General features: G+C 42.4%; 32 protein-coding genes (2 of these 32 cut by a window edge). 30 read left to right on the top strand and 2 right to left on the bottom strand.

Annotated features, from left to right (window positions below; all coding sequences use genetic code 11):
* The 17 genes from IRB79_RS27930 to IRB79_RS27850 all read left to right on the top strand — a co-directional run.
* Window positions 1–5,146, top strand: the 3' portion of a protein-coding gene (locus IRB79_RS27930; protein ID WP_243509948.1) for a hypothetical protein. 2,105 nt of this gene lie to the left of the window's left edge; 5,146 of the gene's 7,251 nt are visible here — the last part of the coding sequence; the start codon falls outside the window, past its left edge; its stop codon occupies window positions 5,144–5,146.
* A gap of 64 nt (window positions 5,147–5,210) precedes the next feature.
* The gene (locus IRB79_RS27925) at window positions 5,211–12,467 is read left to right on the top strand and encodes a nuclease (RefSeq protein WP_243509945.1); all 7,257 of its coding nucleotides are present in this window, start codon (window positions 5,211–5,213) and stop codon (window positions 12,465–12,467) included.
* Window positions 12,468–12,758: 291 nt separating this feature from the next.
* The gene (locus IRB79_RS27920) at window positions 12,759–13,454 is read left to right on the top strand and encodes a hypothetical protein (protein WP_243509943.1); all 696 of its coding nucleotides are present in this window, start codon (window positions 12,759–12,761) and stop codon (window positions 13,452–13,454) included.
* A gap of 87 nt (window positions 13,455–13,541) precedes the next feature.
* Window positions 13,542–14,993, top strand: coding sequence for a transglycosylase SLT domain-containing protein (locus IRB79_RS27915; RefSeq protein WP_243509941.1), 1,452 nt, complete (start codon window positions 13,542–13,544; stop codon window positions 14,991–14,993).
* Window positions 14,980–16,314, top strand: a complete 1,335-nt coding sequence (locus IRB79_RS27910) for a M23 family metallopeptidase (protein WP_243509937.1) — start codon at window positions 14,980–14,982, stop codon at window positions 16,312–16,314. The genes IRB79_RS27915 and IRB79_RS27910 overlap by 14 nt, the downstream gene beginning before the upstream one ends.
* A complete protein-coding gene (locus IRB79_RS27905) occupies window positions 16,311–16,565 on the top strand; it encodes a hypothetical protein (protein ID WP_243509935.1) in 255 nt (84 codons plus the stop codon). The genes IRB79_RS27910 and IRB79_RS27905 overlap by 4 nt, the downstream gene beginning before the upstream one ends.
* Window positions 16,562–16,927 (top strand): hypothetical protein, encoded by a 366-nt coding sequence (locus IRB79_RS27900; RefSeq protein ID WP_243509933.1) that lies wholly within the window; start codon window positions 16,562–16,564, stop codon window positions 16,925–16,927. The genes IRB79_RS27905 and IRB79_RS27900 overlap by 4 nt, the downstream gene beginning before the upstream one ends.
* A gap of 12 nt (window positions 16,928–16,939) precedes the next feature.
* A complete protein-coding gene (locus IRB79_RS27895; RefSeq protein WP_243509930.1) occupies window positions 16,940–17,497 on the top strand; it encodes a hypothetical protein in 558 nt (185 codons plus the stop codon).
* A complete protein-coding gene (locus IRB79_RS27890; RefSeq protein WP_243509928.1) occupies window positions 17,451–17,987 on the top strand; it encodes a hypothetical protein in 537 nt (178 codons plus the stop codon). Before IRB79_RS27895 ends, IRB79_RS27890 begins: the two co-directional genes overlap by 47 nt.
* On the top strand, window positions 17,987–18,787 hold the full coding sequence (locus tag IRB79_RS27885) for a baseplate J/gp47 family protein (RefSeq protein ID WP_243509925.1): 801 nt from the start codon (window positions 17,987–17,989) through the stop codon (window positions 18,785–18,787). The genes IRB79_RS27890 and IRB79_RS27885 overlap by 1 nt, the downstream gene beginning before the upstream one ends.
* Window positions 18,788–18,804: 17 nt before the next feature.
* A complete protein-coding gene (locus IRB79_RS27880; protein ID WP_243509922.1) occupies window positions 18,805–20,385 on the top strand; it encodes a hypothetical protein in 1,581 nt (526 codons plus the stop codon).
* A 15-nt stretch (window positions 20,386–20,400) separates the two neighbouring features.
* Complete coding sequence (locus IRB79_RS27875; protein WP_243509919.1) at window positions 20,401–21,486, top strand: hypothetical protein; 1,086 nt, start codon at window positions 20,401–20,403, stop codon at window positions 21,484–21,486.
* A 16-nt stretch (window positions 21,487–21,502) separates the two neighbouring features.
* Window positions 21,503–23,680: a fibronectin type III domain-containing protein gene (locus IRB79_RS27870; protein ID WP_243509917.1), complete on the top strand. Its 2,178-nt coding sequence runs from the start codon at window positions 21,503–21,505 to the stop codon at window positions 23,678–23,680.
* Window positions 23,681–23,725: 45 nt separating this feature from the next.
* Complete coding sequence (locus tag IRB79_RS27865; RefSeq protein WP_243509914.1) at window positions 23,726–27,013, top strand: LysM peptidoglycan-binding domain-containing protein; 3,288 nt, start codon at window positions 23,726–23,728, stop codon at window positions 27,011–27,013.
* Window positions 27,014–27,219: 206 nt separating this feature from the next.
* Window positions 27,220–28,557, top strand: a complete 1,338-nt coding sequence (locus IRB79_RS27860) for a hypothetical protein (RefSeq protein WP_243509912.1) — start codon at window positions 27,220–27,222, stop codon at window positions 28,555–28,557.
* 170 nt (window positions 28,558–28,727) lie between these two features.
* Entirely contained in the window at window positions 28,728–31,208 is a 2,481-nt protein-coding gene (locus IRB79_RS27855; RefSeq protein ID WP_243509910.1) for a hypothetical protein, read from the top strand.
* Window positions 31,189–35,700: a zinc metalloprotease gene (locus IRB79_RS27850; protein ID WP_243509908.1), complete on the top strand. Its 4,512-nt coding sequence runs from the start codon at window positions 31,189–31,191 to the stop codon at window positions 35,698–35,700. The genes IRB79_RS27855 and IRB79_RS27850 overlap by 20 nt, the downstream gene beginning before the upstream one ends.
* Window positions 35,701–35,729: 29 nt before the next feature.
* Here IRB79_RS27850 and IRB79_RS27845 read toward each other — a convergent pair whose 3' ends face one another.
* Together IRB79_RS27845 and IRB79_RS27840 are read right to left on the bottom strand one after the other, a co-directional pair.
* The gene (locus tag IRB79_RS27845; protein ID WP_243509906.1) at window positions 35,730–35,969 is read right to left on the bottom strand and encodes a hypothetical protein; all 240 of its coding nucleotides are present in this window, start codon (window positions 35,967–35,969) and stop codon (window positions 35,730–35,732) included.
* A gap of 21 nt (window positions 35,970–35,990) precedes the next feature.
* Window positions 35,991–36,467 carry a hypothetical protein gene (locus IRB79_RS27840; RefSeq protein ID WP_243509904.1) on the bottom strand — a complete coding sequence of 159 codons (477 nt, stop codon included), beginning with the start codon at window positions 36,465–36,467 and terminating at the stop codon, window positions 35,991–35,993.
* Window positions 36,468–36,528: 61 nt separating this feature from the next.
* On the opposite strand from IRB79_RS27840, the gene IRB79_RS27835 reads away from it, so the two are divergent.
* The 13 genes from IRB79_RS27835 to IRB79_RS27775 all read left to right on the top strand — a co-directional run.
* Complete coding sequence (locus IRB79_RS27835; protein ID WP_243509902.1) at window positions 36,529–36,726, top strand: hypothetical protein; 198 nt, start codon at window positions 36,529–36,531, stop codon at window positions 36,724–36,726.
* A gap of 90 nt (window positions 36,727–36,816) precedes the next feature.
* Window positions 36,817–39,501 (top strand): hypothetical protein, encoded by a 2,685-nt coding sequence (locus IRB79_RS27830; protein ID WP_243509900.1) that lies wholly within the window; start codon window positions 36,817–36,819, stop codon window positions 39,499–39,501.
* A 74-nt stretch (window positions 39,502–39,575) separates the two neighbouring features.
* The gene (locus tag IRB79_RS27825; protein WP_243509898.1) at window positions 39,576–41,327 is read left to right on the top strand and encodes an autotransporter outer membrane beta-barrel domain-containing protein; all 1,752 of its coding nucleotides are present in this window, start codon (window positions 39,576–39,578) and stop codon (window positions 41,325–41,327) included.
* Between the two features lie 82 nt (window positions 41,328–41,409).
* The gene (locus IRB79_RS27820; RefSeq protein WP_243509895.1) at window positions 41,410–50,514 is read left to right on the top strand and encodes a discoidin domain-containing protein; all 9,105 of its coding nucleotides are present in this window, start codon (window positions 41,410–41,412) and stop codon (window positions 50,512–50,514) included.
* 13 nt (window positions 50,515–50,527) lie between these two features.
* Window positions 50,528–51,076, top strand: a complete 549-nt coding sequence (locus tag IRB79_RS27815) for a DUF4376 domain-containing protein (protein WP_243509891.1) — start codon at window positions 50,528–50,530, stop codon at window positions 51,074–51,076.
* A gap of 63 nt (window positions 51,077–51,139) precedes the next feature.
* Entirely contained in the window at window positions 51,140–51,310 is a 171-nt protein-coding gene (locus IRB79_RS27810; RefSeq protein WP_243509889.1) for a hypothetical protein, read from the top strand.
* 60 nt (window positions 51,311–51,370) lie between these two features.
* Window positions 51,371–51,895 carry a DUF4376 domain-containing protein gene (locus IRB79_RS27805; protein ID WP_243509887.1) on the top strand — a complete coding sequence of 175 codons (525 nt, stop codon included), beginning with the start codon at window positions 51,371–51,373 and terminating at the stop codon, window positions 51,893–51,895.
* Window positions 51,896–51,983: 88 nt separating this feature from the next.
* A complete protein-coding gene (locus tag IRB79_RS27800; RefSeq protein ID WP_243509884.1) occupies window positions 51,984–52,364 on the top strand; it encodes a hypothetical protein in 381 nt (126 codons plus the stop codon).
* 2 nt (window positions 52,365–52,366) lie between these two features.
* A complete protein-coding gene (locus IRB79_RS27795) occupies window positions 52,367–53,116 on the top strand; it encodes a hypothetical protein (RefSeq protein ID WP_243509883.1) in 750 nt (249 codons plus the stop codon).
* A gap of 16 nt (window positions 53,117–53,132) precedes the next feature.
* Window positions 53,133–54,074, top strand: coding sequence for a hypothetical protein (locus tag IRB79_RS27790; protein WP_243509879.1), 942 nt, complete (start codon window positions 53,133–53,135; stop codon window positions 54,072–54,074).
* A gap of 11 nt (window positions 54,075–54,085) precedes the next feature.
* Window positions 54,086–55,309 (top strand): hypothetical protein, encoded by a 1,224-nt coding sequence (locus IRB79_RS27785; protein WP_243509877.1) that lies wholly within the window; start codon window positions 54,086–54,088, stop codon window positions 55,307–55,309.
* Between the two features lie 11 nt (window positions 55,310–55,320).
* Window positions 55,321–57,102, top strand: a complete 1,782-nt coding sequence (locus IRB79_RS27780; RefSeq protein WP_243509874.1) for a hypothetical protein — start codon at window positions 55,321–55,323, stop codon at window positions 57,100–57,102.
* A gap of 2 nt (window positions 57,103–57,104) precedes the next feature.
* Window positions 57,105–57,671: the 5' portion of a hypothetical protein gene (locus IRB79_RS27775; protein WP_243509872.1), read on the top strand. 1,488 nt of this gene lie beyond the right edge of the window; 567 of the gene's 2,055 nt are visible here — the first part of the coding sequence; the start codon lies at window positions 57,105–57,107; the stop codon falls past the right edge of the window.

Here is a 57,671-nt window from a genome sequence, read left to right as displayed (position 1 = left end):
CCAGGAAGTGCATTCCGGCAATAAGATTGAAACAGCGCTTACGAGCATGGCCAATTTTGTTCGTGATCACGTTGAGACGAAAGGAAACAGCAGCTTTGTCCGTGAAGTAACCGACAGGGTAACGGATAAGCGGTCCAAAGCTATTAGATCTCTTATGGCTGACTTGCCAGAGGTTGTACAGGACAGCATTAATTATTCTCAATCCCATGCAAAAGCCAAAGATGCCATCAATGGCAATTCAAAGCTTAAAGAATTTCTACAGAAGCAGGATGAACATATTCATACCCTGTTCCAAAAGAACTTCGGGCTTCATAGCATGAACGATGCAAGCACCGTCAAAAAAGCCGGAAGCATGGCAGCGAAATATGAAGACCTGGTGGGGAAAATTATTTCTGCATACAGCAACGATTTCAATACGCAAATCAGATTTATGGAAGGTGGCAACCCTCTCCTGATATTGGCCGATAAGAAAAGCGGCATGAACATGAGTGAATTGAAAACGTATGAGGAGATTGTCCGAAATCCAAGGTTGGCTTCAATCGAACTTCCAAGCTTTGATGCTGACCAAAAAGTTAGGTGGGGCTCAAGCCGCAAAGCAGCTGTCATTCGTTCAGGAGTTAGAAATTCAGAAGCTTACCATAGCACAACCGTTACCGATGCCTTAAACATGATATTGGATTATTCAAAAAAGGCAAAGGAGTTGTCCCTGAAAGCTCAGGGGACAGGCCGGAGAAACCCATTTGTGGAAATTCAGCAAGGGCTTCGCTACCGCGTTAGCAGACAAGTGGACCCTGTTCCATCAAGCGCAAATAGGAAGCTTGGTTTTGAAGATGCCAATATGTTTGAACTGAGATCGGCAATTGCGGGGGAAGTGCGCTCAAGCCGCTGGGATGTCACAGGTTTTGCTGAATTGTGGTATAGGCGAAATCAAAGCAGACTTGGTTTTAATAAAACGGTCGATGACATTGCCTCGATTGCTAAAGAAAAGGGTGTCTCTTTCTTTGATGCCATGGACAACCGGGCAAAAGGACTTGCTATAGCCGGAGGTTTGATGGAAACAGCTAAATCCATTCCGGGAGTTGGGCTGAAAGGAAGCATGTTTGGTATGAATAACCGTGCTGCTGGCATGGGTTATATTGGGACCGCTGGTGCGGATGCCCGTACTTACATGGCCCTTGGTAATTATTATTCGGATTCTGTAGAGAACCCGCATAAGACCATCAACTATCGTGCCCTTAGCCAGGAGCATGCCTCAGCCGCTTTAAAAAAGGCGGGAAAAGATGGAGATTATCGCTACAAGAACAGTTTCATTTCTTCTGCTGCACATGAAGCTCTTGAAAGAAATAATGAGTGGCGCGGTTTAACCATGAAAACCGGTTACATGACAGATGAAGAAATTGCTCTTAAGCTAAAAGACGCTAAAAAAGTAAATGAATATAAGCAAATGATTGATAAATCAGATGCCCCTGAATACATGAAACGCCAAATGACCAAAGCTCTTGATATGGGCATGCTTTCAACGAGTGAAGGTCTTGCATTCATGGATTATAGACTCATGTCTGCCTTTGATGGTATAGACGAAGTTCGTATCAATGTGAAAGCGGACAGTGTGTCCTTCAACAATACGATTGAGGAAGCTATTAAAAAACAAGCCGAAAAGCAGGGAATAGAAGATTGGAAGACAAAAGGCATTAAATTCGACAAACCACTTGAAATTGATATCAGCAGCATGCTTGATAAGAACGGCAAGCTGACTGTTGGGGAATATACCATCAATAGCATGGTCACAGCTCCTATCGTTGATGAAAAACGTTTCCGCAAGGGTGATAAGGTAACCCTTCTAGGGTTTAATGCCGATGATCCTTCCTCGAGATCTCTGGTTCTTGGAAGGGAACGAAGAACAGGACATGGCTTCAAAGCTGTGACCGAGAGCGGTTTCCGTGCAACTATGGTGCCGATGCTCGGTGAAGTCATGAGTGATTTGTACGGACAAAAGGGCATTGAACAAGTCATTTCCCATCTTGGTGAAAAGAAGGGGGTAAATGACCTTGCCGGATTAATCCGTGGTTACGATACCGTCATTCGAGAAAAATACGGTGCTTCAGCCGCTGGCCACCTCAGCAAGTATTATGAGGATGTTGAAAAAACCCTTGGAATTAGAACAAAGCTTGAGAAAAATGGCCAGTATACGGTTGCTTCCGACTTTGGATTGAGCGGCCAGGAATTAAGTTATGAGGCTAGGGAGCAATTTTCAGCTAATTGGCGGAAAAATCTTGGCCTGAACCGTGAAGTCTTCGGGGAATTGACAATGGCGCATGATGTATGGAATCGTCAGGGTGGATTGAATAATGCCAAGATCACGATTAAGGAAATTGAAATGCTCGACCGTTCTTACCGCTCCACAAAATTGGCTAAGCCTGGTGAATCATCCGCCCATGTAGATTGGCTTCGTGAGACAGTTTACGGTGCAGGTACTACAGGGGAGATAAAAGCGCAGCAGAAAGTCTTCAGTGAAACCGTGAAAGCTGCCCTTAATCATGATAAAGGATGGACACCGAAAGCGGGAGATGCTGTTATTGATTATACGAGCGATGGAATGGGAATCATGACGGACGTGAATGCACAATTAAAAGATGGTGTTCTTCATGTCAGCAAGGATTCATTCGAACAGATTCCAATGAAATCCGCTCATAATCAGATGTTTACTGTAGGAGATTATGCAAAAACGGTCCTTAATGCCGGAGCAGTGAACTACAACCTCAAAGCCGGAGGTCAGGGAGAAAAGCTTCAAAAGTTCCTCTTAAGGAATAATGGCACAGCTTATATGAAGCTCCCTGAATTTGCAGCCAATCAGTATATCCCGCTTATTGATGTAGATTCCATGAAGCTCCCAAGCGATATGAGGCAGGATGACAAAGTGCAGTTCCTTGATTCTGTTAAAGGGCATTATGCTAAAATCGCCAGAAAGATGGATGAGTATAATTCCACTTTTGTTACAAACAAGTTTTCGGAAGAGCAAGTTGCAAAAGCTAAATCATCACTTGCAGATGAAATCAATATGGAAGCATCCAGGCTTATTCAAACGCTGGGTGACTCGACTTCAAAAGAGGGCATGTCCAGAATTATGGCCAGAAGGCTCGATAATTCCTCCCAATACCAATTTGGCGGCGTAAACCCGCTGCTTGCCTACCAAAAGGAAGATGGTAAGTGGGTGAACAAAGGGATGGCAAGGGAAGGCCACATTTACATGAATGTGGATGATGTCCGGAACCTGGTTGGGGACAATGCTGAAAACATCGCAAAATCATGGGGCGTAGACACATCCAACATTAAGTCTGATGAGATGACCGATTGGGTACTGAAGAATTGGAATAAGCATGATACGTATTCAACTGCCATCCGTTACCCTTCCATTGATACAGGTACAACCCAGTCACTCAAGCTTAAGATCAGTGAAGCGGTTGGCAACGGTCAGGTTGTCGGATTGCCAGGTATGGCTGAGCGTATATCCGGTGACTTCGACGGAGATAACATCGCAGTCATCCTATCACAATATGGCATTAAAGATGATGAACGCAGAGCGGCTGTCCTTAACGATATGGCCAGATTAAACCGAAAGGAAACGGCGAAAAACCTGAATCAAGCTGCAGAAATCATGAGTGGCCATGAAGCAAGCTTCCGATCCAGTTTGGCAAAAATCACAGGGCTTGAAGTCACTCATAAAGACATTGTTACTGCCTCGGAGCAATTCTTCTCCGGTTCAGAAAACCTCACTCTTGGCAGTCTCCATGGGGACGAGGCAAGGGAGAGAATCAGGGAAGCAGTTGCAAAAACCGGCCAGTATGGCAATTGGGGCATTGCGAAGAATGGTGAATTCACAAATCTTGCATTAGAAGAGCATGAAAAGTCCGTTCTAGCCCGCTCGACGTCTACTACTATCGGAAGTGTAGATAACACCCGTATGAGAATGTCAGCTGCCTTTATGTCTCTGTCTGAGACAAAATATAAGCTTTTCAACCAGGCAGAGGGTGCCCTTAAATACACCCAAGATGATTATGTTCGTGAAACAGCAATTGTCGATGAATTTTTGCGTGAATACTCACAGAAATCCATTTCAGCCAAAAAAGTGGAAGGGTCTGCGCTAACTTCTGAAGAAGTCATGAAAGACCTCTACGCTATGATTGACAAGGTTAATAATCCGAGCAATAACCTTGATTATGGTCAGGCTGCCGCTGATTTAGCAGATAGAGGACTCTTCAAGAATAAGCCGTTCCTTGAAATCGGGGATGGAGAGGTCTATAGAGGATCCCGAGAAAGCTTTATGAAAACAGCTTTAGAGTTGTTAGGCGGGGCAGAAGAGACTTTCGGCAGCATGGGTGTTAACGGAAACCGGCAGTCAAGCTTAATGATGTTTGCTTCCCAGGGTATTGGATTCGATAAACTATCCAATGTAGTTCGGACAGGTGAGCACCTTCCAGGAACGGAAGGGGCAGGCTACCTGAACCGCGTCGCCAAAGAACTTGGATATGAATCCATGGATGCCCACAGAGAAAGTCTTGAAAAGGCCGTTTTCAGAGCACATACCAGCAGGCTAAACAACATTACGGACCGCTTTGAGGATTCGGGAAATGTAATGGAAATCATGAATGGCCAAAGCCGAAATCCAGGTATACTTCCAAACAGCGAAGTCCCTGTTTATAGAACCATCCGTGATCAAATGGACAACACCCTTGCGGAGATAGCCACACAGGCAAAGGCAAAATTCAGCGGAAGCGCAGCTGGAGTTTTGGGAGTGGCAACAGCTGGATTTGCGTCCCTATGGGCAACGAATGCAGCTATGAAAGGTGCTCCTACACCGGAAGGTCTGCAGGAAATGGCACCCGTGGCACCTGAGACACTTGGTGCTCCGACAGCCCGTGTCGCACAGAATGATAATGGGGAATACCTCAATATCAGGATTAATGCTAAATCAGCCCAGCGCATGAGCAGTAATGATATCGCCGCTTTGATCAACAATGAAGTAATGGCAATGTCCAACATGAAGATGGCTACAAACGTCAATGTAAATGACAATTCCAAGCAAATTGACCGCAAGTGGTTGGAAAATCAGGTTGCAAATGCCATGAATAAGGGTTACGCATATTAGTAGGGAAAAGAGAGTTAACGATTCCGTTAGCTCTTTTCCTTTTATTAGACAAGAGGTGAAAAGGATGAAGGAAAAAATATTAATTACCTCTCTTTCCAGATTGAGCAAAGACTCACCATGGCGAGTAGGTGTTTACCTGGATGATGGATATACGTTTTTTCATGCAGGAAATAATGGCAAAGTGGCCACGAGCCCCCGTTTTCATTTGTTCCTGTCCGAAATAGAAAAGAAAGTAAGCCGGTACCCTGTTGAAATAGGATTCCACCATCTTACTGAGTTCAGGGATATGGAAATTACCAAAATACGTGAACAAATTGTCTATGTGGATTGCGGTTTTGAAGCTAAGCGCCTGGTTCGGGCAGGGCGGTACCGCTATGAAAAAGAAGTGTTCAGTTCCCCGCTGTCTATTGGTCCAAAAGCCGAAATCCAGGGGGAAACCATCAACGAAGCAAACTCAATGTTCAAATCGATGGCAGAAACAGAGAGTATTCCTTCTACCACTATGGATTACATTGCTATCGCAAAAGTAATGAAAATTCATGATGGCGATACAATAAGAGCTTCAATTGTCTCAACGACGGACCTTCTCAGCGGATATGGAATCAATGAGGGTTCCGAGATCGAAGTCCGATACAACGGAATTGATGCAGCCGAGTATGATCCAGAGAAGAAGGATGAGTATAAATCATCAAAAAATAAGCGATATGCAGACATCTACGGGTTAAAAACAGAAGACATGTTTGAGGTGGCCAGTGAAGCCTTGGCATACAATAAAAAACTTCTTAAATACAGCGAGAACGGAACTGCATTGGTTGTCCTTCATTTTGACCGAGCAAAGGATGGAGATCAGCCGAGCTTGGATTACTATGGAAACCGATATATTTGCGACCTCTATGCTACCGCTGAGAAAAACCCTGCACCCATAAAGGACAAAATCAAAAGAGGCAGTTCCTTTGTTCATGTAAACAAATCCATGCTTGTAGAACAATCAAAGAAGTTCACCCATGTTCCATTAGCAAACTTTGAATTTGACGATGCCCTTAAAGGCTCAAGCATCTTAAATCCATACAGCTGGATACACGAGTTGAACATAAAGGTCTTTGATTCAGGTGATGATAACCGGCAGGGGATGTCCCATCCGGACAGAACCTTAGAGCCTAATGTAGAAGGAGATCCCGTCAGTCTCCCTGACAGTGAGCTGAATACAGATACTCTCCTATTTGCGAATGGTGAGGACGAAAAGCCAAACAATCACAATTTCTTCAAAGCTTATGATGATCGCGTGAAAGAATTCCTTAAAGGGATACAAACGGAAGATGACTTAAAGCTGCATTCAAAAGTAAGGATTGGGGATGTCATCCTGACAATTCCACCAGTGGCAATTGATGTGGACAAAACCTCAAATATCTCCCGGGTCAAAACACTCCGCACGAAATCATCCGTTTTAGTCAATCGTGGGCAAACCCTCACTACTTTAAAAATGGACCTTTACTTTCATGATATTGAGAACATTAACGGTAAGCTTATCCCTAGAAAAGCCGGAGATAAAGAGAATTTCCTTGAAGTTGATGGGCTAAGACCGCTTCTGGCTCAATTTGCCAAAACACCTTTCGTTCCTATCGACAACTATTATATTAATGAGGTAATTGGTGTACAGGATGTCGGCTTGATGGACATTGAGGTATCAACTGTCCCTAATTTCCCTGAATCTCTTACAGCTACGCTGACACTTGTAGAATTCAACTCTGAGGCTTATCTAATGGATCATAGCAGCCTTAATGAATCTATCAGCTACCCTTTAATGCGTTGGTATTATAATCAGGCCCTTGTAGAGCGTGAAGAAAAACACCGTTACTTTAAGCGTCTGGAAGGCCCCATTAAAAATGAGTTGTCCTTTACTCTAGCAGATGAAGAATTTTTGGAGCAGCGAAGGGAAGCCATCAACTGGATGAAGAATGCGGATTCTCCAGAGAAACACCGTATCGATTTGAAGAAGAGCCTTCAATTCCAAAGCAAGGAACAGGATTCAGAAACTGCCAAAAAACTTCTCCGAGAATATCAAGTTTATAAGGATGCCAATATTAAAGACTATTCGGTCATTGATTATTTCGGCAAGAAAGATGGGTTTTTCTGGGATGTAGTCAAATATCTTAAAGATAAATATCCTATTAAGAGTGAAACAGCTGAAAATGCAGTTATCGCTGGTGAGGAAATATTCTCCGAGATGTATGACAATGATTTTAAAGAAGAGTGGGAGAAGCTGACTCAGCAAAAGAATATCTTTATTCCTTATGAGAGCAGGGTGTTCTATAAAGAAAGATTTGAATGGAATGACCTGACGGATTTCTTTGAGAGGTCCAATGAAACTCCTCCGGTAGATTACAATGAATCTCCTTACATCAATCGGCAGAAGCAGGGGATAATCATTCTGGCGAAAATGAAAAGTGTTGAAAATCAGCGGACCATGGAATCTTTCTTCAAACGCTATTTCAATGAGGATAAGGGAGTTTTCTATATCCCGGGTACAGCAGCTAATTTTGAAGTCCTAAAGAAAATCGCTTCCGGCGCAGACAATATGCTTGAAACGGCTGATAAATATGAAGAAGAGTTCAATAAGAGAATGCGCATTATTGAAGCAAGTGAGCTCGGTGTGAAAATGAACGATTTCGAAATCAAAGGACACCTTATTCCGCTTTCTGTAAATGCCCGTTTTTCAAATGAGTTCAGCAGTGGGCATGTATTGGCCGGGGAAGCACCGACGCTTCAATACTTGGGTGGAGGAGATCCGTATCTTGATATTGTTCTGGAGATGGACGAAGATGCAGCTCAGGATTTCAGCAGGCTAATCCGTAAATCCGATGAATACGCCAAGCAATACGCACAAGGCATTACGAATGGCTACCTTGGCGTTAAGAACGATCTGGCTCAGCTATTCGGCATCAGGCACATCATGTTCCAAAGTGTAAGAATAAGCACAGTCCCTGGTTTCCCCGGAAGATTCCACGTTATGATTTCAGCTATCGGCTTTGATAAGACTCAACGGCAGAGAGAAGAACTGAAAGCCTTGCCAGGGAATGCAAAGCATATGGACCTGGAAATGTTAAAGGCACATAAGAATGCATTTGCGAATGACCGTATGATTGAAGCTAGGCTGAGAAAATTGGAGGTTTATCCCGACCTTGAACTTCCGACCTATGAAGAGGTTAACGCTATCCTTCCTCACCTGGATGCCGGAATCAAGACATATAAAAATTTAACCAACGGAATTTATGTGGACCCGGACTTCTATTTTTCTACCCTTACGACATTCCGTGAAAATGTAGAAAAGATGTATGGAGAGAGCCATCAGATGAACATGTTTGATGCTGCAGGTGTTGCTGCTTATACTAGCAGCGGGGATATCAACAAACTCTTTAATACAACAGAAGCCGATTGGGGCATCCTGGAGGAAATGCAAAAGACAGATGGGGTAGAGCCGCTAAATTGGGTTTTTAATTGGTCTAAAGAAGAAGAAGGCGAAGCTAATCCTAGTCAGTCAGCTGGCCAGCAAATGGCTTCGGAAGCTGCGCAGGCTAATTATAAAAATCCGGAATTGAAAACATTCCTGACGAAGACCAGTGACGATGGAACGCCTGTATTCTATTCTTTCCCTACAAAGGCCGAATGGCAAAAACTTTTCCCGAATTATAGCTATGAAGAGTTTAAAAGCGAGCCAACACCAAGTGAGGACAAAATCTACAACCACCTCAATACCCTCGTTGATAAATACTTCTCCAAATATTATTCTGCTAAAAACTTCATTGAGGACTGCAAAGGGGACATGAAAGATGCGGATAAATCCCTCAAACAAGTTTCCTATACTCCAGCAGAAGAATTCTATTCCATGGTTTTCGACATGCATTACAGCATGGGCTCAACAGTATCCTGGAGGGTTGACCAGCTAATCAAGAAAGAAAAGATTGTTAAACCAAAGAAACAGGACTTCATTAAAGCAAAAGCATTTTACAAGGCGGATAAAAAGCCGACGAAAGAACGCTTTATGACCATGATGAAGGCATTTCTTGATAAGACAACTGGATGGAAGCATTATAAAAACAATAACCCTATGGTTTCCAAAGCCGGCCGTGCAGGAATAGCACAGGTTGACATCAGCTCAAATGGCATGTCAGTCAGTGAAGCCAAAAAGTTGATTTACAACTGGAAACATAACCTTGAGATGGCTGTTGCCCAGCTTGCTGCGTATTATGAAATGTCCCGTCATCTTGATGACAATTTGGAAAACTTTGAAGTATATTGCCGTCCATGGGATGCCATGTTTGCCTTATATGAAAATCCAAATAAAAAGGTCAAGACCTCTAAGGATATTCTGGCAAGCGACGTTGCTTCCGGAGTCATAAGCAGATTTAACCACTATGCGCAAAAACCGTTTGATACTGCAAGCGGCTTTAACCAGGCGATTTATAAAAAATATGCCGGCTTAAGCAAAGAGGAGAAAATCACAACTGGCGGAGGCAAGAAAACAGATTATGTGGAAGCCCTGCTCGAACTGGAATACTACGATTTAAAAGTACTCAAGAAGGCGGGATTGAAAGTTAATTCCGATAAGAATGGGATTAAAAAGGCAATGAAAGAACATCTTGAAACACTGAGCAAAACACAGCTTTATGATCTGTATCTCAAACACTTGAAAAAGCTTCATGACCTATTCCAGCACCAGGGGACCTACTGGGAGTGGCTCAAGCATCCTCTTCATATTGAGGACAAGAATGGCTACCTCTACTCTTACAATATGGCATCTAAGGGATACAACTTGTATTTCAGTGCCAAGGAAATGGATAAGGCAGTGGAGTCTTCACAGGCTGCAAGCGACACGAGACTCTATAATGAAGCGGATCCGCAAACCCTTTACAGGGAAATGTTCCATGATTTAAGAAGGCATGACCAGAGGGGGCGCATGGTCCGGGCCTTCCCTGGATTCCAAATGTTTATCATCCATGAAGGGGATTACTTCGGAAAATATAAATTCTGGGATAACATGTACGGCTTTAATGCAATTGAAAGTATCGACGTTCACCGCTCCAGAAAGATCGCAGCCGATACTGCTGTCATTTCAATGACAAATGTTTACTCCAACCTGACAACCCGCAGGACAGACATTGATTTCGTTGATCGCGAAGTAAAATGGTGGGATAACTACATTTGGAATGAAATCCCGCAAGATCTGATCGATAAAAAAGCCAATGAACATCACAAGACCATTTCTCTTGAAACCGGAGCCAGAATCCATTTGAGGATGGGCTATAGCGGAAACGCAAAGGACTTGCCAGTAGTGTTCAATGGAACGATTACTGAAATGGAAATAGGGGATGTCATTGATATTGTTGCTCAAGGTGACGGGGTAGAGCTTGGTAATGTCATATCAGGTGACCCGGATGATGACAATGACGGTCTTTTCTCTGTGACGGAGCCAAGAGATTTAATCTGCAGTTTAATGGGTTCTAAAGGAAGCTGGATAAAAGACTTTATGAACGGGGCCTCTGATGGACAGCTCTTCAAGAAAAACCCGTTGGGCATTATGCACTTTGGGCAGGCTTGGGACACAACAGATACTACCGCTTCCAAACCTTTAGGAAATCTGATTTGGTATAACGATGAGTATGGTGAAGTAGCTCAAAACATTTATTCCTCAAATGGTTCTCCTACTTTCTCGCAGTGGGTGCATCCAAATGGAGAAAGAAATAATATCTTTAATGACTTTACCTGGAGCAATCTGTGGGCCAATAAATTCAAGATTTTCAATCCAGGGGATGAAAAGAACGTCGTTGTTAAATTCTACAACAACACGGTTTGGGATATCATTACGACCGTTGCCAATACGTCGCCGGACTACATTGCAGCAGTGCACCCGTTTGAATTAAGGTCTACCCTATTCTTTGGAAAGCCATATTGGCGATGTGCTTTTGAATATGATTCCTACTACCAATTTGATGAATCCAACAAAACATGGACAAGGCATCTGACAAAAGAAGCAAGAAGGCCATACATGCAGCATAAGCTGTACACGTCGCACTACGATATTATCCAAAACAATATAAAGGCGAGTGAGGATAATCTCTATACCAACGTGATCGTTAACTATGATGGAAATCAGACGCCAGTGCTTTATGCAGATGCGGATATCCGTTATGACAAACACAAGACCCGTGTGGTTGAAGCAAATGTCGTTGCTAAATTTGCGGATTTCTACTCGTCAGAAGTAATGGCAACCTACTTTGGAATGTCCTCTCTTCGTGACAATATGAAGGATATGTATAAAGGTAATATCCTAGTGCTGGGGGATCCTACAGTAAAGCCTCATGATATGATGTTCCTCAATGATGATATCAATGATATTAATGGAACATGCCAGGTTAAAGCTGTAACTCACCATTTCAGTGCAGAAACAGGATTTGTAACATCGATTGAGCCTGACCTTCTCTGCGTAAATGATGACCAAATCATTTTGGAGACAGCCAAATGGTTCAACAGCTTTGCTGCTTCATTTGTGGCGGGAATGGCAACTTCCTATTTTGCCAGAAAGGGAATCAAGAATCTGAGCTCATGGCTGAGGAAGTCTCCATATTTGCCAAAGAATGTTGGAGAATGGGTTAACACAAAAGGTTTAAGGCAGGCATTAGTATTGGTTAATGACGGAACCTCGAAAGATATCCAGGCTGCTCTTGATACGCTGGATAATATCATAAAAGAAAAGGATCCGGTCAAAAAGAAAGCCCTAAACGACAGGCTTAAAAAGCACTTCCAAAACGCAATACAAAACCTTACAAAGTCCCAAGGAAAATGGGGAACTGGAACAGCCAAGACGTTATCAAGAAAGCTTGTTCTCACATCTGGTTTAAAGATGCTGACAAATGCGGATGATGTAGCAAAAGCATCCAAGAACATCATTGGTATGCTCCGAGGAGTCGCTTCAGCTACCCCGATTGGATTCATCCTGAACATGGGGTTCTGGATTGGGAGTGAAATGCTGTTCGAACATTACCGTCGATACAAGGAAAATCTTCAATGTGTGGTTGCCATGCCGCTCACATATAGAGGAAAAGAATTAACGGCCGGCATCAATAATCATGCCGGGATGGTCTATGGCGATACACCAGGTCGCTATGACAAAATGTTCGACGCTACACTCTTTCATGACGATGGAGAAGCTGAATTCTGGGGCAATGCCGGTATTGAACTATTAAACTTCCTTTCCGGTTCAGGCGGTGTCTATGCTGATCAGGAAAAGGCAAAAGAGCTTAATGAATTAGGAAAAGGACAATAAACTGAAGAAAAGAAGCTGCCGGACTTGTATTCGGCAGTTTTTTTGTGTTTTTTGTCATAAAGAATGGGCTCCTTCATACAGTATCAGTGTAAGGCAAATCAAGATAAGGAGATGACGTCAAAAGAAAGGTAAATTTATAGCTTGATATTAAGAAAAACTAAATAGGATTGGAACTCACCGGTTCCGCCTAGTAAGCATGGGTTTGGCTGGTGAGTATCCTCTCCATTGAGATATTCCTTGCCAACCCATGCTTTTTTGTATCAAAAAAATAAAAACTAAGGAGTTGGCAAGGTGGAAGATTATAATTTGAACATTAACCATGTAGAAAATTTCAATTTAAACATTAACCATGCAAATGATTTTACCGACATCATGAAACGTATTGCGGAGAATTATAAAAGGAGTTCGGAAGAAAGGATAAAATGGTCACGAGATGTCCATGATTGGGCAACGAAGCAGTGGGGTATTTACGAGGAACTTATCGAAAAAGAGTTCGGTGAACCATTACTGGTTGATGTCTTTGAAACCGTTGACATCAAAGATAAAAAGGAACGGGAATTACTTGATTGTGAAAAGTTTATCGACAATCAAATCAATGTTCATTTTCCTGGAGAAAAGAAACCGATGATGCTTACTAACGGTTATCGGGTCCTTTCAGCAAATGACAAATTTCCAACATCCATTACGATTTCAAAGGAAACCAAAACAGCGAAAAAGTTGTGTGAATATTACGGTCTGCCCAACCTGCGATATTTCACAACCGTAATCTGGGACGATTACTGCAAGCGTCCAAAAGAAGTCATTGTGGTAAAAGAGCCATTTGAACTGTTTAAAGCAATTAAATATAATCCCGACTTTGAATATTTCGAGCGGGAAACTTCTCGTTCTCACTTCATCTCAATTCCAGTAGACCAAAAAGCAATGCAGGATTTGATTGTCTTGAGAAAGGAATTAATTGAAGAAAATAAAATCTATGTAGAGCACTAAAAACAGGGGAGCCCCCCTGTTTTTTTATGTAAACTATGGCGATTTTCAAAATAAATGGTTAGCTTGTCTTAATAAGGAGGGTGAAACATGGCCGATAAAGACAAGCAACAGTACAACAAGGATAGTTATGTAAAGAAACTGAAGGAAGCCAAAAAATCATATGAAGAACGAAAAAGCTACTTAAAAGAGTTCTCCTTGAAGAAAAAGAAGAAAAGTTCAAGCAGTGCAAGCGGAGGAGAGGATACGGGTGTTGCCAATATTCAGCTCCATGGCGAAATGCCAACCATTGCTAAATATAAAGGGCCTGACAATTATTACGATAAGATTATAGGTGAAAATTATCAGACCGGATTAAAAGCAAAGCTGGCAGGAACCGATAAGTGGAATGATGCAATTTTTGAGCAAGCTGGGAAAGCCGGAGTTAATCCTTTGCTTGTCAAAATCATTATGGCAACCGAAACCGGTGGAAAGCACAGTTCCAAGCCTAATGCCTATAATTGTGTAGGTTTGATGCAGGTTGAATATGATACAGCTAAATCACAGGGACTATCATGGGATAAGGTCCGAAATGATCCGGTTTACAATATCTATGCGGGCTGCCTTGTTATTAAGGGCAAGCATAACTACGTCAATTCCATTATCAAAAATAATGGGGATAGATACAGAAGATATAAAAGCCAAGGGTATGAACTAAAACCCAATGTCCATGGTGTAGCCTGGCTATACAACGGTTTTAGTGTACCAAGCAATGGGAGCAGTAAAGTAACATCAGGTGGCTATATCTATGCCAATCAGGTCGCTGCTATGTATAAGGGATTCGGAAGAGATCCTTTTGTTGATACGGCACTGACTCTAAATAGCCTTGGTGATATCAAAGTTGCTTCTTCCTCAGCGAGTTCCTCTACTGCCCGCTCATTAGGTGGGCCAACAATGGCCTCCATTAAATCAGAGAGGGATACGGAAACCTCTTTCGAAGCTCCACTTCGTACTAAAGATGAAGAAGAAATCCTTTTCCTCCAGCAGCAGAGTTATTCCTACCGTGTCCCTGTAGGGAAAATAAAAGGCAATTACTTTCAAGCGCCTGATTATATCCGTGAGAAGTATGTGTCTGACCGAAAACTATCGCGCCTTTTTGCAGAAAAGGTTGATTATGCTCCTCTTCCTTCCAGTGAATTTATTCATTTGTCAGGACCGCAGGAAAACTATTACGCTCCCGAAGCACAGGAAGTATTCTCATTGCTAAAAGCAAGACTGGGATATAGGCAGCTGGTTGTGGCAAGAGGGTATGAACCGCTTGGAGAATCAAACGATAGTTCTCATTCTATTGGAATAGCAATGGATATTTTTGCTCCAACTGCAGAAGAAGCCATTCGGATTGCTGACACAGCATGGCTGCTGGGCGTCCGTTCTATTGCGATAGGCCCAAAATTTGTCCATGTCGATGTCGGTCCAGAATCGGTATGGGGTTATGACAACCTTGCAGAATACAGGGGGCCAGGAAGTGTAAGGGTAGGAGGGATTCAGCATGGCTACAGATAAGCAGAAATACAACAAAGAAAAGTATGCCAAAAAGCTGAAAGATGCCAGGGAAGCCTATAAGGTTCGAAAAGAATATCTTTCTACCAAAAAACTAAATCGGGACCTCGTGGCGGGCTGGGAGGAAGAAGAAACTGCAGAAAGTGAAGATACAGGAAGTGCTGTTTCTGAGCCAGATGGCGGGATTGGCAATTTTGTAGGCAGCGGAGAGCTGGTTGCACCAGTAGAAGCAAAGTCGTACCGCTATACTTCGGGATATGGACGCAGATGGGGAACCATGCACTGGGGTGTTGACCTTGGCCCCGCCCAAAAGGGAGCCCGAAACTGTAAAATCCTTGCGGCCGGTGATGGAGTAGTAGTTGCAGCCGGACCTGCTGGCGGTTTCGGCCAATGGATCGTTATTAAGCATTCAGATAAGCTTTATACCATTTATGGGCATATGCCTAAGAGCTCCATGAAAGTAAAAATTGGAGACAGGGTAAAGAAAGGTCAGCACATCGCTTTAATGGGTGATGAAGGGGAGTCTCAGGGTGTCCACCTTCACTTTGAAACCACAAGGGATTTCAGAAACCGCAAAGGGAAAGGGAAGGACGGAAAATATAATACTTTCGATCCCGAAGAAATGGTAGATATCCGAAGCGGAATGCTCAGCATGACATTTACTAAGGAGATTGCGGAAAAATCCGACTTTAAGATTGCAGCCAATGCAAGTTTTCAAGAGGAAGCTGGCCATGAAGGCGAAGAGCACATGCATGCAGACTATGGAAACCTGATCGAGCCGTTGCCTCCTGAAGGAAAGTTGATAGATCAGGCTTACAGAGAGTCGTATGTTTATAGACCAATAGCTTCGGGTTCATCCAGCTTAACAAGGGAAGCCTTTCTTTATGAAAGAATCGGCTGGGGGCGCACCACAAATTATAGGGGCTATCACCATTTGAATAAAAAACGGTTTGTTCATCAAGGCATTTACGATGGATATGAGGGGAATTTATACTCTCCCGATGCAAAAAACGTGTTTGAAAGCTTGCTTTTGAAGACGAAAAAACCTTACTTTGAGATAGTTAGCGGATTTAGGTATAGTGAATCAGGTCAATTATCTCCCCATGAAGCAGGATGTGCCATGGATATTCTTGTAGGGGATATTGATGAGGTTCGGGAAATTGCAGACTGCGCTTGGCTTCTGGGTATCCGCTCAATAGCCATTGGAGGAAATTTTGAGCAGAACAAGGGATTTGTCCACCTGGATATAGCGCCAAAAGGAAAAGATTTTAGCTATGATGGTATTCCGATATATGGTGGTCCAGGAAAGTGGGTGATGAAATGAAGATTAGAGATTATATGGTCAGTCATGAAGGAGAGGCATGTGTTCGAATAAATTATTCATGCTTTGGGGATATGTCCTTGATTCTCGGCTTCAGCAAAGATTATCATGAAATCTTCTATTACGTCAGCATTGATGGAAAGCGGCAGGGGCCATATGTAGCCGAACAGTCTTTTCATGACATAATTGATGGGAAATTGAAAGAACAGTACAAGCTGGAAGAAAACATTCCGGAAAGGTGGGATAACCAGTGAACTTTAACAGTCAAATCCATCAATCCATTTACAGTAAAGTGGTCCTTCCTTCTCTAAACCGGCTCCAAGGCACAATTGAAGGGTATGTGGTGCAGGTAGATTATACAAAACTTGTTTGTGAAGTAGTTTATTCTGATGAAAACTCCCACGCGCTCCGAACCATGAAAAATGTTTCCCTTCCAAAGGATGGGGATGGCGTGTTTACCCAGTCCGTAAAGAACGGGGATAAGGTTACCATCTCCTTCAAAAACAAATCGAAAGAATCCCCATATATATCAACTGTCTACAAAAATAATCATTCAGAAGAAAATTACCGCAGCCCATACGGTGGCCGGACCATACGCCAGTCACGTATTTTTTAAGGAGGGATTGTGTTGAATGAAGCGTATGTGAACAAGGTTTACGGTGACGGGGATAAGGATATCCATTTCCCTTACTGGAGGCAGGTGCTTCAAAAAGAAGCGGTCAGTTTTGACCCCATAAGCCTGGAGAACGAATTAGAAAAATGGACATTCATTGGTGAAGATGAAATCGCCCTGAAACATCCGAAGACGGGAGCCACATTTAAGCTTTGCGATGATGGTTCCATTGAATTTTTTGTCAATGAAGATACCGGCATTAGGCTTGATCCAAAAGACAATAGCATTATCTTTTATGGAGATTCTGTCCATTTTGCTACCAAGGAAATGCGAATGCATACCAAACCGCACGGATTGATTTGGAATAACCACAACTTTAACCCCTTTTTCTATCACGGCGAAAAAGTAGCCGGCAAGCGGATTATCCCCAAAGTGAGCACCGAAACCTTCAGCGGAAAGAAAGACCTTCCAATATTCCAGGAACAAAAACGAAAAGCCTATTACGATGATAAGGTGAATAGCATCATTGAAGAAATCGGCATTGAAACTGCCGGTAGAAAGCGAGGCCGCTGATATGAAAGTAGATTGGCGCTTAACGGCCGATGGAGACCTGGAATTGGGTTCTCCCAGTTACAACGAATTTGACCAGCTTGTCTATGTAGATTCTGCTGGAGAGATTTCAACGGAAAGCACAGAAGGGGAACTTGTAAGGGATATCCCTTTAGCTGTTTCTTACATGAGTGAAAAACAGGTGATCATGAACAGGCTGCGGACCGATAATCCGGATTGGCAGCAGCATGATGAAATTGGAGCAGATTTATCGGAATTGATAGGGCTTCAAAACACAAGAGAAACTGGTCAATTGGGCGTTCAGCTGATAGAGAAGTGTCTAACGTATGATGATTTCATTAAACCAGAAGACCTTTTCATTCGTCCTGTTCCAATCAGTCCAGGCGAAATCCTCTTCTATATAACTATCAACAGACCAGCAGCTGAAATGACCATCGCAGTCGTTATGGATTTGGAGCATGGGCTGCTTACAGAATATGAGGTGAATAAATAATGAAAAAGACCTTTGAAGAAATGCTGGAGGATGTCCTGACAAGGCTGAGAGCCCAAGGTGGCATCACGGAGACAAGCCCGGGTTCGGTTGCAAGAACATTTGCGGAAGTTATTCTTGAGGAGTTCAGTCCTTTTTATGATGAATTGGATTTAGCCAAAGCAATGGGCTTCGTGTCTACTGCACAGGGTGCGTATCTCGATCTGGTTGCGGAATTGATCAACTGCGTCCGTCTTCCCGAAGAATCTGATATGGATTACCGTGCAAGAATTGTCAATTGGGTAAGTGTCCAGCAAAATGCAAACCTCACTTCTCTCCGCATACAAGTCCTTCAGATTGATGGAGTAGCAGATGTTCAGTTTAAGAGATTCACTAGAGGAACTGGATCTTTTACATGCTACGTCATCCCCCAGGTATATCCTATCGAAAATGACCTTCTAACAAGAGTGGAAGCTATTGTTGATGAAGCAGCTGCTTATGGCATGGCTGCGGAAATTAAGACCAGCGAATATAAACCAGTCGATATTAACCTCAACCTAATCTTCACATCAAAAACAACTTCACTTGAAAGAGAGTATATCCGGAATCGTGTCATTACCAATGTTGGTGCATATATGAAGGAGTTGAACATGGGCACTTCCATCATTATTAATGAAATTGTCCAGCGTGTTATGGAAACAAGCGATCAAATTCTTGATATGGAAATCAAGGAACTGACCATAGCGGACAAGCAATATTTTATAAAAAATGTTGTTCCCTCAAAGGAAGAGCGGTTTTTCTTGCGTAAGATAAGTGTAGTTTAAAAGGCAGGTGAAATTCTATGATAAATAAGCATACAAAAAGCATGATGTCCATGCTTCCGCAATGGATGAAGATGGCCAAAGACCCTGAATCCGTAGGAGCAAAATTCCTGAATGCTTTCGGGGTGGAAATTAGCGAGGTAGAACGCTATCTTGAGGGCATTTGGAATAACATGTACATTGGCACAGCCGATCTGCAAAAAGTCGATTTCTGCTACAAAGTCCCTCTGGCGCTTAGAGATGTCGTCAATGTAGGTGCTGATGTCCATGTCCGCTTGGTGATGAATGGTGAAAGAGTAGAGTGCATGCCGGTTGATACGGTCCGCTTGTTTTTTGAAGGCCATGAAAACCAATTTATGATTGATGAAACAGAGGGTTATGTCTATATCAGAGCATTGGACTATTTTATGGAAGAAAATATTTTCAAGCCATTTGACGCAATTGAGATTGGGGACACCCTCCACTATGAGTATATGCTTCATCACATATGGAATCCTTTTGATGAATTCGGGATGCTCCTTGGCATTTATCGTTTGCCAGGTGAAAGAAATCTGGCGTTCAAGGAAAGGATTCTCGATGTGTTTAAGAATCCAGGCGGTGCAACCAAAAATGGATTAATTAATGGAATCAGCCGGGAGCTCGGCATTTCGAAAGAAGATGTAAAGCTTGGAGCTTTATCTGATGATGATTACGTTCAGTCAACCCTTATTAATCCAGATGGAACACCAAACGAAAAGTACATTCAATATGTCGATCAGATCAATAGCAATCTCGGATTCTCGTGGGATTACATGAATTGGGGAGAAGCCTATTGGAGAAGCATCGAAGAGGACAACATGGGCCTTCATTACCTTCCTCATATATGGGATGGTTTTTCAGCCCAGTGGAAGGATGAGGAGATTCAGTCAGGGATTGGCGGTGGGGATGACCTCCTCGTCACAGGTCCTAAAGAAGAGTCTTCTGTTCGTAACTTCAAAGCCTATGTAGGACTCCACGGAACTGAAGAGCAGGTAGAGGAGCATAATCCAGAGCTAAGGTTTAAATATAAAATCGTGGCTAAGGGCAAAGTGCCGAATGAAGAATATGATTTGGAGCAGTACCGATACACGCTGGTAGCTTCTGAAATTATTCCTCTTCACTACACCATCACAGCCATGAAGAAATTCCTGTTCCGAACCCAAATCAATTGGGATAACCGTTACGGGTATACCTTTAAGGATAATCTAAACCCTGGCTTGGAAATCGTGACAGGGGAAGATGTACTCCACAATAAGGAAGAAGCCCATGTCAAAATCCATGTCGAAATGAAAACGACGGATAGAACCGTGACACCTTCCCTGCAAGAGCTTATAGTCGAGTGGACCGATACGACCGATATGCCACAGACCTACAGGCTGACAACAGACGAGGAACTGACATCCAATACGACAGCGGCCGCAACAACTTTCCTTGATACGGAGGTTGTCAATGGCAGTGTCACCCTTGGAAAAGGTTCGTTTTCTGCTGTTATTGATACAGAAGGGTCTTTCAAAAAAGGTTCACCCGGCGTATCCGTAAAAATTAATAAAACTGGCTCAATATCTCTTGATTTGCCGAAATAATAAGGAGTGATAAATATGTCAGGATCAACAGCGAATTATGTGGGGAACAAGATTTATGAAGACTTAATCATGACCCGTTTCCCTGAGACATTTGACGAGCGCAGCGGTTCAAAGCTTAATGCTAACTTGATACGCTGGACAAATTTAAAAGACTATAACATGGCTGAACATGTCAATTCCCTTCAAGATGCCATTATGGCCATTCAGAGGATGCTTGGGGAAATGGCCCAAGTTCCAGCAAAGCCAGTGGATGTAAACGGCAACCCTGTCACAGACCCGGCACAGCTTTTAAGCATTGCCAAGACATCCACCGTTAATGACCGAATTACAGCTCTGGAAACATATGACTGGTATTCAGAATTTGATAAGCGATATGGAGGTCCTAACTGGAAGTTTGATAAATCAAAAACGACTAATCCAACCATTCAGCAGCACCGTCACCTTGGAAGTGCTTCAGCTATTCCAGGAATGCCTGAAAAAATCGTGCTTACAGAAGAGGTGCAGGGCAAATTGCCCAAAGCCAACGTTGATCTCTCTAAGACTGGGATTACGGGGGCTGACCTTCTGGTAGATCCAAGTAAGGACACAAAGATTTCCCAATCTTTAAATGACAAGCTTTCCTCGACAACAGGAGGCACAGTTGAAAAGGATGCTACCTTAACAGTATTAGGGAAAACAAATACTCGCTGGACAAGGGAATTCGATTATACAGACTCTCTTGCAACAAGTGTCCAAGACGGTAAAACCCTTCTTGGCCGCGCAGCAGAAAGCGATGCCTTATATACTACCGACCTCCTAAACAAAAGCCTCCAAGGGATGCATTATGGAAGATATGTTGCCATTGTTAGATTATCAGCAAGCAGCCTTTCTCCGGGTTCCCTAGTGGAAATTGCGTCCCTAAATGCAAGCAACATCATCCTTGAGAAGACCGTGATTAGCGGGAGCGATTTTAAAGCTCCCAATGAATATAAAAATTTCTATTTTATCTTTAACAACAGTGCCGGTTCGAAGCTAAGAGTTAGAAAATTAACCGCATCTTCAAAGGTGCGCTTAGACTACGCGATTGTCGAACCTGTTCATCCGGCAGTATTTGACCGCTAAGAAAGGGTGATGATAAATGGCAAAACGGCCAGAGGGGCTATCCCCGAACTTTAACTCTATCGTTTCCCCGCAAGTTCCATCCTCATTAATCTTCTCCTGGAGTTTCATTCCTCAGTATTCAACTGATTCTCAAAAGAGTGCACAGGTAAAAATTTATCCCAAAGACTCATTGGCGGCCATTGTCACCATTAGTGCAGCCGCTGAAACTGAAGTAAACATTGCTCCGTATGTCAATTCTTTCACTTTAGAGGATTCTTATGAATGGGAAGTTAGTGTGACAGCTTCGAATAATACCATTGCACAAAGCGGGAAAAAGCCTTTTGTATTTGCTGATGTATCCCTGAAAGGAGACTTAGTGTGGCCGGCTGGTCCAGATCCTTATGAGTACATTGGGACACGACGCTACTTTGACGAAATTAGACAGAATGCCATACAGGTATTGGGAGACTACGTAAATGACTCCAGTGAAGAAAACCATGCACTTGAAAACGCTGTCGGCCTTTTTTCTGGCGATGTAGTTCCTGCCAGGAAGGATTTTACGGCGATTGAACATATATTGAATGTAATTGCTAATAAGGAAAGTTCTTACCGCCATGAAATTGATGAACTGGTCGAAGATGGGCTGGGTTCTGGTGACATTCACTTGATCTACAGCTTTTTTGACCGATTGACAAGAATTCCTCCCCGGGCACCATCCAATATATATATGTCATTTTCCAGCCCTGCAGATCTTGTAATTGAAGAGGGCAGTGCCTATAACAAAGGTGATTCTGACCTGACAGTAGATGTTTCATGGGAACCATCTGTTCTTACACATGGTGAATGCAGCATCCACATTGGAAGTGAATTAAACGAGGATATTTCTTATTACCGTTTTGAGCTGGACGCTGGTTTTAATGACTACAGTGTAATCTACAAGCTGTATTACCGAGTCAGCGATATTGAAAGCAGCGGAAGAAGAATAGACATCCCCATGAGCCACGTTGATTTTCAACACATGTCAAGTGCAAAGACAGGTAAATACGTGATCAGGGCATATGCCATCGATAAACGGGATTCGTCATCCAGCGCTTATTTAAAGTCATATAATGTCAAGGTTCCTCTTGGAGTATTGAGCTACCGTTTAAGAACTCAACAAAGAAACCTGGCCAATACAGGGACCATTCGGAGTTATTCCGATATTTACAATGGTCCAAATAAAGCTTATGTTCATACTGTTACAGGAAAAGTGGACGGGCTTTACACATACGCAGTTAAGCTTTTTGATATAAATGGAGATGAAAGTCCATGGTTTTATATTGATAGTGTTATCACCATTGACCCTCTGAAACCTCCTCCGGCACCAAAGCCAAAATTAAAAGCTGTAGACCCCGATACTGTTCACTTTGAATGGCCGGCTGTTACTACTGCTGAACACTATGAAATTGATCCTCAATATGGTTCTGGCTCCACGGTTACGACCAAAAATCTCTATATCTGGTATAACGGGCTCACAGAAAAGACAAAGTACACTTACAAGATTCGGGCAGTCAATAGGGCAGGAGCTTCTGCCTGGGTTACAATGTCCGGCACAACTGCTGCGAAACCAGTATACGAACATGTGCAGAAATCTCCCACAACCCGAACATGGCGTACGAGCTATGCAATTTACAAGCAGAATGGGAGGAATGTCTACCCGGCTGCCGAATATCGGACTGAAATGAACAATAAGGAAGTTATACATGGTGAGTGGATAGAGCTTCGGGATAAATACGAAAGCGGCATGTACGTAAAAAAGGGAACTCGGTGGGGGAATCATAGGTCATTATTTTTCCTTGATTATTCAGGCTGGCAAAGCAAGCTTAAGGGAAAGACCATCGTGAGCGTTCAAATGTACATCAAGCGTTATTCATTTCATCATGGATATCCAGATGACGGAAGATTCCTATATGTATGGACGCATAACTATCCGAATGCCTCATATCTTCCTTCTGAAAAGAATGCTCCTGCCCTTGCAAACTCATACAAAGTGACCAATCTTGACTTTGATCAGGGGCAAGGCCACTGGGTGACTCTCCCGAAATCCTTCGGTGAGAAATTAAGGGATGGATCCATAAAAGGACTTGCCCTTTATCATCCTGATGCATCAAAAGGACCTTACTCCTACATGCGTTTTGATGCTAGAACATTCCAGTTGAAAATCAAGTATAAGTAGGGGGAGAATGCTCTCCTCCTAATTTTATTAAGGTGGTGAAAAGGATTGGCTCAATACCAACGTAATTTTTACTCGAGTTCTTTATATGGCCGAATTAATGCTTTTTACGGGGAATACCTGACAGAAGTATTTGACGGACAGGAACCTTTCAGTTCAAAAGTAAATGCATCTATTCTGGTGCAGCTGCCGAGTGTATTCTATTCTGCAAACCAACGGGAATTTAGTATGCCAACGGTAAACTCATGGACATTACAAGGGTCGGATCTCAAAACCAGAACGATTAACGCACCATTAGAGTTTTTAGGCACAGGAGACAGCCCGGAAGTTCATGTGCGGATGCAAAGTCAGGGGATACAGAATATCGAAGCAAAGCTATACAAAGAGGAGGAAGCGGCAGGTACATTTCAATGGGCATTGAAACAAACCAAGTCAATTCCTACGCTTTCCCAGATAAGTGCTGGGCAAATTGCCAAAATAGTATTCGACCCGTTTGGCTACGGCAACTACAAAATTGTGATTGCTGCCAAGAATTCTACAGGAGATGCAATTGTTGCAGGTGTAAAAATCCGGACAAGTGATTTGACAGTTTCTATCAGGACCTCTGCGAACAAATCTACTTGGTCCAATTGGGAAGCCCTTACTCTTACCAGGCAAGTACAGGGTGGTGAAGCATTTCTTGTTTCAGGGCAGTCGAGCATTACTTACTCTAATATTCGGTATGTTCAAGGAAAAATAGAGCTTTACGCATCCGATAGCAAAACATCACCTGTTATTGACAGGGTAGAGCTTCGTTCTGATGACAGCGGGCTTTATGATTATAACGGGGAATATACGGTGAAGCTTGATATGGCTCAGGTAGCTACTCTTAGTGGGAAACAATTTAAACATATGGACCGAATCAGATGGACTGAGAACATTCCAGCTCCTGCAGAGATGGTTATCCGCTCGTCTTCAAGCCGTGATAATATTTTCTGGGGTCCAATCAGTGCCCCATACAAGAAAAATACTAAACGACTTCGACTAAAAAGGGGAATTACCTCTCATTCCCTGACGCTCGGTCCAATCAATGAGGGAGCCAGATTCTCATATGGCAGAACTGCCGAAATCCTCTCCTGGAATACCCAGGCTTATTCTCCGAAAGATCCGAGTGACACTAAAATCTCCTACATTTTCTCAAAAACAAAATCAGATCAGCGCAACCCGCTTAATAAATTGAAGGAAATCGGAAATCCGATGAATGTCAGTGACCGTTCATTATTGTTTTCCCCACAGCCATATTTCCTGACTGTTGAATTAACCCGTTCTGCAGTAAGGGGAACTCCAGTTGTTGATTTAATCGATATAGACCAGATGATTCAGTACACTGAAAAGGCGCATGTAATTGATAAAGATATAACAGCGGTGGATGGTGAAGGGAATGGAATTAAAGGGTTGCAGAAGATAGGTGACTATGCATTTGTTTATCCTTCGCCCGCAGGGCATATTGCCTTTAATCAGGATTCCATTAACCGTACCGGCTTACTTTACAGCCTCTCCGATAATACAAAACGTCCAAATGACGTCCAGATATACTTCAAGTCCGAAGAGAAGAAGGGAACAAGGACCAACACTTCTAACCTAGCTTCAGATGAGGTCATTGCAAAAGTCATCCACAGAAGAATGGAGATGGGGGAAAAGACAGGAATTATCAGCCACTATCAATATGGTGCAGGCCGAGTACAATATCTCCGCCCTTACGATAGGGAGGTAGATTCGACCTTTACTCCGTCTCTCAATGAAAAGAAAAGATACCGCTATTTTCTAAAGAATGGGTGGCCAAGTGATACGCACATTGTTGTCCAAGGACAAACAATGGCTGATGTGGCAAACATGTATGAGGCAGATGCAAATGAAATTAATGCCCTTAATGGCGGGAATATATTGGCCAATGAAGATGGCACATTAGTGAAAGGCCAGTCCATTAAGATTCCCAACAATACATCCAACGCAGATGTTTCACTAAGGTTCAAGAATGGTACAGCCTACACAATGAAATCCAGCCACAATGCATTATATGATCAGTCTGTTGGCCTTAATATAGAGGATTTCTCAAGTGAACAGATTTCTGTCAGCGTGCCTGCTGCTCCGCCAAAAGGATATGTGGATTGGGTGTCGGAAGAGAAAATATATAGTGGTGTCATTAACTTTAACGACATTCGAGAGGAATTCGTCCGCACACAATTCAATCGAAGCTCTTATGCAGACTTTACTAGGGAGTACACGGTCCAAGCCGGTGAAACTTGGGATAGTGTTGCAGCTAAGCATGATATTCATTCCTTTGATCTGAAGCTTCTGAATGAAGGCACGGACCTGCAAGAAGGTGTCGTTTTAAAAATCCCGCCTAATATCATTCTACCAGCATTGGCACCGGAAGCTGAATTTGATGGTGATAATCCATATGAGGTATCCATCATTCCTGATTCGGTCCATAAAAAGAGCGGACAAAGAGTAGATGAATCCTTTATTCCGATTGATTGGGAAGGGAAACATCTGCCATTGACCGTAACCTACAGGGACTCAGAAGTGCTGACGGCCGAACTGACAAGGGGAAGTGATAAGAATGGGATGGATCCCCTCCCGCTAAGTCATGTAAATCGGATTGTTTCCATTAAAAGGGGAACCGTGACCTACCATGAATGGAATGGAAGTTTTGGTGACTTCAAGCTAACAAGCAACTATATTGACTGGTCTCCCAATCTTTCAGGAAGCCTGGAGCCAGCAGCTGGTGAAGCCTATACAGTTACCTATATCCGGTCTGAAGTAGACACATTAAGAATCCACCTGGATACCAATTATTATGAAAAATCAGGAGCGGATATTGTATGGCGCTCACCAGAGGTAAAAGTCTTTGATGGGGTTTGTACCCCTTCGGAAGATTTCAGGATGGAGCTGCCTTCACCTGAGTCCTTCGAAGGCTACAGTGCAATCTACCAAAATGTCGGATATGTTATAGAAGATAACGATTTATGGGTGGTAACCAAGATTGAAAACAGTGGCGATAAGATGTATCTTGTCGGGACGCTTAATGGAAAAGATCCGGCTAAAAACTGGCATCCAACCATTAATACAGGCTATTACTATCTAAAAGAGCAGGAACATTACCTCTATTCCGAGCCAATGAAAACAGTTTTGGATGAAAAAGAGTTGCCAGCTGCTATTAACATTGAATATGTAAATGGCGCAGGAGGCATTGGTGCACTTCTTCTGCCAAGCGGGCAGAATATAGTTAAGGATTCTGTGTTTGAGGCAACAGAATTTAAAAATGCTAAGGTATTTTCAAGTAGCACTATTTAATATAACAGAACCTATTCCGGACTTTCAGGACACCCCTTGAGGGTGTCTTTTTTCACTATTTGACTTGTAAAAAATTTACTTCATATAAAAACATTACTATTTAATTAGGAGGAATTTACTATAAAGGAATCTAATATGTTTTAGGGTAGGATAAATAATGCTGAAAGAGGGAGTTCTATTTGAAGAGATTCAGGGGGATGACTATAGTGTTTGCTTTCTTGTTAATTGCAGCAGGCTGCTCGCAAGAAAAGGAGGCGAACAAAACAAGTGAACCAGTATCAGAAGAGAAAGAAAATGTTGAAAGTGAGTCTTCAGCTGATGAAGGAGAGTCCAATTCCCAAGAGGTAGAGGATAGTGAAGATACAGCTGCTGCAGAAGGTTTCGAAGTAAATGAAGTAATAAGCCTTCCGCTGAATTTTCAAGTGAGCAATGGGGAATTCGACCCTAAAGATATTCTAAACAGGGATATTGACGATTCAAAACAAACAGCATTAGAGGATAATGCACGGGATTCAGCATATGTTCACAGTGAAATGAAAGAGTATCATACAGGTACAAGAGAATATAAACAGATCAATATGCTTGAGATACTTACATACGAACGCATAAAACCAAATCAAGAAGATTTTGAGACAGCAAGAAGGTACATCCTATATCATGGAGTTACTGGCACGGATTCTGTTGAAAAGCCCATAGGGGAACTGGGACAAATTGGCTTATATATTCGCAGTGATGAGTCCCAAAAATTCACGATGGAAAGTGATATTCAAGTAGATAGTGAATTCGATGGAATGGAGCTTAGGATGGTGGATCTCTACATGAACCAGCTTTTCTTCATTTATACCGAGCCAGGAAATAAGGTATTAGAAAATTCGGATGCTCTAAAGACGCTGGTGGTCCAAAGAGAAATAAATAGCGACGGAACTCTAGGTGAACAAAAAAAGGTGGCTTACTTGGAAAACAATGACTTTTATTGGGGAGAAGTTATCCCCTCTACCAGTGGGTTGGCTGCTTACGATTTAGACAATGGGGTTCTCCTTTTAAATGGTTCTAACCAAGTCATTCCTTATTCTGTAGATGAAGCGGTCCTGCGTGCCTCTGAAGATGCTCCAGCCATTTTCTTTGATGAAGAAAAGAAAACCATATTTCACCTGGGCAATGAAGATTATATAGAAGAAGGAAAGTTTGCAATTCTTGATATTAATACCAATGAGCAGGTTGAATTGCAGACTGAATTCAATGAAATGGGATATGCTAAGATAGCTTATGCAGGATATGACCCAGAAAAGAAATATCACTATATTCTTGGACTGCTTGAAACTGATTACGACGTACAGGGTCAAATTCATACACTAGATGAAAACTATCAGCCGGTAGGCGATATCTATCCAGTAAACACAAATACAGACAAAACAAGTTTAACAGAAAACGGAATAATCCTATGGTCTAAGAATGTAAATATGGATCCATATTCGCATACAGCCTCTCGGGTCCCTTTCATTGGCACATTTGTGGATCCGAATGAATTTAATATTCATGATTAATATGGAGTTTCAGGAGCAGTTCTCATATGAGAGCTGCTTTTTTTGGTGACAAGGGGCTTTAAGACAGAGACAGCAAGAGTATCGGAGATTTTCCCTTTCTTTACTTATGGACATTTGCAAGTTTTATAGGTTAGATTTTCAGAAGAAAACACAATGAAGGTGGTGCAAGCATGTACACACAGCCAGGAACGATAGTAAAACACGCTACTTTGGACGCTATTTTGTTTGAAAGTGCCGGTTATGTGTCCATTTCCCAGGAGAATTACGGGCATAGTAAAACAAAAGTTACCCTGCCCTCTCCAGTAGAATCCATGACACTCATTCCCAAATATATAAATGACAGCAACTTATTATTTATAACATTTAATAAGGATCAAATTCTTCAAATAGGCGCCATTGTAAAAGGGGCGGAGAAAGCATACGGGGAAGTCCCTGTAGGAGCCCTGGAAATCAATGACCTGGAAGTACTCTCAATCGGATCGCAGTTTACGGTTTCATTTAATGGTCAGTCTGTATTCCGTTTTGAATCTGCCTTATTCTCTTCTGGGCAGGTAAGGATGGGTGGAGAGGCCGGAGAGTATTTTTACAGCTGCTCCATCGAAGAGCCTCAATCCGTAGCCTGGACTACCAATGAACAAATGGATGGAGTAGAAATAAAGGCGATACAAATTGACGATGTAAACTTCATGAAGCTAAAAGGGAGCATTACAGCACCTGCTTTTATGAAACAGCCACTCTTTCTATCAGCCGGCAAAAACTCCATTTCGTATATGGGGTTTGGCACAGGAACATGTCAAGTAAAAGAAGGGACTGCCGTACTACTTGATAACGCAATTGATAGCCTTTTAAAAGAGCGCTCGAGTTTTGTGCTGGATACTCCTTCTGATAAGCAAGTAGAACTTGTTTTTAAGACGAGCAGCGAATTAGTGGTAGGGGAAGTACAGGCTGAAAAGAGGGATTACGCTTCTGAATATATCCCAAATGATAACGATGATTTTCCTGCGGAAAGAGGAAATTCTGAATTAGTTTATCCTGTGAAGAATGGTTTCCCTGCTTCAACTGGAAGTATTTATATCAAGCTCTCAGCACCTAAATGGTTTCAGGAGCAATCCATTACGGTTCCCCAGATGATCTTCAGGACAGATGATGGACAGCTGCGTATTGATTACCTGAATGGAGTGTTTACCTTAAATGTTAAAGGCCATGCCCTTTCAGTTGCCGAAAGTCTATCCTCTGCAGGTACAGTACATTTAATAGCATCTTGGAACCAAAATGAAGCAGCATTGCTGGTCAACGGTAATGCATCAGAAAGTAGGGAAGCTGGCACTCTAGCCCTTACAGTGCAAAAGCTGATTTTTGCTGAAGAGGACTCTGTACAGGAGCCTATCATCCTTGAAGAATGGGCTTTGTTTAATCAGAAAATAGACAGTGATGATGATATTGCTTCCTTGCTCCCAACCGCTACCATGCAATCTTTATTCGATGGAGGTATCAGCGGGCAAAATGTTACATGGTCTGAAATCCCAGTAGCTCCGATTGATCACTCTCCTATTCTTGTACAAAAGGAAGATGGAGAAACGCTTAGGAAAGTCTCTTTCTTTGATTTTGAAACAGGTGCATATAGGACCTGGAATGAAGAGCCTTTTGTCTATGATGGAAAAAGCGATTATATAGAAGTTTCCTATGATAATCTGGATGAACAATTCAGGGACATTGCGATTAGAACTGAAGATGGTGAGAAAATAGGAGAGCCTTACTGGATTGAAGGAAAAAGATTTCACTTCTCACTTCCTGAACAGATTAAGAAAAACTTAAGAAGTAAAACACTATTGGCAACCTATCAGGTGAACGACACCTATACTATTGATTACAACATTAAAGCTGTAGATGGTTACAGGATCGACTTCGCTAAGCATGACGGCGGAAAAAGGATTGTTTATCAGGAAGGGAATCGTTATGGAGAGCCAAAGAAGCTTGCGACAATGATTGATATGAACCCAATTCAAAACCAGAATCACGAAGGCTTCCTATACGTAACTAATACAATTAACAAAACAGATAGCTTCCGTATCACAGCCACACCTGACCGTCTTCATGCTGATGGTGCAAGCTTTTCTACATTGATTGTTGAGCCGCTGGATTACCAGGGGAATTTCCTTTCTCACTCCAATATCGAAGTCATAGCCAGCAAGGGGTTTATCACAAGGCATATATCAAAGGATGCAGCAGAAGCGCAAAAACGCTCAGGGCAATATCTTTTCCAGTATTATGCCCCTTACATTCAAGCGGCGAGGGATGGAGAGCTGCTAGAAGACTATATTTGGATCATAGATAGGGACGCGAATATTGGTGTCGGCTATAAAATGCTGTTGTGCCCGGTCCTGAGAGCTACCCAAAAACAGCTGAGCAGAGAAAGCAAAAATACGATGGCAGCTAAATCAGCAATCATCAATTACCTTCTTATGTATGAAGGCCTTGAAAGATATGAAGACGAATTCCTTTTCGACATTCTAGACTTAAATCAGGATGGACGAATTACAATGGATGAAATTTATATCCTGGAGACAAATGAAAAGGATTCGGAGCTAGTGCTCATTTTGAATAAGCTTCAAGAATGGGAGGAAGTAAGACATGGAATTGAAACCCCATAAGGATCATATCCGTGATTCCATTAGAAATAGGGGTTATGCCATTCGTATCGGACAAAAAGTTCCGAAGAACAGTGCAAACCTCGCATATGTACAGGCAAAGCCTATTTCTCCGGAAGAGAACATCTTGTTAGAGGATGTCTCTTCTCATATTGCAGAGAATGGCCTTTCAAGTTTTATTGAAAAAGATTACCTCGTATACCCCAATAAAGATTACATGCTGGAGACTGAAGCGGGACAATCTATTTTCCCGACTGACGCTGTAAGCATAACGGATGAATTTACAATCAGAAAGAATCGTCAGGACATACCGAGCCCAGTGTTTTATCGGATGGAGCTTAATGGTCGATTTGATGTAAGAACTGCTCAGGTTCTTCCTTACTCTGGCGGGTTTTCAATAGAATCGGAACAGGATGCCAAAGCCTTTGAAGAAATCGTGCCGGAAAGAAGGCAGGAGCTGGTGTTTGTCGGAAACAGTATTCGTGTCGAAGCTAATGGGGGACCACTTAACGAAGGGGATGTATACAAGGTCCAATTGATACGGGAAGAGAATTTCGTTTACCGAATAGTCCTTTTCACTAATTTCCTCAATAAAAATAATCTTACGTACAAGGTTATCTATCCACATTACCGCTCTGATATCCAGCAAACAGAGGTGAGGGAAGAGGTTTTAAAAGCCTATCCGTTTTTCAGCAGGGTGACACCGGATGAATTCAGGGAAACCATTGACGAGATGGAAGCTAACCCAGATCAGTACAAACACCTTAAAATCTACACGGCAGATGAAGACAATAATGATTTTGTTTTTTACGCAACGTCTGACGTCATGATTGCCAATTACCAGACAAGAAGACCCCAACAGTTTAAACACCGTGTGGAGGCGAAGCTGAAAACAAAGTTAAGCGAAACAAACCCAGGAAAACTTTACATTGGCTTTCATTTTGTACAGGAAGCCCAAGGGGTTGAAAACCTTGCTTCCATTGGGAAGGCACTAAATGAATCCATACTCCTCCCATCCTATGTTGAATTGATAAATCCCCACACACCAGAACCGGATCTTCTTAAGCGGGATATCCGCTACTGGATGGCTGACCTTGATATGCCGGAGCATCACTACGAGGACTATGATGTTCTTGTTATTACAGGATACGGGAAGACCGACTTGTCTATGCATAAAGACAAGCTTCAGCATTTCCTTCAAAATGGCGGAACGCTTATTGTTGATAACGCGGGAAGTGGCATCAAGGTACTTGACTTCAATACAAGCAAAGGCAACTCCTTCTTATTTGATATCTCATTCTCTAACAGCACAAATGAATTCGGGATAAAGGAATTCCCAGCGGCTTCCCCATATTCGAACAGACTGTATTCTATTACCAGCATGGCTAATCTTGGCTACCCGGGCACCTCCCCGGCAATAATTTTTGGACAGAACGAGGAAGCGGCTCAATGGCAGCAAATCGTTAAACATATAAATGGAGGGGCATCCCTTGTTAAGAAAACTGTTTTCGGAAAGGGGACAATCCTTGTATCCAACAGCGGACTATTTAGGAGCCTATATCACAATCAGCAAGAAAGCCTAAGCTTGATTCTTAACGCAATACTCCACCATGCAGAAGAGCAATGGGTGCTGACGCCTTGGCGAAACGATTTTGTCTATCATAGGGACAATTTATTTGCACAGGAATACAAGGTGAACAATAACGATGTTTACATCAATGATAGAAGCGACTACGATTCTAATCAGATTGTTGCCAAGAAAATTCTTGCGCCAAACATTAAAGACTATGTAAAGGTATATGCAAAACCATGGTTCTACAATGCAGTTGGCAGCTTCGAGCATGCAGTGGATGGAAACCGGGTCTTTCCTATTAATAATGGTGATTTTGAGGCCGGAAGTGTAGATGCCCAGGGTGTTCCTTTAAAAGAATGGTCTGCAAGTACCACGAATGCCATACCTTCCTGGAACACAAAGAAACTAGCCGGACAAACTGTTTTGTTCTCTCACGATTCAGAATCGACGCTGTTTGGAGTGAGGACGATTACCTTGAACTCAACAAATGGCGATGTTGGGGCGCATGCTTTTTGGGAAAGCGAAAGTATCTATTTTCCAGTCGATGATTATAAGGTTTCGGCTTGGTTAACCACGGAAAATGTTAGAGGCATTACAACAGATGGAGCCAAGATAGGCATCTATAATCTGGCCGGGGAGAAAATTGCTGCTTCTATCGGCGTGATCGGGAAGAAGAATGGAATCAAGATAGATATCTCTTTCCGTATGGATAAACCCCAAACTATTAAAATCCGCCTTGGGTTTGCGGATGGTAACGGCTTCGGGAAGATTACTTTTGATAATGTCGCTGTAGAAACAGTAGGGGCTGTTAAAGGCGTACCTTTTAATGAAGGGGAGAAGGCTCTCTACGCATACAGCACCAAGCCTAATTCTTCGACAATTGATATAGAGGCTGAAGGATTTGACAGCGCAAATATCACAAGAATCAGTCCGGCAATTTCTTTTTCATATACGATTGTGCCATTTATATATGAAAAGCTCATTCTCGGAATGGACAGTACGACAGGAATGGAGTACAGCCGATATGAAAGAAGATACGGAACTCCTGTTTCCTATGATGTAACTGTCAGCAAAAAAGAAGGTCTGAAAAACTTAGGATATCTCCATTCACTCCTGCCGGGAATTCCAAGCGGACGAGAATGGTATGACAAAAATAAGGTCTTCTATAAGATTGCCCTTGGTGATTTCGATGATGGAGAGAATACACTGGTGAATCTTAAGCTGTTTGACCGCAAAACGGGGATTGAATGGTATCACAGCAAGGAATTAATCATCGGCTATAAAGACATTTTCTGGGCAACCGACAAACCAAGTTTTGTACTTCATGCAGAGACAGGCTTTGAAACCATCCGTGCTTCCAAAAGAAATTTTGGCCTGCAGCTCATGGATGATCGAAAAATGTACGTGGAGACTCCTCAGACCAAGGATGCAAAGGAGAACTGGTACGCGAGAATCCATAATGGCCATTTTACAAAAGATGGCCTAAGCTACAAAGAATGGTCTGAACTATATAGCTATCAAGATCCATCCGTAATGGAAAAATACAAAGAAAGATTCTTGAAAAAAGAAAAGTACTCTATTAAAGAGTATGACTCTCAAATCTTTAATCCTTCCATCGGAATTATGACAGTGGAAAAAGAAATGGAATACCTGACGCCTAACACAGTAAAGGTTCCGCACCACAACTTGTTCGTAAAAAAAGGAGAGGTAATTAAAGAAGAGCTTATTGTTGAAGGACTGGCCGAAAGTGAAGGCACACTTTTTAGAGCCAGGGAAACCCATTGGGTCCGAGGTACGGTCCACCTGTATCTTGACGAGCAGCATAATGGGAACGCAATAGAGATTTTTGAAGAATTCCCTTATGAGGTTAATCACGAGGAAGGTACTGTCTTTTTCCCGGGTCAGATTGTAACTGGAAAGATTTATGCCAGTTATTCTCACCGCAACTTTAGGCTATATAAGCGCCTTTACAAAAATGGAAGAGTCTCCAATGACCTCCTTAGAAACAAAAGGATGGATAGCAAGACAAAAGAAGTCATTCTTTATGGAAGCAAAGTAAACTGGATGATACAGCCCGTTCCAGTACTGAAAACGACGACAGGGAAAGCCACCAACAATAATATCATCCCGGCAACCAGTTACCGACTTGATTACGAAACAGGTGCTGTTATTTTTAAATATGATCCAGTTGGGCCTGTCTATGCGGATTATGGTTACTTTGATGATCAGGAATTAACTGTTAAGGATTACGATATCCAAAATGGAATTTTTCTTCTAAATGAGAATGTGTCCTTTAAAGATAGCTTGTTCGCTAAGTATGCGTACTTTGAAGACTTTTACGATTACAAAGGGTACTACAACGGACAGTTCGAAACATTCTTCCATCTGGACTTGAATCCATCAGTAGGCCATTACTCAACACTGCCAATGACAACCTATGTCAATGGAGAGGAAAAGGTAGAATACAAGAAAGTGCCATCGGCAAAACTGCTCAATAAGTCCATTCACATATACATTGTCCCGGAATCAGAAGGCGGGTATTCCATACGTCACTGTTTCAGCAGCGAAGAATGGAGAAACCTTCAAAAGTCTAATCCTATGTATCTCTTATTGGCCAAAGTCCAGGTGAGGGAACACACAAATGTAAATGAAGTAGTTGTCATGGATGCCAGGGTTAGGGGCGGCGGTATCACAGGTAAGATGTCTGGTAAGAAAATAGATGAACGGGTAAAGGGCAAGCAAAGATATTGGGATATCGGAAATTGGGATGGAAAAGCGTTCTATAGAAACGGTGTCCTGATTGTGACGCTGCCAAAATCCATCCTGATTAATTATGGAGGAACTCTTTCGGAGGAACATGTACGAGAATCCATTGATAAACATGTCGCTTATGGAACGTACTGCATCATTGAGTGGGAATAAATAAAGAGGGGCATTTAGCCCCTCCATTTCTATTTAACCAAAACCATTCTTCCTTTAAAGCGGAAGTTCTCTTTAAGATACTCCCTGGCAGAACGGTAGGTATCGAAATGGCCGCGCTTTTCAATTGTAATTACACCAGTTTCATCGGCACCAAAGATTGTGAAGCCTCCGGACATTTTACGGCCAATCCAATAGGTACAGTTCATGTGTTTCCCTTCCCAATGCTGATCAATTTCATGAACGGTTCTTACAAAGTTATCTAGTGCCACATCAATTGCTCCTTTGAAATCTTATTTTGCTAAGCTGGCTTCAACCTTTTTGCCGAATTCCTTTTTCACAGCATCATCCTTAAGAAGTTCAAACAAGAGATGTTCTGCAAACCGGTTTTCTTCTAAAAGTTTGAATTCAACTCCCAGGTCTTTAAAATGCTGGCAGGTAAAAGAAATGTCTCCATCGATTTCAGCTAAATACATGCAAACCTCTCCGAGCTCCTCTATAGTAGCTTCGTTTAAAAGGCCATCATCAAATTGCAGAATATGATCTCTTACTTCTTCTGCAGACGCTTCATATGTACTGGTATTTTCATAATAAACAGAACCGATTTCTTCGTTAGTGAACATATCGCCAATAAACAACCTAATGGGATTTTCTAAACTGATTTCAAAGATATCAAAGATTTCAAGTTTAGTACTAGCTAATGGTTTAAGCATATTATTATAGCCCTCATCGACCTGGAGCAATTTATATATCACATCAATTTTTTTCAACTCTATTAACCTTCTTTCTTAAATATATAGGACAATTCTAACACAAGGGAGTGAGGCAGGCATGAATTTTCCATTAGGAATATTCCAGTATTTTGAGCAGGAAACTGGCAAGACCCATCTTCAATGGAGTTATGTTGATGACCCCAATCTGACCCATTTTGAAATAGAAGTTTACGATGAAAACCTCCGGAAATGGGTAAAATATGATGGCCGCAACGGCATCATCGAAAAGCAGCCTAAAAAAGGCAGTAATTACTAGGGGCGGGCATTCCGCTCCTCTTTATTATGGAAAAAATTCAAAGTAAATGGTTATAAAGAGACATACCATGAAAAAGAAGGTGAGTACCAAATGAAATTTAATTTTCCTTTGCTGTTTTCCAAGTTTGTAAGGAAAAGAAATGCATCTTATGATGGTGACCCTAATGGCGATTATGTAGTTGCAGAAGATGTGAATGAGCTGCAGGAATCCATCGAAAGAATTGAACAGGTCATGGGAATTGAAGAATTGGACCAAAGCATTTCCAGTTCCCTAAAAACTAAGGCAGATAAAGCAGATGTAAATGACTTTGGAAGCCCGATGTTCATCAACTACACCGGAGCCTCAATAAACACATACGATTCGATAGAAAAAAGAATTAGTGCATTCAGCTATATCCCCCATGTAATCCTCCGAAAAGAAGAATCATCCTCATTTGACTTTTTTCTCAATGAAGTAAAGAAGAGCGGGACGCGGCTTTATGGAATAGTTGACTGCGCCAATCTCACTGTCAGTGCTGCTGAATATGAGATCGATTGGTTCAAGGCAAAGGGTTTCCATGGAATCTTTCTAGATAGTTTTGGATTTGAAAGCGGACTGGATCGCAATACTCAAAATCACCTCCTTCAATATATCCATAGCCGCATGCTGGTTGCCATTCTAACCGGTGACATTGAAACAAACGTCATGAACAAACCCCACTCGAAAAACCCCTATCAGCAAGAGCTCAGCATTTTTGAAGGTGACATCTACCTTTCCCGAAATGTGTTTGTTACAGACGGAATAAAAAATGACCCTTCCATTATTTCTTCAAAAGTCCTCCAGCTTAATAAAGCCCAGCAAGAAAAAGGGATTTCCATATTTGTGGAAGATACTGCGGATATTGTAAATGATAATAGGCTACTCTATTTATACGGGAAAATGCTATCCACCTTGTATAACTTTGACGGATACAGCCTTGCACCTAAAAGCCGCTATTCCCTCAATGAAAAGGTTGAGCGATACCTCCACGGGTTCGAGCTGGGTAAATGGAAGGCAGAAACTCCTATCTATGTTGAAGACACCACGAAAGTTGAGCGCTCCTTTGCCAAGGGCAAGATTGTATTTGACAAAGTGAATAATCAATGTGCAGTTGAAGGGGTAGGACTTAACCCCTTAATCTACACTTGGCATGAGAAGCAGATTCCTGGAACTGCAGTGGAATTGGAGAGTGCCGACTACACAAACGGCGTCACCAGCCGAATTGTTTCCGCGATCAATGATGACACAAACGGTCACCTCATTCACTATTCAAAGATTGACGGATTGAGCGGGGATGGTTCAAATCCAGAGACCATCAAGGACGTTGTGGTGCGTGCCATTAACAATTCCCCTGCGGCATATCAAAAGAATCCTGGAGCGGGTTTTGACGCTGTTGCAGGAAATGACTTTATCCATGGGGGAGTCATTGATTATATCGATGCCAGTTCCATTAAAAGTGGAAGCATGAGCATTGATGTTCTTAAGGCTAATGTTGTTGAAGCAATTAATGCCTATATCGGCACTGCCGAAATTGACGTGGCCAAGATAGGTGAGCTTACAGCAGAGCACATTCAATCAAGCGTTGTGGACGCAATCAATTTATATGCTGAAAACGCAGCTATTGGACAAGCTGTCATTGACCAGGCGGCAATTGGCGCACTTACTTCACAGCATATTGAAACCGCCGTTATTGATGCCATTAACGCAAATATTCAAAGAGCCTTTATTGATGGGGCTATAATCGAAAGGAGTACGGTAGGTTCAACACAGATTGCCGATGGAAGTATCACAGATGCAAAGATTGTGAGTTTAGTAGCTAACAAGATTGTTGCAGGTATCATAGATACTGCGCTTGTAACCTTGCAGGGCGATAATGGACATCTAAGAATCACTGGAAATAGATTGCAAGTTTTTGATGATCAGACAGTCCCTATCGAACGTATATCTATTGGTGATGTAAATGCGGATGGGACCTTATATGGTTTGCGTGTCCGTGGCGCTGACGGAGTGACCGTTCTCTATGATGAAAAGGGGGTTTATTCTGAAGGAATAACTGATGGTGCCATAACGAATCCGAAAATCGCTGAAGCCGCCGTGGATGGCAGCAAACACATTCATGCAAACACGATAACCGGTGATAGGCTTGTTATGGATTCGATTACAGCCAGGGAGATTGCATCGAAGACGATTACGGGAAATGAAATTATGGCAAACTCAATTTCAGCAAATGAGTTGGTAGCAAAGACGATCACCGCCGAGAGTGGAGTCATTGCAGACGCAGCCATTTTAAGGGCCATGATTGGTAATGCCGCCATTGGCTCAGCAGAAATTGATCAAGCTGTCATTGATGATGGTCATATTAAATCCCTAAATGCCGATAAGATTGTAGCAGGAACCATCAAAGCGCGATATGTTGAAGTCGGACCAGGGACTAATTTTGCTGATGGATACAGCCCAGATGAGTTGCGTGAAGAGATGGAAGGGCGGATTCCTTATCGAGTTGAGATAATCAGTTCCAATGGCATTGCCTTCAAAAACGGTGTCGTTTCCACAATCCTTGAGCCAAAGGTCTACAAAGGATCCGAAGATATAACAGCAACGATAGAATCACACCGCTTTAACTGGTATCGTGTAGGTGCTGATGGGCAAGCTGACGCTGTATGGAATGCAGCCCATACAGGAGTCAAAACCGTTACGATAACGGGAGCGGACGTTTTAGGAAGGGCAACTTTCCTCTGTGAGGTGCTAGATAATTAAGCTTGCATTCTGCTGTATTATTGCTTAGCTTAATTTTGTATTTATACTAAAAAAAAGAAGGAGAAAAACAGAATATGCCACAACCAATTGCAACAGGCCTCATATCCATTTTGGATTTTAATGATGCGCCTTCGCTGACGGCGTTTGTGACCACAACGTCTCCGAAAACGCAGATTTATGATCCCGCCACAACTTCTTACACCCCAAACTGGGCAACCGCCAACCCCACTTTAACACCTTCCCTATTCGTTTCCACGTCTGGAAATACAGATAAAATCGCAGAAGCTACTGTCACTTGGTATGACGCTGCAGCTCCAAGCACACCCCTTGTTACGGATACAAATTACACGGTAACAGGAAAAAACCTCACGGTAGTAAAGAACCTATTGACAGGCTCTGCATATTCAAAAACTTATATTGCATCTATTGTTTGGACTGACCCGGCAACAGGATATCCTTTGACAATCAAAGCGGAATTTACATTCAACCGCGCGAATAACGGTGCTACTGGGGCAACGGGTGCTCCGGCGATAACCGCTGTCCTAAGCAATGAGTCTGACGTTATTCCTACAGATTCAGCTGGTAACAACGGCAACTTTACAGGCGCCAATACCACAATGTATATCTACGAAGGCGCAACTGACGTAAGCTCCAGCTGGACAGTAACAGCAGGAACACCTGTTGGATTAACTGGTTCCCTTTCAGGAAAGACCTATACCGTTACAGCTATGAGTGCTGACACGGCTTATGTTGACCTAACAGCTTCTAAATCCGGCTATGCTTCCATCACAAAGCGCTTTGCTCTATCGAAGAGTAAAACGGGTGTAGCCGGAACAACTCCTACCCTTTACCGCTTAATCACAAGTGCAAGTGCAATCCAGAAAAACATATCCAATGTTTATACTCCGACTTCTATTACAGTCTCAGCTAAATCACAGACTGGAACAGGAGCGTATGGGGATTACTCTGGTAAGTTCCAAATCTGGGAAACAACTGACGGGACTAACTGGGGGACAGCTAAATATACTAGCTCCACAGCAGAAGCATCAAAAGCCTGGACTCCTTCAGCTGGAATTAAGGCTTTAAAGGTTCAATTATATTTATCCAGTGTAGCTACTCCAAACGGTACTGGATTCCTTGATGAGCAAATTGTCCCTATTGTTTCTGATGGTGCGACAGGCCAAGACGCGGTTCTAGTTTCCGTTTGGGCTCCATCTGGCAATCTATTTAAAAATGCAACGGACACTACTTCCTTAACTGCACAGGCTGACCTTTATAAAGGAGGCACAATTCAAACATCTAATGTCACTTATGAATGGTTTGTGCAGAAATCAGGTAATGCAGATGAAGGTGCTGGCTTAGGTTGGGACAAGATTGATGCAGCTAACCAGGCAAGTTATGGCGTGTCTGGAGCAGTAAATACAAATACTCTAACAATAGCTGCTTCTGGCATCACAAACCTAGCTGCCTTCAAAGTGAAAGCAACATTGAGCGGCCAAACAGCTAAATATGACACGATTATCTTCTACGATCAGACAGACCCAATCATGGTAGTAGTGGAAAGCAGCAACGGAAATATCTTCAAGAATGGGAACATCAGCTCCCAATTACTTTGCCGCCTTTACCAAAATGGCGAGGAGATTGACCTTAAGCAAGCTGCTGCAACCGGAACAGGTTACAAGCACACGTATACGTGGACCAAATATAAAATGGACGGTACACAGGATACGTCATTTGGAACTTCCGGCTCAAAAGTGGGTAAGTGGATTGATATTACAGCTGATGATGTTGTACAAAAAGCTACTTTTAGGGTTGAAATTTCATAAACAAATGGTTTCGATAGATTCAAAGAATACTCCACTATTGATTTAGTGGAGTTTTTATTACTGAAAAAGGGCGTGAAAGTGAATGCCGAAAGCCAATGGGCAAATAACCATTTTAGATATAAATGATGCATTCGTTTCCGGGACTCCTCCAAAAAACCCAACAGAAGGCGTCCTTTGGATTGACGACAGTGTTTCTCCAAGCAAGCTTTATTCCTGGTCGAACGGCACATGGGTTGAGCAGACTCTTTCCATTGCGGCACTCGATCCGGGCTTCTATGATGAAGTTCAGGATTTGAAGGACTTTGCTAGAAACTCTGCAGATGATGGACTAATTTCAAACAATGAAAAATTAAACATTAAATTGCTGCTGGTTGAAATAACCGGCGATACATTAACAGACAGTACGCTACCAACTCTGGCGGAAGCTGATGGCATTAAAGGCGGACAGGTTTACATGGTTAGGGCTGAAGCAAAAGCATCTGGTGTCCCAACAAACCATGTGGACTATATTGCATTTGAAACTGCTTATAAAGATTTAAAAGCTTATGTGGAATCACTTTCTCCTAAACTATGGGAGCCAGGGGACACAGCAATTGATACAGCGGTATGGCCACTCTTTTGGGATGCTTATTTTGAAGCCCTGTCAAAACTTCAGGTAACAACTTCAACTTACCTAGCTGACTCCATCAAGCCAGGGGAATCCTATAATGGAGTAACCTTGACCGAACAAAATGGGGTTGTAGTCCTAAGAGGGGATAATCTATTTAAGGCCATCCTCAATGCAACTGAGGGGCTATCAATCTCGAAAAATGTTAATGGCACATGGCATAAAGTATTTTATACCAACACGGATGGAAAGATTTATGCAACAGGTCTTGAAATAAGTTCCGATTCAAATATTGCAGGAACTCCTGCGGGCACAGTCGTTGAGAATGCAGAGACCGCTTTAAAGACGGCAACCCATGTTATTGCTAAGTCTCCTGCAGTCACTTCTCTTTCTTACCATCAGGCATGGGGAACAAGGATGGCCGTGACAGAGGATATTCACCTTGGAAGAACTAAAATATACAGCAGTCAAGCCGGAACGCTTGTCGTTGATCTTTATGAATTTAGTACATGGCAAAAGGTAGATAGCAGGACATATTCAGTCGTCGTGGGAGAAAACACTTTAACACTGGATATGCTTTTGCGTAAGGAAGTGGCAGAATATGTTCTCTTCCAAAATTCCTTACTCCTTCATAGGCATACAAGCGGTGCCCCGTTTGACAGTGGTAGCTTCAAAGTGTTAGGAGGGGCAAGCTCTCCAACTTCTACAAATCCTGGATACTATTATTTCTATGATATCGAAATTGCTGGGATGGGTGTAGACGGAATTCTTCCGTCGGCCGTGCGTTATACGGATGAAGTAAAATCAAGAGTGGACGATATGATGTCCGATATGAAGGTCACTCCATTGGAAAAAAGTACTCTAAGCCGTGATTGGGAAGCAATCAAAGCTGAATATAATCAATTGATTCTTCAAGCAAATGCCTGGAACGTTACGAAGACTGATTATCAAAATGCCTATTCTGCATTAAATAGCACATCTCCAAGAATTGAAACAGATATTTTATCCTCACTTACGACCACCTATACTTTTGCCTCAACATCAGCTAGGGATACATTCAAAAATCAAATCAATGCCTATTTTGATCAAGCGGAAAAACTCCGTAAGGCAATCAACGAAAAGATGCAGCATGATACAAAGGATTATGTAGTTTCCCGCGGCGAAAATCTTGTGACAAACGGAAGTGGAATGCTTGGTAATAATACAAATTTCAGCAGTTTCACTTTTGATTCTGCAGAAGTTTATTCTGGAAAGGGTTCATTTAAGACTGTTCTTCAAAACGGTACGATTTTCAGTGATGAATTAATTCCTGTAAATCCAAATGATAAATATAGAATGTCCTTGATGTACAAAGGTAAAGGTGTCGGAGGGAACAATTACTTTGGAACAGTAGCCTACGACATTGATGGGATGGTCATATCACCTTACCACTTCTATGGTTCCCAATACCCCATTGTAGAACTTGCGCGTGACTTAAAAGTGGGTGATACGGAAGTTTACCTTACAAGTGTAGATGGATTCATGGATAATTCATCAACTCCGGATCATCGTCACAGCATGGTGTTTTGGGGATATAAAAATAGCTTTGGATATCAATATCCAGATGGAACATATTCAAGAGATGTATTCACGATTGCCTGGGGAGTTGGAGCGATTGATAGAACCCTTAAAAAAATCACATTCAATAAGGCATTCAACCTCTCAAACCCAGCAGATCCAAACGGGATTTTCCGCACGGGCCACAAAGTATCAGCAACAAGTTCAGGCGGAAGCTATCAATATATTGCAGCCGGCAATGTGAAAGCTAAAGCTGAATGGACATTGGCAGAGGGGTGGCAAAGCGGTTTTGGTATGGGAGCTAATAACTTCCCGCATGGAACAGCTAATATTAAACTGCTATTTTTGACCAACCGAAGCACTTCTGGCGGAGTGGCCGGCGACAATCTTTGGATAAACAATGTTTCCTTCACAAATATTGCCATGGAGGAAAACGCCAAGGGCTATGCAGACACCACTTATGGTCCTATTAAGCAAAATGTAGAGGATATGATGAGTGATCTTAAAGTCACTCCGCTTGAGAAAAGTCAGCTAAGCAGAGATTGGGAATCCATTAAAGCGGAATATGGCCAGTTGTCGGGCCAAGCTGCTGCACTAAATGTTTCCTCGACGAATTACGTAAATGCCTACAATGCATTAAATAGTTCGACTCCACGTATTGAAGCCGATATCTTGGCAAGTATGAGTACCACTTATTCCTTCTCCTCAGCATCAGCAAGGGATACGTTCAAAACCCAGCTTAACACCTATTTTTCAGAAGCAGAGAAAATCAGGAAAGCAATTTCTGATACGATCAATCAAAAAATTGATAATGTTCAGGTGGGTGGAAGAAACTACTATAAGAAGGCTACTAATGTGTCCAGGTTGTCAGGCACCGTCACGATAACCAAAGATGAAACTGCGACTCCACACGGATTTAAATTAACTGGAGTAACTGCAGATAGTTCCATTCGCATAAGTAATGTAATAGATAGTAATGGATATTGGACTGTAAGCATGAAGGTCAAAGCAAGTGCTGCTAGTAATATCCGATTTGATGTAGCTGATCAATATGGCGCAAACTTTAATTTAACAACGGAATACCAGAAGATTTCCTTTACGGTGAATGTGACAAACTTCACTTCCACTGTCTTCAATTTTATTGACATTGATTCATTAGATGCAGTTAATTATTGGTTTGATGAAGTGAAAGTTGAAAAAGGAAATATCGTTACGGATTTTACGACTGCTCCAGAAGATAACGAAGGCTTATACACTTGGGTTATGTATGCATCAGATGCAAACGGAACCGGCATTACAAGCAATCCATCTGGAAAAGATTATATCGGCTTTAGCTATAATCATGACACGGATGTGCCATCCACCAATCCAGCGGACTACACTTGGTCTTTAGTCAGAGGTCCTCAAGGTCAAAAAGGGAATGATGGGACTCCTGGACAACACGCAGTTACAGGAGTGCTCAGCAATGAATCCCATGTATTAGCAGCTAACTCTTCGGGAACTGTCAGCAGTTACACTGGTGCTGTAACGACCATGAGCATCTACAATGGTTTAACAGATGACAGTGCAAACTGGACTGTGACTGCAAGCCCTAGTAATGTGACTGGTACTCTATCAGGCAAAACTTATACGGTCACAGCTTTAAACGCCGACACTGGCTATGTTGACCTGACAGCAAGCCGGAGCGGATATCCAAGCGTGACAAAACGCTTTGCTTTAAGTAAGAGTAAACAAGGGGCAACAGGTTCAAGTGCAACTTCATATTGGCTGGTAGCGGATGTGTCTGCGATCCAGAAAAGCGAAGCAGGAGACTACACCCCTAATGTAATCAATGTTACAGGAAAGTCACAAGTGGGCACAGGCACACCAGCTAATTATTCCGGACGCTTCATTTTAGCGGAAACTACAGATGGCACCACCTGGACTACGAAGTATACAAGTTCTGCAAATGAAGCAGTAAAGTCCCATACCCCATCCACAGGGATAAAAGCGGTGAAACTTCAATTGTTTCTGGCAGGAGGCACAACCACTCTCCTTGATGAACAAATTGTGCCAATAGTGTCTGATGGAATAAGAGGCCAAAACGGAACTAATGGGACCAACGGAATAGATGGAGAGAATGCTATTATTGGTGTTCTAACCAACGAATCTCATAACCTCCCAGCAAATTCCTCGGGAACGGTCAGCACATATGCAGGAGCAGCCTCCACTTTAACTATCTACAATGGAGCGACTGATGATACGGCAAACTGGACAATCACCCAAACCCTCTCTAATGCCACGGTTACTGCTTCAGGAACCCCGGCAAACCGCACAGCAACTGTAACTGCAGTTTCTGCAGATGTGGCAACTGTCACATTTACTGCATCAAGAAGCGGGTATTCAAGTATCACGAAAACATTTACTTTAACAAAATCAAAACAGGGAGCTACAGGAAGCAGTGCCACGTCCTACTGGCTCATCTCAGATGCCTCAGCTATACAAAAAAATAAGGCTGGGGTTTATACTCCGGCAAGCATTGATTTGACCGGGCGTACCCAAGTAGGTTCAGGTACACCAGCCAATTATTCAGGAAGATTTATCATTGCAGAAAGCACGGATGGTACAACCTTTACTGACAAATATACCAGCGCAGCAAATGAGGCGACTAAATCGCATACGCCTTCTGCAGGAATTAAATCTATACGGGTCCGCATGTATTTGGCTGGCGGAACAACTACCTTGCTTGATGAACAGATTATCCCTATTGTCTCTGATGGGGCAGATGGGCAAGATGGAAGCAATGGAACAAATGGAAGCAATGGACAGAATGCAATAATTGGAGTTCTAAGCAATGAAGCTGCAGTATTATCAGCGAACTCTTCTGGTACGGTAAGCAGCTATGCCGGGATCAATACAAAGCTAACCATCTATAATGGCAGTTCAGACGATACAGCGAACTGGACCATTACCGCTACGGTGAGCAATGTATCCGGCTCATTATCGGGAAGCACTTACACAGTAACCGGGTTCACTGCAGATAATGGCTATGTTGACCTAACAGCATCCCGCTCAGGCTACTCAAGCATTACAAAACGTTTTGTATTAAGTAAGAGCAAGCAGGGTTCAACGGGTAGCACAGGTGCAAGAGGTCCTGAATCAGATGAAGCCTTACTCATGAATATCAACCCAAATTTTTATGACTGGTCAAGCACCAGTCCGAATGGTTACACACTTGCTTATACTGCTCCTACAAAAGTCACTTCTGGAAACGGTACTGGAAATGCTGCTAAGTGGGTAATGGCAGCTGGTGGACAAGGCTACTATACTCAAACGATTAGAAATAGACCTTACTTCCAATACGTTTATGTAGAATCCACTTTTATGCTGGAGTCAGGCACGCTAGACGGTTCGGGTGTTTTATTCCGTGTTGATGGAACATCGTATGTTGATTATAAGATGCACTATAAAGACATGGTTCCTTCTCCAACCCTTTCAAAATGGTATACCGTTTCAAAGATATTTAAAATGGCATCAGATACCCCAATTGCAGGATTTATAGGTTACTCTGTATTCCCGATGGCTGCCTGGGGCGGATTTGCTACTGTTACCGCCAAAACCATTCAAATCGACTCCGTTAAAGTCAGACCGGCAACGGATTCTGAAATCTACGGCTATGAAACTGGTTCTGTTTTAGATGACTGGAAAGGTAACGCAGTCGGCGGGAAAGTCAGAATGAACGGCGGCATGATTGAAGCCAACACTATTTTTGCACAGCAAATTGCCATCGGTGACTTCACCAACATGGCTCAGATTGATGCTGAGAGTAATCCGAATGGATTTACCACAACAGATATCAGCAACCTTAAGTATTTTAAAGTAGGACAGTCTGCTTATTCAAAGATCACTATAGTCCAAGCAAAAACACAGGAGTTTACTGTAGGTGATGAATACTACTTTGCAGGAAAGGGATATAAAGAATCCGCAATTGGCAGCATAACAGCCATTATCCGCTACCAGTACACAGACGGAACCTATACAAATGCAGGAAGCTCTTCCGTTCCAGTTTCAACATCTAACACTTCTTTCTCAGCGAATGTAAAAATAACCGCAGATGTAGATCCAGCCAAGACATTAAACTTTGTTGACTTCTTCTTTGAGAAGGACAACTCGACAACAGGTTATTTTTACATCCGGAGCCTAGAAGTACGCAAGCGCTACAGCGGAAACCTCCTGGTAGATGGCACCATACAGGCTTCTCACATTAAGTCATTGAATGGTCTAAATGCAGCAGGCGGGAACTTCGTCATTGATTCCAATGGTAATGTTTCAATGAGAGGCAATATTACCATGAGCGGCGGATCCATTACTTGGGGAGGATCAGGAGTGGCAGCTCCTACTGCAGCACAAGTAGGAGCAAGGGGATCAACATGGGTACCATCTTATGGAGAAGTTAGCGGAACGAAACCTCCGACAAATGCCACTAATACCTGGTCAGAACTGACAACAAACACTAATATCAATGGCATGTTCTGGACCAATGCAGGCAAACTTGAAATCAATGCAGACAAGATTACAACAGGAACTTTTAGTGCTGAACGAATCATGGTTGGCTCGGGCACCACAAAGGATGGCAACCTCGCAATTGGTGCAACGGTATCAGGAACATCAACAAGCACCGCTGGCATAGACGGAGCTAGGAATGTCGGCTCTTCTTATGTCACTTTCGGTAGCGGAAACTCAACCGATTCCAATACGGAAGGTTCCTATTATCAGCTCGATTTGGGGGCAGTGTACCGTATTGAGCAGAGCCGCTTGTTCTTCTTTGCTGGGGATGACCGCTACTACTGGTATAAAATTAAATATTCTAGTGATGGAACGAACTGGTATTACGCAGTAGGAAATCCTGAAAACACGGGATGGAAAAAATCCATCAGCCGGGTCGCCACTGGAAATAACAATTTTGTTCCAACCATAGATAACTTTGCTATTCCGATAACAGCAAGATATGTAAGGCTTTTTGCAAATGGAAACTCTGTAAATACAAGCAATCACCTTTACGAGTGGGAACTTTACAGTGCAACTCAAACAGCTATTGATGGTAACTCAATCACAACTGGAACCATTGATGCCTCGAAAGCAACCATTACCAACCTCAACGCCTCAAATATTGTTACGGGAACTTTGGACGGTTCCAAGGCGACAATAACAAATATCAATGCCTCCAACATTATCACCGGAACTTTGGACGGTTCCAAAGCTACTATAACGAATATTAACGCCACTAACATTAATACAGGTACTTTGGATGGTACTAAAGCTACTATAACGAATATTAACGCCTCTAACATTATTACAGGTACTTTGGATGCCTCAAGGGCGACCATTACAAACATTAATGCAACCAATATTTCGACAGGAACATTAAATGTTGGAAGACTAGCATCAGGAAGCATCACAGTGGACAAGCTTTCAATCAGTTCCAATCCAAATATGGTCCGAAGAGGATACGACAGTTTTGAACAAATCCCTTTGGGAGCCATAGCATTTAATAGTGCCTCTACGACAACCATCAAGGAAATTAGCAACGCATACTCCTATGATGGGGATAGAAGTCTTAAGGTGCAGGGGACAGGTACTGATAACCATGTATATTTAGGGACAAGTTCGACGGATTATCACATTCCAATTATAGCTGGGACGAAATACATTATTTCTTTCTATGCATTTAACCCAAGTGCCACAGCGGTTTCAGTACACGGATATGCCAGAACAAATGATGCTTCAGCCACTTTTCATGACACAGGCAAAAAATCCATTACTAGTAGTAGTGGGTGGACGCGCTTTCTAAAGCTATTCACTGCCCCCACTGGCTCTACAAAAGCACTTATTCGAGTAGATGTAGATACAGCTAACTTGCCGGTCTACTTTGATGCCTTCCAGTTTGAAGAAGTAGATTCTGGGACAGAACCAAGTCCGTTCAGTCCGGCGAGCCTAACCACTATTGATGGAGGAAATATCAACGCCACTTATTTGTCTGCTATTTCGTCAAATTTAGGTACAGTTACGGCTGGAAGCCTTACGGGGGTTACGATTAAGTCTGAAGAATCAACGGGCTATACCCTAATGGAAGGTGGAAAGCTGGTTTCCTACAATAAGGGATTTGTAAAAGGATCTATACAAACCTTCCACCTTACAACGGAATTAGATTGGGGAAAACTTAGAACCTATAACGCTGTGCCAGGGGGTACAAATTGGACAAATGAAACGTCAATAACTGAGAACGGTATTTCTTATCAAGCAGCAGGGGGAACTGCTGGAAGTTGGTCTATATATGGTGAAGGTTCAGGAAGTCCGTTAAAGATCACAGGAAGAAACGGGGTGGAAATTCGGACGGGTATACTAGGGGAAATCAATGATATTCTCTTAGATAACTCTAACCTTGTTCTGAATAAGGGGAATGTTAAAATACCTTATCTTGGGAATCTGCAGCTGCCTACTCCATTAGGAAACACGGGGCATATTGGTATTTCCAACTCAAGCGGACGTGAAGCCATGGAAATACGTGTTACAGGAACCTCAGCAACTGGAGCCGGTATTAGTCTTTACGGCGACGCAGATCCGACAATACCTGGTGAATGTTTAATTTATACCGGTGGTTCCACGACAGCAAGATTCAGAATGTCCGGAAACATGTACTTGCAGGGACTTATTGAGAATGAAAATATGAAATCCTTGTCCTTGTTTAACGGTTGGGTCAATTACAGTTCGCAATATCAAGGTGCTGCTTATTGGAAGGATAAGAACGGAGTGGTTTATGTGACCGGTTTAATCAAGAGTGGATCTATCACAGCAGGTACTATTATAGGATCACTTCCAGCAGGGTATCGTCCTGGAAACCGTGAGATATTCAGTACGTTCTCATCTAATGCTTCTGTACCGACAAGGATTGACGTAATAGAGGATGGAAGCATAACAATACAGGCAGGGGGTTCAGCTTCATTTACGTCACTTGCTGCAATCTGTTTTAAAGCGATAAATTAAGGGGGAGTCATTTTTGGCTGAACAACAATATTTTAAAGTGGACAAAGATACGGGAGTCATTCTTGACTCCTTTGTATTTGACCCCGAAACAGACACCATTCCAGACGAATGCGTCCTTGGCTGGGGTCAAGGTTTTTTAAACCCTGTATATGATTGGAAACTGAATCAATGGGTTGAAAGTAAGTCTCCTGAGGAAGTTTTGGCCTTCCGGCGCGAGATGAAAATTAATGAGCTTAAGGAAGAATGTAACCTTACAATACTGAATGGGTTCCTCAGTTTAAATGGAAATTCCTATGGTTTTAACTATCATGATCAAATGAACTTTACCCAGCAGAAGCTGGAGATGGATAATGATTCAGCCATAACTATGGTTGCATGGAAATCTCTAAACAATGGTGTGGTTTATCATACCAGAGAAGAGTTTTACAGAGTCATGATGGATGCAAAGTCTCACAAAAATACCAACATCGCAAAATATTGGCAGCTGGAACAAAGAGTATTGGCTGCACAATCCCCGGAAGAAATCGAGTCTATTACTTGGACAAGCCTTCCCACGGCATAATCCACTAATCTATTACCTACAAAACTCAATCCCACTATAAAAAGAAGAAGAGGAGAAATAAAAATGGACAATACAAAAATCGATATTAACTTTCTTGTAAAGGAATATGAAGCTACAATCTCAAATCTGGTGACCGAAAACATTCGGCTTAAAGCTTTTGTCACACAGCTGCAAGAGACATTAGCTTCCATTCAATCCGGACCTGAAGTTCCTGCAGAATCGCCACAGAAATAAAAATAATGGAAAGGGGCTGGATGGAAGCACTCTGCCCCTTCAAATAAAGAGGAGATTATTATGTTAATTGAAAGTTATTATAATGATAAAATTCTGCAGATTGGGATTAATGGACTTACGAACATGGAACTGAATGAGTTCTGTCTTGATTTAGCGGATAAAAACGGAATTCTAGTTTATGAAGTAACTAAAGAATACCTTCATGAATACCATAAGCAATTGAAAATTAAGTATTTTAGCGATGTTTGCGAACAAACCATTGTAGAAGGGTTTGTGTCAACCACGAATGGCAACCAATACAGGCTCAATCGCGACGATCAGTTAAATCTTCTGGGCAAGTACACATTTGTTAAAGAGGATACAGATGTGACAGTGGTTTATTGGAAGGCAGAAAATCTAGGAATGCAAATTCCTCATACCAAAGAGGAATTCCTTTCAATCGTCAAAGAGGGGTTTGAACATAAGGAAAAAACCTTATACAAGCTGGACCAGCTAAGAAAAAGAGTAAGGGAATGCCTGACGGATTCCGAGATTCTTGCTGTTTATTGGGACCAGCCTGAAACAGTAGAAGAGCCGGCTGCTTAATCGGATTTGAGAGATTTTATATTGACGGCCATAAGATGAATGGTTACGTTCTTGAGGGAGCAAATGCTCCCTCTTATTTTATTTGGAGGTGTTTCTCTTGAAGCAAATTCGCATACGCTCCATTTATAATGGAGAGCCTTCTCCTTGGACATACCTTCAAGAACATGTGAAGCAGGAAAACACACAGGCTCCGGCAATGAAAACCATATCCGTATCCGTTAAATCATTAAAATCAAGTAATCAGTACGGCCGATTCCGCTACAGTGAAAAGCAATACGGCAAACATGATGGTCAGATTGATTCCAAGATATTAATCAGCAAGATTCCTATACGTATCAGAACACAAAATGGAGAATTTATTTATCTGCAGCAGGCTGAAATTGATGGTGCATGCCCGGCTATTCGGATTAGAGCCAGACAGGAATATCAGTACGGCCCATGGATTTATTTGCAGCAAGAGGAGGTGTAGCCATGGAATATTTACAGAACTATTTATCTGTGCTTCCACAATATGACCGCCGGGAGGTAGAGCAGCTGATTCAGGAAAACCTGGATTTGTTTGAGGTAAAGGTCATTACAAAAGAAGAGTTTGAAGCGCTTATCCAGCAATTGGCCAACCGCAAGGAAAAGGTCACAAAGCTTGAAGCAGCCGGTGAAAAGGTGGATGCAGAACATTTCAATCGCATGCATTCTGATGTTTCCTTGGATTTAAAGCGGCTTTACAATTCCCATTTAGTGGTTGAGAAAGTAGTGGCTAACTACAATCGGATCCTAAAAGGGACACTTGATGACGTTCAGCGAGAAGTCGATAGCCTTAAAACAAGGGTAGAAGAATTAAACCTTAAGGCAAAAGGCGAAAACGGGCTTATCGTAAAAACATATGGATTTGAGGAAAAAGACAAAAACCTCCACATGGAAACAGACCGTGAACAGTATGCCCATTTATTTTTGGATCGCGATGGAAAATCTCTAAAAAGCGCCACGCTTAACCGGAATTTTCACCAGCATTATCTTTCCCTTCCTTCAAAAGAAACTTATAGCGCTCTTCAAAATACCAATGGTACAGTTACGGCAAAAATTGAAGTGGAGTATCAGGCGGCAAATGTCATCGAAGACTTGAATCATCCACTTAATCACGCAATTGACGATTCGAAAGAAACATACTGGGCTCAGGCTGTTGCAGCAAACGCCCCAGCTTATACAGAAATCAAAAAGCGTTAGAAAGGAAGGTGCCTGAATGAAGCCTACTTATATTGAGCGCCATCATTCCCTTCACATAACGGAATTTGAGGGATTATGGGAAATGACCTTCATGAATCCCTTCAATCGGGAAGAGCCGGTCAGTATTTATATCATCGGTCCCAATAGTTACGTAGATAATCAAATCTTAAAAAAAGACAGGCCGGTAGTAGAAGCTGGACCACGCTTATCAGAAATCATGAAGCATCTTTTATACAGAATTGAGCGGTATCCTTATTCCTGGGATCTCTCCGGCAAGAAGCTTGTATCCTATGGATATGACTTTGAAACAGACTTCAATGGCAATGCCATCTCCGCATTGGATTTAACGGAAATTGCCCATAAAGAAGTTAAGGAATACTTTAATTTCTTTTCCCCTCTGGATGTACAACCAGCTGAAGATGAAGAAAAGGTTAGTGGAAAAGGGGTTATGGCCAAGCTTAAAATAACCCTCGATAGACCCAAAAGCGTGAATCATTTAACAGTGGATTTCTTTACTGAATATCCGATAGAATTGCTGACACTTATGTATCAGTCAGAACAGAGCGGGACTATTTACGAAATTCCTCTATCCAAGGTCATGCAGACTAATCATTCCGCAACTATTCATTTCCCTTCTGTCTTTGCGAAGACTTTCTTCATTATTATCAAGCAGGAATCCTATACGTTAATTGATCAGAGCACATCAGAAGAACAAGCTATGAATGCAGAGCTCTGGAATCAAGCATCACTAGCAAGCCGTTCCATGTATGAAACATCAGTAAACGATTATTTCAATGAACTCATGACCACTCAAGCTGGTATCAAACTTCATCAGGAAATCATCGCAAGCTACCAAAATATAAACAAACCCAATAGAGTTTCCGACGAACAAGGCATGAACCGATATGGGGAAGACTTTGAGGCGATCAAGACGAAGTTGGATAGTGAACAGAGATAGGAAGGAGGCTCATGATGAGCGTCTCAGAATTTCAATATGCAAACACTCCTACAGGAAAAAACAGCAGTGTCCAGTCGGCTGCTTTAAGGAGTTCGGCTCCAGGACCAGTTCCTCCTCTGGTAGATGGCCAGGATTTAAGCAATCGAGCCAATAATTCACAGCAATATGTGTACCAGTATGGGATTAAAAACATTGGACTTTCTTATTCACTTTATGAGCAGAATGGCGTTTTCGTAACCAAGCCTATCGAAGTAGAGGGAAATATAGTGGAGGTTTCCCTGGCTTCATATGAAGACCATCCGCTTTTTAATGAATTGGACGGAATGGCAACAGACCGGCTGACTTCCCTGGAATACTACATTTCACTTGAAGAGAATCCTTCTTCGAATGACTGGGTTTCCATTCTTCCGGAAGGTGTGGATGTAATCAAATGCGAGAAGCTTTTTTTCCATGGCTCAAGTGCGCAGCTAAGATTCCATGCAGATATCCATGAAACAGAAAAGACAAAGGTATATAAGAACAATATTGTTTTAAACAAAGAGGACTGGTATTTTACAGGCCGCGGTTCTTCCATTCAATTGTCTATTCCGTATGACAGTAGCGCCATTTATACAATCGACTATGTACCTGATACAGCATTAATCAACCCTTGGACAGTGCAGGTCGGCAGCCGCTTTTCGAGAAGGATCCGAAAAATAGAGCATTTCCAAAATGGTACGGATTCTAATAACACGATTAAGTTATCAAAATATCCATTTGTGGATTTTGACCAAATCAATCAAATCGAAAACTATGAGCCCAATACAAGTGAATATCGGCCAATCGATGTCTTTCTGACTGACGGCACCATCTTTGCAGGTAATGGCCAAGTCCAAAAAGAGTTTTTCCCTATGGCTTATGCGAACGGCTCACAATTTGTCACTATGAACCGGACCGATTACAAAAACAGCAGGGATGTTTCCCTGAACCGATACAGCATTCTTCCTGAAGCTCCCTACAGGGTATTTGAATACAAACAGGAAAAGAATAAGCTGATTTTTACTGAGAGTTTTAACAGATCCGATTTATACCTGAATGAAGCAACAAACCACGGCAATGCCTCCATTGTGGTCCACTATGATTACCTGCTAACAAACTTTAGGCTAAAAATCATCATGCGTAAAAATGCCGGTGATGAGCTGGTGATGACACCAATGGTAAACAGCTATCAGCTGAAATTTAAAGTAATGAAATAGGGGGTGAGCCAATGAATCCGCCAAAAATAGAATCTAAGATATTGGAGCAGCAGCGAAGCTATTTGCTGGAACAAGCCAGAATCCGAATTGGAGATTCTGCTACACCGGAAGAAGTTTCCCAGCTGGCAGATGAAATCTTTTACCGCTATCAGTCTTCCATAGGGAGGCCTTTATTCCAGGCACGTCAGGTGGTGCAGGGAGAGTTTCCTTTTATTGAAGATTACTATGATAACAACAAAGAAATGGAAAAGGACCTCGGCATCCTATTCACTGAGCTGAACACAATTGCCACTTATTTAGTGGATTACTTTAATTATTCCCAAAGTGAAAAAGACCGGATCCTTACAATCGTAAGAGGGGTTAATGGGGCCGTAAGTGATCTGCAGATGCTGACGGAAGAAACGACGCCAAATACTGTCTATTTGAAAGAATCGTTCACCAATTACGATATGACAGATACCAGTCTGACAGAATTGGAAAACCGCTGCATGATACACACTCAGGAAGGTGTTCTTACTCTTAATAGAAGAAACGCCATTAATAGAAGCCTGGAAAGCAGAGTGCGGAGTGTTCAGGGGAATGGAATTGCCGGCACCTATCACTTGGCAAGAAAGGTACAGGCCGACTCTGAATATGAAAACTACGAAATGGTATCAACGCAAATTCCCAATGACAAGCAAGAATCATTAATTGACGGAAACCCTGATACTGTTTTTGAATTTGAAATGGTTAATATCCCGGAGAGCTACAAGCAAAAGGCCCTTTATTATGATGTGGAATGGGCGAAAGGAAGTCAGCACAATGATCTGCTTAGGGTTAAATTGGTGGTGCAGCTGCCTAAAGAGGAAACAATCAATTGGATTAACCTAAATCCATATCATTCTCCAGGGAGCCCAGGAACCGTCAATGTATACTCCATCCGCACATCATTGGATGGCATTGAATATAAGGGACTTTTCGAAGATGACAACTTTGTATTAAACCAAACAGTGAACGGCACTCCACAGAGCTATCGAGCAGAAGACCTTTTCGATGGCAGCGAGGATTTTGCCAAGACTAAATTTACAGGGCAGGGTGTATGGAGTTTCCCATCACGTAAAGCTAAATACATTGAATTTGTGCTTGAACAGCCAAATTCCAATTCGGAATTGCTTGGACAGGAAGCTTTCTATAGAAGGAAGAGAGACTCACAGACATGGACAAGAATCCGAAAACAGGAAGTGCCGAGTCATATTGTAAATGAAAAGTATGGTGTCCACACTGTTGACTCCGATTATGAAATTAAAAAGGTTATTGAAGCTGTGGAAGGCTGGCGCTATGCTATTGGAATCCGCGATATCCATATCATGAGCTTTGAATTTGCAGAAGCAAGCGAATATATCAGCAAGCCTTTTGAGGTAGAGGATGGCATCAAAACCCTTCAGCTTTATGCTAACGAGAAAGTACCTGCCTCTTATAAGGAAGTCGTCAGCGAATCGAATGATTGGATCCAATACTATGTATCCTTTGATGACATTGAATGGCATCGTATTTCCCCTCAGCATCATCAGCCAGTAAACGATTCATTCCCTCCAAAATATATTTCCATTAATGATAACGAAGCCAACATCCAAAGTGCATTTTCCCTTTATAAAAAGAACATCACTGCGAAAGATACGCCCAAGCAGGTGCGCTTGAAGATTGTCATGAAGCGGCCAGAGAAGACAACTGAAGGAGAATTTCCTCTTCTCCACACTACACCGCTTGTGGAAGAGTTTGCGCTTAAAATCCTAACAAGGCAGAAAGGGGTGTAGGAATGTCCATTAATATCCGGAAAAAGCGATTTGCTGTCATGGTGAATCAGATCCTGCAGGAAGAATTGCAAAAGGGCAACCTTCCTACATCCAGGGAATTCGGGGCAAGATTGAACAAACTTCTAAGGGAGCAAGACCTTGGTTCACCAGAGTACCGGTTTAAAAGGGCCCTCAATTCAGAGCTTGCTGAATCTGATTTCTACAATGAAGCAGTCGTAAACATACAGAAGGATCTAATGATCCTATATGAAAATACCATTTCTGTTCATAACGAACTGAAAGGAAAGTTCAACTGGTTTGAAGTAGAGAAAAATCGTCTCGAATACGAAGCGAGAAAACTGGAAGCGGAGCTAAAAGAAAAAGTCCTCCTATATGGAAAGACAGGCTATTTGGCCAGTGTCTTTGATACATTCGATGATGTTTCCAAAGTGGAGACAGAAGAGAACGTATCCATCGATATTAAAAACCACCAGGTTACCTTAAAACAACAGGAGAACACTTCCTTTTTAATAGAGCCGCAAGCAAGCATTGGTTTCTTTACTCCTCAAAATGCTGTATCCAATTACAAG

This window comes from Cytobacillus oceanisediminis (assembly GCF_022811925.1).
Taxonomy (GTDB): Bacteria; Bacillota; Bacilli; order Bacillales; family Cytobacillaceae; genus Cytobacillus; species Cytobacillus oceanisediminis_D.
This window is presented reverse-complemented; position numbering and strand designations above follow the sequence as displayed.

Bases quoted from the DNA above. Each gene is read 5' to 3' on its own strand.
- IRB79_RS27870 (WP_243509917.1), top strand. From the start codon at position 21,503: ATGGCAAAACGGCCAGAGGGGCTATCCCCGAACTTTAACTCTATCGTT.
- IRB79_RS27880 (WP_243509922.1), top strand. From the start codon at position 18,805: ATGATAAATAAGCATACAAAAAGCATGATGTCCATGCTTCCGCAATGG.
- IRB79_RS27905 (WP_243509935.1), top strand. From the start codon at position 16,311: ATGAAGATTAGAGATTATATGGTCAGTCATGAAGGAGAGGCATGTGTT.
- IRB79_RS27820 (WP_243509895.1), top strand. From the start codon at position 41,410: ATGCCGAAAGCCAATGGGCAAATAACCATTTTAGATATAAATGATGCA.
- IRB79_RS27810 (WP_243509889.1), top strand. From the start codon at position 51,140: ATGGACAATACAAAAATCGATATTAACTTTCTTGTAAAGGAATATGAA.
- IRB79_RS27790 (WP_243509879.1), top strand. From the start codon at position 53,133: ATGAAGCCTACTTATATTGAGCGCCATCATTCCCTTCACATAACGGAA.
- IRB79_RS27780 (WP_243509874.1), top strand. From the start codon at position 55,321: ATGAATCCGCCAAAAATAGAATCTAAGATATTGGAGCAGCAGCGAAGC.
- IRB79_RS27835 (WP_243509902.1), top strand. From the start codon at position 36,529: ATGAATTTTCCATTAGGAATATTCCAGTATTTTGAGCAGGAAACTGGC.
- IRB79_RS27805 (WP_243509887.1), top strand. From the start codon at position 51,371: ATGTTAATTGAAAGTTATTATAATGATAAAATTCTGCAGATTGGGATT.
- IRB79_RS27875 (WP_243509919.1), top strand. From the start codon at position 20,401: ATGTCAGGATCAACAGCGAATTATGTGGGGAACAAGATTTATGAAGAC.
- IRB79_RS27785 (WP_243509877.1), top strand. From the start codon at position 54,086: ATGATGAGCGTCTCAGAATTTCAATATGCAAACACTCCTACAGGAAAA.
- IRB79_RS27915 (WP_243509941.1), top strand. From the start codon at position 13,542: ATGGCCGATAAAGACAAGCAACAGTACAACAAGGATAGTTATGTAAAG.
- IRB79_RS27885 (WP_243509925.1), top strand. From the start codon at position 17,987: ATGAAAAAGACCTTTGAAGAAATGCTGGAGGATGTCCTGACAAGGCTG.
- IRB79_RS27910 (WP_243509937.1), top strand. From the start codon at position 14,980: ATGGCTACAGATAAGCAGAAATACAACAAAGAAAAGTATGCCAAAAAG.
- IRB79_RS27855 (WP_243509910.1), top strand. From the start codon at position 28,728: ATGTACACACAGCCAGGAACGATAGTAAAACACGCTACTTTGGACGCT.
- IRB79_RS27825 (WP_243509898.1), top strand. From the start codon at position 39,576: ATGCCACAACCAATTGCAACAGGCCTCATATCCATTTTGGATTTTAAT.
- IRB79_RS27795 (WP_243509883.1), top strand. From the start codon at position 52,367: ATGGAATATTTACAGAACTATTTATCTGTGCTTCCACAATATGACCGC.
- IRB79_RS27925 (WP_243509945.1), top strand. From the start codon at position 5,211: ATGAAGGAAAAAATATTAATTACCTCTCTTTCCAGATTGAGCAAAGAC.
- IRB79_RS27830 (WP_243509900.1), top strand. From the start codon at position 36,817: ATGAAATTTAATTTTCCTTTGCTGTTTTCCAAGTTTGTAAGGAAAAGA.
- IRB79_RS27850 (WP_243509908.1), top strand. From the start codon at position 31,189: ATGGAATTGAAACCCCATAAGGATCATATCCGTGATTCCATTAGAAAT.